The organism is Caballeronia sp. LZ003 (genome assembly GCF_031451465.1).
Classification (GTDB): domain Bacteria; phylum Pseudomonadota; class Gammaproteobacteria; order Burkholderiales; family Burkholderiaceae; genus Caballeronia.
The window spans coordinates 169805-224989 of record NZ_JARUXJ010000001.1 but is presented as its reverse complement, the minus strand read 5'-3'; the positions used below and the strand labels follow the sequence as shown (position 1 = coordinate 224989).

General features: G+C 62.3%; 60 protein-coding genes (2 of these 60 only partly in view). 15 read left to right on the top strand and 45 right to left on the bottom strand.

Going from position 1 to position 55185, the window contains the following annotated elements:
- The 4 genes in view from cyoE to QCE79_RS01075 are tightly spaced (at most 50 nt apart) and all read right to left on the bottom strand, a layout consistent with a single transcriptional unit that may run on beyond the window.
- Positions 1 to 644, bottom strand: the 5' portion of a protein-coding gene (cyoE, locus tag QCE79_RS01090) for a heme o synthase (protein ID WP_244826887.1). It extends 262 nt beyond the left edge of the window; the window shows 644 of its 906 coding nt (coding positions 1-644); the start codon lies at positions 642 to 644; the stop codon falls past the left edge of the window.
- Between the two features lie 9 nt (positions 645 to 653).
- The gene (locus QCE79_RS01085; protein WP_309841224.1) at positions 654 to 1763 is read right to left on the bottom strand and encodes a COX15/CtaA family protein; all 1110 of its coding nucleotides are present in this window, start codon (positions 1761 to 1763) and stop codon (positions 654 to 656) included.
- Between the two features lie 37 nt (positions 1764 to 1800).
- The gene (locus QCE79_RS01080; protein WP_309841222.1) at positions 1801 to 2433 is read right to left on the bottom strand and encodes a cytochrome C oxidase subunit I; all 633 of its coding nucleotides are present in this window, start codon (positions 2431 to 2433) and stop codon (positions 1801 to 1803) included.
- A 50-nt stretch (positions 2434 to 2483) separates the two neighbouring features.
- Positions 2484 to 3239: an SURF1 family protein gene (locus QCE79_RS01075; RefSeq protein ID WP_244826884.1), complete on the bottom strand. Its 756-nt coding sequence runs from the start codon at positions 3237 to 3239 to the stop codon at positions 2484 to 2486.
- 123 nt (positions 3240 to 3362) lie between these two features.
- On the opposite strand from QCE79_RS01075, the gene QCE79_RS01070 reads away from it, so the two are divergent.
- Positions 3363 to 3572, top strand: a complete 210-nt coding sequence (locus tag QCE79_RS01070) for a twin transmembrane helix small protein (protein WP_244826883.1) — start codon at positions 3363 to 3365, stop codon at positions 3570 to 3572.
- A 170-nt stretch (positions 3573 to 3742) separates the two neighbouring features.
- On the opposite strand, the gene QCE79_RS01065 is transcribed toward QCE79_RS01070, so the two are convergent.
- The 8 genes from QCE79_RS01065 to QCE79_RS01030 form a co-directional block, all read right to left on the bottom strand.
- Positions 3743 to 4600 carry a cytochrome c oxidase subunit 3 gene (locus QCE79_RS01065; protein WP_244826882.1) on the bottom strand — a complete coding sequence of 286 codons (858 nt, stop codon included), beginning with the start codon at positions 4598 to 4600 and terminating at the stop codon, positions 3743 to 3745.
- A 76-nt stretch (positions 4601 to 4676) separates the two neighbouring features.
- Positions 4677 to 4907, bottom strand: coding sequence for a DUF2970 domain-containing protein (locus QCE79_RS01060; protein WP_244826881.1), 231 nt, complete (start codon positions 4905 to 4907; stop codon positions 4677 to 4679).
- 5 nt (positions 4908 to 4912) lie between these two features.
- Positions 4913 to 5482, bottom strand: coding sequence for a cytochrome c oxidase assembly protein (locus tag QCE79_RS01055; RefSeq protein WP_244826880.1), 570 nt, complete (start codon positions 5480 to 5482; stop codon positions 4913 to 4915).
- A 9-nt stretch (positions 5483 to 5491) separates the two neighbouring features.
- Positions 5492 to 5632, bottom strand: a complete 141-nt coding sequence (locus tag QCE79_RS01050) for a cytochrome oxidase small assembly protein (protein ID WP_244826879.1) — start codon at positions 5630 to 5632, stop codon at positions 5492 to 5494.
- A gap of 66 nt (positions 5633 to 5698) precedes the next feature.
- Positions 5699 to 7312 (bottom strand): cytochrome c oxidase subunit I, encoded by a 1614-nt coding sequence (gene ctaD / locus QCE79_RS01045; protein ID WP_244826878.1) that lies wholly within the window; start codon positions 7310 to 7312, stop codon positions 5699 to 5701.
- Positions 7313 to 7412: 100 nt separating this feature from the next.
- Entirely contained in the window at positions 7413 to 9011 is a 1599-nt protein-coding gene (coxB, locus tag QCE79_RS01040) for a cytochrome c oxidase subunit II (RefSeq protein WP_244826877.1), read from the bottom strand.
- A 56-nt stretch (positions 9012 to 9067) separates the two neighbouring features.
- Positions 9068 to 9544 carry a DUF2244 domain-containing protein gene (locus tag QCE79_RS01035; protein WP_309845109.1) on the bottom strand — a complete coding sequence of 159 codons (477 nt, stop codon included), beginning with the start codon at positions 9542 to 9544 and terminating at the stop codon, positions 9068 to 9070.
- 234 nt (positions 9545 to 9778) lie between these two features.
- Positions 9779 to 10762, bottom strand: a complete 984-nt coding sequence (locus tag QCE79_RS01030) for a methyltransferase domain-containing protein (protein ID WP_309841216.1) — start codon at positions 10760 to 10762, stop codon at positions 9779 to 9781.
- A gap of 158 nt (positions 10763 to 10920) precedes the next feature.
- Here QCE79_RS01030 and QCE79_RS01025 point away from each other — a divergent pair, with 158 nt between their 5' ends.
- Both QCE79_RS01025 and trmL read left to right on the top strand, forming a co-directional pair.
- The gene (locus QCE79_RS01025) at positions 10921 to 11697 is read left to right on the top strand and encodes a phosphoribosyltransferase family protein (RefSeq protein ID WP_404988813.1); all 777 of its coding nucleotides are present in this window, start codon (positions 10921 to 10923) and stop codon (positions 11695 to 11697) included.
- A gap of 20 nt (positions 11698 to 11717) precedes the next feature.
- Positions 11718 to 12188, top strand: coding sequence for a tRNA (uridine(34)/cytosine(34)/5-carboxymethylaminomethyluridine(34)-2'-O)-methyltransferase TrmL (trmL, locus tag QCE79_RS01020; protein ID WP_244826875.1), 471 nt, complete (start codon positions 11718 to 11720; stop codon positions 12186 to 12188).
- A 44-nt stretch (positions 12189 to 12232) separates the two neighbouring features.
- Here trmL and QCE79_RS01015 read toward each other — a convergent pair whose 3' ends face one another.
- From QCE79_RS01015 to QCE79_RS01000, 4 genes are all read right to left on the bottom strand, one after another.
- The gene (locus QCE79_RS01015) at positions 12233 to 13231 is read right to left on the bottom strand and encodes an NAD(P)H-dependent glycerol-3-phosphate dehydrogenase (RefSeq protein ID WP_250462796.1); all 999 of its coding nucleotides are present in this window, start codon (positions 13229 to 13231) and stop codon (positions 12233 to 12235) included.
- Positions 13232 to 13282: 51 nt separating this feature from the next.
- Complete coding sequence (secB, locus tag QCE79_RS01010; protein ID WP_244826873.1) at positions 13283 to 13753, bottom strand: protein-export chaperone SecB; 471 nt, start codon at positions 13751 to 13753, stop codon at positions 13283 to 13285.
- 94 nt (positions 13754 to 13847) lie between these two features.
- The gene (gene grxC / locus QCE79_RS01005) at positions 13848 to 14108 is read right to left on the bottom strand and encodes a glutaredoxin 3 (RefSeq protein WP_244826872.1); all 261 of its coding nucleotides are present in this window, start codon (positions 14106 to 14108) and stop codon (positions 13848 to 13850) included.
- On the bottom strand, positions 14105 to 14530 hold the full coding sequence (locus tag QCE79_RS01000; protein WP_244826871.1) for a rhodanese-like domain-containing protein: 426 nt from the start codon (positions 14528 to 14530) through the stop codon (positions 14105 to 14107). Before QCE79_RS01000 ends, grxC begins: the two co-directional genes overlap by 4 nt.
- 183 nt (positions 14531 to 14713) lie before the next feature.
- Here QCE79_RS01000 and gpmA point away from each other — a divergent pair, with 183 nt between their 5' ends.
- From gpmA to QCE79_RS00985, 3 genes are all read left to right on the top strand, one after another.
- The gene (gpmA, locus tag QCE79_RS00995; protein WP_244826870.1) at positions 14714 to 15460 is read left to right on the top strand and encodes a 2,3-diphosphoglycerate-dependent phosphoglycerate mutase; all 747 of its coding nucleotides are present in this window, start codon (positions 14714 to 14716) and stop codon (positions 15458 to 15460) included.
- 222 nt (positions 15461 to 15682) lie between these two features.
- Positions 15683 to 17263, top strand: coding sequence for a S41 family peptidase (locus tag QCE79_RS00990; RefSeq protein WP_244826869.1), 1581 nt, complete (start codon positions 15683 to 15685; stop codon positions 17261 to 17263).
- Positions 17264 to 17411: 148 nt separating this feature from the next.
- A complete protein-coding gene (locus QCE79_RS00985) occupies positions 17412 to 18176 on the top strand; it encodes a molybdopterin-synthase adenylyltransferase MoeB (RefSeq protein WP_309841209.1) in 765 nt (254 codons plus the stop codon).
- 3 nt (positions 18177 to 18179) lie between these two features.
- Here the strand turns inward: QCE79_RS00985 and ptsP are convergent, their stop codons facing one another.
- The 7 genes from ptsP to QCE79_RS00950 all read right to left on the bottom strand — a co-directional run bounded on the left by ptsP (position 18180) and on the right by QCE79_RS00950 (position 25759).
- Entirely contained in the window at positions 18180 to 19940 is a 1761-nt protein-coding gene (gene ptsP / locus QCE79_RS00980) for a phosphoenolpyruvate--protein phosphotransferase (RefSeq protein WP_244826867.1), read from the bottom strand.
- A gap of 210 nt (positions 19941 to 20150) precedes the next feature.
- The gene (locus QCE79_RS00975) at positions 20151 to 20420 is read right to left on the bottom strand and encodes an HPr family phosphocarrier protein (RefSeq protein WP_244826866.1); all 270 of its coding nucleotides are present in this window, start codon (positions 20418 to 20420) and stop codon (positions 20151 to 20153) included.
- A 35-nt stretch (positions 20421 to 20455) separates the two neighbouring features.
- Positions 20456 to 20944: a PTS sugar transporter subunit IIA gene (locus QCE79_RS00970; protein ID WP_244826865.1), complete on the bottom strand. Its 489-nt coding sequence runs from the start codon at positions 20942 to 20944 to the stop codon at positions 20456 to 20458.
- Between the two features lie 306 nt (positions 20945 to 21250).
- Positions 21251 to 22207 carry a glutathione synthase gene (gene gshB / locus QCE79_RS00965; protein WP_309841206.1) on the bottom strand — a complete coding sequence of 319 codons (957 nt, stop codon included), beginning with the start codon at positions 22205 to 22207 and terminating at the stop codon, positions 21251 to 21253.
- Positions 22208 to 22272: 65 nt separating this feature from the next.
- Positions 22273 to 23562 carry a glutamate--cysteine ligase gene (gene gshA / locus QCE79_RS00960; protein WP_250462790.1) on the bottom strand — a complete coding sequence of 430 codons (1290 nt, stop codon included), beginning with the start codon at positions 23560 to 23562 and terminating at the stop codon, positions 22273 to 22275.
- A gap of 352 nt (positions 23563 to 23914) precedes the next feature.
- Positions 23915 to 25387 carry an ammonium transporter gene (locus QCE79_RS00955; RefSeq protein ID WP_250508507.1) on the bottom strand — a complete coding sequence of 491 codons (1473 nt, stop codon included), beginning with the start codon at positions 25385 to 25387 and terminating at the stop codon, positions 23915 to 23917.
- A gap of 33 nt (positions 25388 to 25420) precedes the next feature.
- Entirely contained in the window at positions 25421 to 25759 is a 339-nt protein-coding gene (locus tag QCE79_RS00950; RefSeq protein ID WP_014190273.1) for a P-II family nitrogen regulator, read from the bottom strand.
- A gap of 434 nt (positions 25760 to 26193) precedes the next feature.
- On the opposite strand from QCE79_RS00950, the gene QCE79_RS00945 reads away from it, so the two are divergent.
- Together QCE79_RS00945 and QCE79_RS00940 are read left to right on the top strand one after the other, a co-directional pair.
- Positions 26194 to 26454: an accessory factor UbiK family protein gene (locus QCE79_RS00945; RefSeq protein ID WP_244826861.1), complete on the top strand. Its 261-nt coding sequence runs from the start codon at positions 26194 to 26196 to the stop codon at positions 26452 to 26454.
- A gap of 95 nt (positions 26455 to 26549) precedes the next feature.
- Positions 26550 to 28100, top strand: a complete 1551-nt coding sequence (locus QCE79_RS00940; protein ID WP_309841200.1) for a YifB family Mg chelatase-like AAA ATPase — start codon at positions 26550 to 26552, stop codon at positions 28098 to 28100.
- 362 nt (positions 28101 to 28462) lie between these two features.
- Here the strand turns inward: QCE79_RS00940 and QCE79_RS00935 are convergent, their stop codons facing one another.
- Complete coding sequence (locus QCE79_RS00935) at positions 28463 to 29005, bottom strand: hypothetical protein (RefSeq protein ID WP_309841198.1); 543 nt, start codon at positions 29003 to 29005, stop codon at positions 28463 to 28465.
- Between the two features lie 246 nt (positions 29006 to 29251).
- Between QCE79_RS00935 and QCE79_RS00930 the strand changes: the two genes are divergently transcribed.
- Positions 29252 to 29788 carry a peroxiredoxin gene (locus QCE79_RS00930; protein WP_250462782.1) on the top strand — a complete coding sequence of 179 codons (537 nt, stop codon included), beginning with the start codon at positions 29252 to 29254 and terminating at the stop codon, positions 29786 to 29788.
- A 229-nt stretch (positions 29789 to 30017) separates the two neighbouring features.
- Here QCE79_RS00930 and QCE79_RS00925 read toward each other — a convergent pair whose 3' ends face one another.
- From QCE79_RS00925 to QCE79_RS00900, 6 genes are all read right to left on the bottom strand, one after another.
- Positions 30018 to 31346 (bottom strand): sigma-54 dependent transcriptional regulator, encoded by a 1329-nt coding sequence (locus tag QCE79_RS00925; RefSeq protein WP_244826858.1) that lies wholly within the window; start codon positions 31344 to 31346, stop codon positions 30018 to 30020.
- Positions 31347 to 31383: 37 nt separating this feature from the next.
- A complete protein-coding gene (locus QCE79_RS00920; RefSeq protein WP_244826857.1) occupies positions 31384 to 33354 on the bottom strand; it encodes an ATP-binding protein in 1971 nt (656 codons plus the stop codon).
- 21 nt (positions 33355 to 33375) lie between these two features.
- Positions 33376 to 34659, bottom strand: a complete 1284-nt coding sequence (locus QCE79_RS00915; RefSeq protein ID WP_244826856.1) for a dicarboxylate/amino acid:cation symporter — start codon at positions 34657 to 34659, stop codon at positions 33376 to 33378.
- Between the two features lie 477 nt (positions 34660 to 35136).
- On the bottom strand, positions 35137 to 36141 hold the full coding sequence (lipA, locus tag QCE79_RS00910; RefSeq protein WP_244826855.1) for a lipoyl synthase: 1005 nt from the start codon (positions 36139 to 36141) through the stop codon (positions 35137 to 35139).
- Complete coding sequence (gene lipB, locus QCE79_RS00905; protein WP_309841196.1) at positions 36138 to 36956, bottom strand: lipoyl(octanoyl) transferase LipB; 819 nt, start codon at positions 36954 to 36956, stop codon at positions 36138 to 36140. Before lipB ends, lipA begins: the two co-directional genes overlap by 4 nt.
- Positions 36957 to 37029: 73 nt before the next feature.
- Complete coding sequence (locus QCE79_RS00900; RefSeq protein ID WP_250508502.1) at positions 37030 to 37356, bottom strand: DUF2917 domain-containing protein; 327 nt, start codon at positions 37354 to 37356, stop codon at positions 37030 to 37032.
- A 97-nt stretch (positions 37357 to 37453) separates the two neighbouring features.
- Here QCE79_RS00900 and QCE79_RS00895 point away from each other — a divergent pair, with 97 nt between their 5' ends.
- Positions 37454 to 38434, top strand: a complete 981-nt coding sequence (locus tag QCE79_RS00895; protein WP_250491710.1) for a transcriptional regulator GcvA — start codon at positions 37454 to 37456, stop codon at positions 38432 to 38434.
- On the opposite strand, the gene QCE79_RS00890 is transcribed toward QCE79_RS00895, so the two are convergent.
- From QCE79_RS00890 to QCE79_RS00845, 10 genes are all read right to left on the bottom strand, one after another.
- A complete protein-coding gene (locus tag QCE79_RS00890; RefSeq protein ID WP_244826853.1) occupies positions 38418 to 38714 on the bottom strand; it encodes a DUF493 family protein in 297 nt (98 codons plus the stop codon). The genes QCE79_RS00895 and QCE79_RS00890 overlap by 17 nt on opposite strands.
- Positions 38715 to 38743: 29 nt before the next feature.
- Positions 38744 to 39637, bottom strand: coding sequence for a D-amino acid aminotransferase (locus tag QCE79_RS00885; RefSeq protein ID WP_309841193.1), 894 nt, complete (start codon positions 39635 to 39637; stop codon positions 38744 to 38746).
- 12 nt (positions 39638 to 39649) lie between these two features.
- Positions 39650 to 40864, bottom strand: a complete 1215-nt coding sequence (locus tag QCE79_RS00880; protein WP_309845105.1) for a D-alanyl-D-alanine carboxypeptidase family protein — start codon at positions 40862 to 40864, stop codon at positions 39650 to 39652.
- 535 nt (positions 40865 to 41399) lie between these two features.
- Positions 41400 to 42035, bottom strand: coding sequence for an alpha/beta hydrolase (locus QCE79_RS00875; RefSeq protein ID WP_309841191.1), 636 nt, complete (start codon positions 42033 to 42035; stop codon positions 41400 to 41402).
- Between the two features lie 29 nt (positions 42036 to 42064).
- On the bottom strand, positions 42065 to 42394 hold the full coding sequence (locus QCE79_RS00870) for a ferredoxin (protein WP_244826850.1): 330 nt from the start codon (positions 42392 to 42394) through the stop codon (positions 42065 to 42067).
- A gap of 52 nt (positions 42395 to 42446) precedes the next feature.
- Complete coding sequence (locus tag QCE79_RS00865; RefSeq protein WP_309841188.1) at positions 42447 to 43607, bottom strand: VanZ family protein; 1161 nt, start codon at positions 43605 to 43607, stop codon at positions 42447 to 42449.
- A gap of 16 nt (positions 43608 to 43623) precedes the next feature.
- The gene (locus tag QCE79_RS00860; RefSeq protein WP_309841185.1) at positions 43624 to 44271 is read right to left on the bottom strand and encodes an ABC-type transport auxiliary lipoprotein family protein; all 648 of its coding nucleotides are present in this window, start codon (positions 44269 to 44271) and stop codon (positions 43624 to 43626) included.
- A 19-nt stretch (positions 44272 to 44290) separates the two neighbouring features.
- Entirely contained in the window at positions 44291 to 45259 is a 969-nt protein-coding gene (locus tag QCE79_RS00855; RefSeq protein WP_244826847.1) for an MlaD family protein, read from the bottom strand.
- 64 nt (positions 45260 to 45323) lie between these two features.
- Positions 45324 to 46202 carry an ABC transporter ATP-binding protein gene (locus tag QCE79_RS00850; RefSeq protein ID WP_250525313.1) on the bottom strand — a complete coding sequence of 293 codons (879 nt, stop codon included), beginning with the start codon at positions 46200 to 46202 and terminating at the stop codon, positions 45324 to 45326.
- 6 nt (positions 46203 to 46208) lie between these two features.
- Positions 46209 to 47336 (bottom strand): ABC transporter permease, encoded by a 1128-nt coding sequence (locus QCE79_RS00845; RefSeq protein ID WP_309841181.1) that lies wholly within the window; start codon positions 47334 to 47336, stop codon positions 46209 to 46211.
- A gap of 177 nt (positions 47337 to 47513) precedes the next feature.
- Here QCE79_RS00845 and QCE79_RS00840 point away from each other — a divergent pair, with 177 nt between their 5' ends.
- From QCE79_RS00840 to QCE79_RS00820, 5 genes are read left to right on the top strand one after another with little or no spacing between them, the layout of a single operon-like run.
- Complete coding sequence (locus QCE79_RS00840) at positions 47514 to 47861, top strand: type II toxin-antitoxin system RelE/ParE family toxin (RefSeq protein ID WP_309841179.1); 348 nt, start codon at positions 47514 to 47516, stop codon at positions 47859 to 47861.
- Positions 47854 to 48186: a helix-turn-helix domain-containing protein gene (locus QCE79_RS00835; protein ID WP_244826843.1), complete on the top strand. Its 333-nt coding sequence runs from the start codon at positions 47854 to 47856 to the stop codon at positions 48184 to 48186. The genes QCE79_RS00840 and QCE79_RS00835 overlap by 8 nt, the downstream gene beginning before the upstream one ends.
- A 49-nt stretch (positions 48187 to 48235) precedes the next feature.
- Positions 48236 to 49138 carry a biotin--[acetyl-CoA-carboxylase] ligase gene (locus tag QCE79_RS00830; protein WP_309841176.1) on the top strand — a complete coding sequence of 301 codons (903 nt, stop codon included), beginning with the start codon at positions 48236 to 48238 and terminating at the stop codon, positions 49136 to 49138.
- Entirely contained in the window at positions 49135 to 50154 is a 1020-nt protein-coding gene (locus tag QCE79_RS00825; RefSeq protein ID WP_309841174.1) for a type III pantothenate kinase, read from the top strand. Before QCE79_RS00830 ends, QCE79_RS00825 begins: the two co-directional genes overlap by 4 nt.
- A gap of 16 nt (positions 50155 to 50170) precedes the next feature.
- Positions 50171 to 50410, top strand: coding sequence for a hypothetical protein (locus QCE79_RS00820; RefSeq protein WP_244826841.1), 240 nt, complete (start codon positions 50171 to 50173; stop codon positions 50408 to 50410).
- Positions 50411 to 50732: 322 nt separating this feature from the next.
- Here QCE79_RS00820 and rfaE2 read toward each other — a convergent pair whose 3' ends face one another.
- The 5 genes from rfaE2 to QCE79_RS00795 all read right to left on the bottom strand — a co-directional run.
- A complete protein-coding gene (gene rfaE2, locus QCE79_RS00815) occupies positions 50733 to 51215 on the bottom strand; it encodes a D-glycero-beta-D-manno-heptose 1-phosphate adenylyltransferase (protein ID WP_309841172.1) in 483 nt (160 codons plus the stop codon).
- A 147-nt stretch (positions 51216 to 51362) separates the two neighbouring features.
- Positions 51363 to 52238 carry a ferritin-like domain-containing protein gene (locus QCE79_RS00810; RefSeq protein WP_244826839.1) on the bottom strand — a complete coding sequence of 292 codons (876 nt, stop codon included), beginning with the start codon at positions 52236 to 52238 and terminating at the stop codon, positions 51363 to 51365.
- Between the two features lie 393 nt (positions 52239 to 52631).
- Positions 52632 to 53630: a MerR family transcriptional regulator gene (locus QCE79_RS00805; protein WP_309841170.1), complete on the bottom strand. Its 999-nt coding sequence runs from the start codon at positions 53628 to 53630 to the stop codon at positions 52632 to 52634.
- A 329-nt stretch (positions 53631 to 53959) separates the two neighbouring features.
- A complete protein-coding gene (locus QCE79_RS00800) occupies positions 53960 to 54694 on the bottom strand; it encodes a PhaM family polyhydroxyalkanoate granule multifunctional regulatory protein (RefSeq protein ID WP_250462743.1) in 735 nt (244 codons plus the stop codon).
- A 36-nt stretch (positions 54695 to 54730) separates the two neighbouring features.
- Positions 54731 to 55185 carry the 3' portion of an enoyl-CoA hydratase/isomerase family protein gene (locus tag QCE79_RS00795; RefSeq protein ID WP_309841168.1) on the bottom strand. Its footprint extends 373 nt past the window's final position, so the window shows 455 of its 828 coding nt (coding positions 374-828); its start codon lies beyond the right edge, outside the window — the gene reads right to left on this strand; its stop codon occupies positions 54731 to 54733.

Here is a 55185-nt window from a genome sequence, read left to right as displayed (position 1 = left end):
TACTGCTCGCCGTGCGTGATAGGCAGCATGGGCAGACCGGCGTTTTCGTAATCCTTCTTGCGATACAGCGCGAGCGCCCAGAAATGCGGCGGCGTCCAGACGAAGATGATGAGCACGAGAATCCACGCGTCGCCGGGAACCGCACCCGTGACGGCCGCCCAACCGAGCGCTGGCGGCATGGCACCCGAAGCGCCACCAATGACGATGTTCTGCGGCGTATAAGGCTTGAGCAACAACGTGTAGATGACGGCGTAGCCCACGAACGTGGCAACCGTCAGCCACATCGTGAGCGGATTGGTGAACGTATAGAGCGTCCACATGCCGATACCGCCGAGCACCGCCGAGAACGTGAGAATCTGCGCGCTCGTGATTTGCCCGCGCGCCGAAGGACGCCACGCGGTGCGACGCATCTTGGCATCGATCTTCTGTTCGACGAGGCAGTTGATGGCGAACGCAGCGCCCGCCAGCAGCCAGATGCCGACCGCGCCACCAATCAAAACGGTCCACGGCACCATGCCGGGCGTGGCGAGGAACATGCCGATGACGGCGCAGAACACGGCAAGCTGCGTGACGCGCGGCTTGGTCAGCGCAATGTATTGCGATACGCGGCTGCCAAGCGGGGAGTGAAGTGTCGTGCTATCCATGATGTGGAGTCACGCTGAAACGATGTCGCGCGCGGGAACCGCGGCGCGGCCGGGACGGCTGGAAGAGATTCGAAAGTTTAGCATAACGAGTAGTAGCAACAGGATGGCAGCCCCGCCATTGTGCGCCACTGCGATAGGCAGCGGCCACTGCAACACGATATTGGACAAACCTGTGAAAAATTGAATCAGGATGACGACGAGCACGGCGGTAGCGGGCGTGCGTAGGGACTCGAAACGGCGCAGCATCGCGGCGAGCCAGAGCAGATAAAGCACGACCACTATCGCAAACGTGCGATGCGTCCAATGGATTGCCACCAGCGCGTCCTGCGAGATGACGTCGCCGTTGCCGGTCATGCCGAGCGCGCGCCACAAGTGGAAACCGTGTTCGAAGTTCATCGGCGGAATCCATTGGCCATTGCAGAGTGGAAAGTCCGTGCAGGCGAGCACCGCGTAGTTCGTACTGACCCAGCCACCCAGCGCAATCTGCACAACGAGCAACACGATGCCGACAATCGCGGCCGGCATCCATCGCGCGGCGGCCGGGTCGAGCGAGGGAATCGGCGTTTGCCGCGCGGCGAGCCAGCCGAGCGCGGCCAGCAACGCAAGCCCGAGCAAGAGATGCGTCGTGACGATGACCGGCTGCAACTTGAGCGTGACGGTCCACGCGCCAAAAGCGCCTTGCAGCAGAATGAGCGCGAGGATGCCCGTCGGCCACCACGGCGAAACATGCAGCGCCTTTCGTCTGATGCGCGCGGTCCACGCAATGACGACCTGCGCGATGATCAGCACGCCGATCGCCATCGCAAAGTAGCGATGCAGCATCTCGATCCACGCCTTCATCGGGCTGACCGGACCAGTGGGCATGGCCTGATGCGCGGCCGCGATCTGCGCGTGCGCGATGAACGGCGACGCCGTGCCATAACAGCCAGGCCAGTCGGGACAGCCAAGGCCGGAATCGGTCAGGCGCGTGAAGCCACCGAACATGATCAGATCGAGCGTCAGAAAAGTGGTTAGCCAGACGAGCTTCCTGAACTTGTTGTCATCGGCCTTGACCCAGACGAACGAGAGCGGCAGCAGCGCAATGCATAGGCCGATCAGACCGAGTTCTAATACAAACATACTTTCACCTTCGTTTTGGTCGTGGCGTCCCGGCGTATCAGCCGATGCGCGACCACTTCAATAGCTTCGCCACGTCCGTGTTGATCTTCTTGGGATCGGGGTTCTTCGGGAAGCGCATCATCAGGTTGCCGTTCGGATCGACAAGATAAATGTGATCCGAAAGCTTCGTGCCGGCGTCCACCGGCAGCCATCCCGAGAGGGCTTGTTCGTTCGTCACGAGCATGCGTGTGTCCGGTTGCGGATACGCGGTTTTGATGACATTCGCGACGGGCTTGTCGTCCGTGCGCAGCCAGACGTTCAGCACGCGCTCGCGCTCGCCCGACTGTAGCGCGCGCACCTGCCGCATGAAATAGAGGCGCTTCACGCACACTTCGTCGCAATCGCTGCCGTTGACGGTGATCATCAGCCACTTGCCTTCGAGCGACTTGAGCGGCACCGGCTGACCTTTTTCATCGGTGACGACGATCTGTTCCGGAATCGGCCGTTGCGGTTCGATCAACGTGCCGTAGCTCGTCGTGCCGCCCGCGGGCTTGACGACGTAGTACATCAGATACGAGGCGATCACCGGCGCCGCGCAGACCAGCGCGAGCAGTACCAGCATCCACCGGCCGCTAATCCAGGAGCCTTTTTTCGCGGGCGGTCGGGTTGTAGTGGTGCGTTGAGCTTGCATGGATTCTCTATTCGGTCGATGTCACTTCCATTGGACGCGGCATCATGGGTTCATGCTTCTTTCGCGGCCTCGTCGTCGGCGGCTTCGTCGGCGGCGGCCGGGTCGCTGTCTTTCCTCGCGGCGCGCCGTGCGGCATACAAGCCGAAGGCGATGGCCGCTGCCGCCATGCCCCACCACTGGAACATGTAGCCGTAGTTGCGATCGACACCAAGCGTGGCCGCCGGCCAGTCGCGCACGAGCTTGTCGGCGGTGGCGCTCGTCTGTTGAATCACGAACGGCTGAAACGCGAGCCCGGTTTCCGCGGCATACGAGGCGACGTTCAGGTTTTGCCGGATCTGCTGACGCGCAGCGGAGCCGCCGCTGCCGAGCTCGAACGCCTCCGATGCATTCGAGCGCGCGATGCCCTTCACGTCCACGATGCCTTTCGGCGTCTCATAGGGCTCGATGCCCGTACGGTCCGCCATGTTGCGCGGCAGCCATCCGCGATTCACGAGCACGTAGCCGCCGCCCTCGAGTTTAAGCGGCATCACGACATAAAAGCCCGGCTGGTCGTTATACGGACGATTGTCCAAATAGACGACGCGCTCCGGCATGAATTCGCCGCGCGCCTCGACGCGATGGAATTCGATCGACTTGAGCGGCAACGGATCGACACTCACGCGTCGTGCGGGCGCATTCTCGAACGCGACGATCTGCGCGTTCAGCGCTTCCTTCTGATGCGCGCGGTCGCGCTGCCAGAAGCCGAGCCGCAGAGTGATTGCGACGACGATCAGGATCAGCACCGTGGGCCAGAGGCGGATTTTCATGCCGCACGCTCCGGAACCGACGCCGCACGCACCGATTCATCGAGTGCGATAATGAGACGACTCGTTTTCATATTGCTCACGGCGTTTCGCGAGCGGTCGATGCAACTATCGCAGGCTGGTTTCATGCACATCATCGTTGCTATTGCATTCATCCTCATCATTGGCAGCCTGGGCTCGGCCCTGTACTTCATGATGACCGATAAAGGTCAGACGAAGCGCATGGTGTGGTCGCTCGCCACGCGCGTCGGGCTGTCCATTTCGCTCTTCCTGTTCATCCTGTTTGCGCACTGGATGGGCTGGATTCAATCGACCGGCATTCCGCTCGGACGATAACGCGTCTCGAAGGTTTCCCACGCGGGACCGATTGTCGCGTCGCGACACAATCGCGCGCATTCACTCGCTTCCCAAAACAAAACGCCGCCCGCGAAGGTCGAGGGCGGCGTGGCATGTCTTGCGTGACAGCGTGCGCGCCGAATTGGCGCGTCCTCGCTCGAAGCAAACGCTTACAGCCAGTAGACGACGACGTACAGCCCGAGCCACACGACGTCGACGAAGTGCCAGTACCACGCGGCGCCCTCGAAGGCGAAATGATGTTCCGCCGTGAAGTGGCCGCGAATCAGGCGCACGCAAACGACCGCGAGCATGGTGCCGCCAAGGAACACGTGAAAACCGTGGAAGCCGGTGAGCAGGAAAAACGTCGAACCGTACACACCCGACGAAAGCGTCAGGTTCAGTTCGTTGTAGGCGTGGAAGTATTCGTAGCCCTGGCAAAACAGGAAGATCACGCCCAGCGCGACTGTCGCAGCCAGCCAGATGATGGCCTTTCGGCGATGATCTTCACGCAGCGCATGGTGAGCCACCGTGAGCGTCGCGCCCGAGGAAAGCAAGAGCGCCGTGTTGATGGTCGGCAGCGGCCACGGCACCATCGAGCGGAAATGCGGCACCAGCGCAGCCGGGCCGTTGTTCGGCCACACGGCGGTGAAGTCCGGCCAGATCAGCTTGTAATCGAGGCTGCCGAGTTCGTGCATGGCAATGGCGCGCGCATAAAACAGCGCGCCGAAAAACGCCGCGAAGAACATGACTTCGGAGAAGATGAACCAGCTCATGCTCCAGCGATACGACACGTCGACGTTCTTGCCGTACATGCCGCCTTCGGATTCGGAGATGGCGTCGCCGAACCAATGCCACAGAACGAACAGCAGAAACAGCAGGCCGACGAACGTGGTGGCAGGCGCCCACGAATGACCGTTCACCCACGCCGCCAGCGAGGACAGCATCACCAGCAAACCGCACGCAGCCATGATCGGATGGCGTGACGGATGCGGCACGAAATAGTACGGGCTCTCGTTTTGACCGCTCATTTGATTCTCCACTTCGATCCAGTTGCTTGAGTTTTCTTGTATCGCCGCGCGTTCGACCGCTCGCCCGACGTTTTGTCTATCCGACTACCGCGCGCACCACCAGCAGCAATACGACGATGAACACCACCGCGCCGATCACCCCCGCCGCGATCAGATGCAACGGCTTCAACTGCGCGGCGTCGTTTTCCAGATCCGCCCGGCGGCGCACGCCGAAGAACGACCAGAACACCGCCTTCACGAGCTTCAGGAAACCGCCGCCATTGCGTCCGTCACGTCCATTGCGTCCATTTCGTGCTTCTGGGTTCATGATCATCACGTTCCCTTGGCCGCGGGTTTCGGTGTGTCGAGTTCGAAGAACGTGTACGACAGCGTGATCGTCTTGACGTCCTTCGGCAGCTTCGGGTCCACGACGAAGACCACCGGCATGCGCTTCGTCTCATTGGGCCCGAGCGTCTGCTGCGTGAAGCAGAAGCATTCGATCTTCTTGAAGTACTCGGTGGCCTGCTTCGGCGCATAGCTCGGAATGGCCTGCGCCTTCACCGTGCGGCCTTGCTCGTTGGTCACCTGGTACATCACCGTCATCACTTCGCCGGGGTGAATGTCGAGACTGTTCTGCTCCGGCTTGAACTGCAGCGGACCGCGCGCGTTCGCATCGAACTCGATGGAAATCGTACGGCTCGCGTCGACCTGCGTGTTCTTCGCCTCGCGCGCGCTCGCATCGCGCTGCACGAGATTGTTGATGCCGGTGATCTGGCAAATTGCCTTGTACATCGGCACCAGGGCGAAGCCGAAGCCGAACATCATCGCGGCCACGACGAAGAGCTTCACCAGCATCGACCGATTGAACGACCGGTCGACTTGAGAATCATCCTGAGTGGACACTTGGCTTTCCTACCCTCGCGACAACAGATATTGCCTGACGACGATACCCAGAAAGAAGACGGCGGCAATCAACATCATGATCAAACCGAGCCGCTTGTTGCCCGCGCGGATTTCTTCGGGCGAACGTCTTTTTTGTGGATTCGGGGCCATGCTTCCTTTGATCTTTGTGACTGCAAGGCTTCGGAGCGAAGCCTTGCAGCCTTCGAAACCAGACTATTATTCGACCGTCGGCGGTTGCTCGAAGGTATGGAACGGCGCCGGGCTCGGCACGGTCCATTCCAGTCCTTCCGCGCCATCCCACGGCTTGTCGCCTGCCTTTTCCAGCTCACCACCGCCGCGATACGTCGGCAGCGCGACCGCGAACAGGAAGTACACCTGCGCGAGACCGAATCCGAACGCACCGATGGTCGCAACCTGGTTGAAGTCCGTGAACTGCGCCGGGTAATCCGCATAGCGACGCGGCATGCCCGCGAGACCCAGGAAGTGCATCGGGAAGAAGGTGATGTTGAAGAAGATCAGCGACGCCCAGAAGTGGATCTTGCCGCGCATCTCGTTATACATCCAGCCAGTCCACTTAGGCGCCCAGTAGTACCAGCCCGCGAACAGCGCGAAAAGCGAACCCGCCACCAGCACGTAGTGGAAGTGCGCCACCACGTAGTAAGTGCCGTGCATCTGGATGTCGAGCGGGGCCATGGAGAGGATCAGGCCCGTGAAGCCGCCCATCGTGAACACGAACAGGAAGCCGATTGCAAAGAGCATCGGCGTCTCGAAGGTCAGCGCGCCGCGCCACATCGTCGCGACCCAGTTGAACACCTTCACGCCCGTCGGAACGGCGATCAGCATGGTCGCGTACATGAAGAACAGCTGGCCCGTCACCGGCATGCCCGTGGCGAACATGTGGTGCGCCCAGACCATGAACGAGAGAATCGCGATCGACGACGTGGCGTACACCATCGAGCTATAGCCGAAAAGCGGCTTGCGCGAGAACGCCGGAATCACCTGCGAGACGATCCCGAACGCCGGCAAGATCATGATGTAGACCTCGGGGTGTCCGAAGAACCAGAAGATATGCTGGTACATGACCGGATCACCGCCGCCTGCCGCATTGAAGAACGACGTGCCGAAGTGACGGTCGAACAGCACCATGGTGATGGCGCCTGCCAGAACCGGCATCACGGCGATCAGGAGGTACGCGGTGATGAGCCACGTCCATGCGAACATCGGCATCTTCATGAGCGTCATGCCGGGCGCGCGCATGTTCAGGATCGTCACGACGATATTGATACCGCCCATGATCGACGACGCACCCATGATGTGGACCGCGAAGATGGCGAAGTCCATGCCCGGGCCCATCTGCGTGGAAAGCGGCGCGTAAAGCGTCCAGCCCGCTGCGGTCGCGCCGCCCGGCACGAAGAACGAGCCGACCAGCAGAACCGCGGCGACCGGCAGGAGCCAGAAGCTGAAGTTGTTCATGCGCGCGAACGCCATGTCCGACGCGCCGATCTGCAGCGGCACCATCCAGTTCGCGAAGCCGACGAACGCCGGCATGATCGCGCCGAACACCATGATGAGGCCGTGCATGGTGGTCAACTGGTTGAAGAACTCGGGACGCATGATCTGCAGTCCCGGCTCGAACAGCTCGGCACGAATGCCAAGCGCCATCACGCCTCCGGAGAGGAACATGATGAAGGAGAACAACAGGTACAGCGTCCCGATGTCCTTGTGGTTGGTGGCGAAAAGCCACCGGCGCCAGCCATGCGGCAACTCGTGCGCATGGTCGTCGTGCGCGTGGTCGTGACCCGCGGCTACATCGTGTCCGATGCTAGACATGACAATCATCTCCTAAAGCAAATACTCGGGGCACTCGGCTATGAGGCGGACCTTTCCGTGGCTCGCAGTGTCGCGATGAGGGAAAGGTGCGCTCGTCAGGTCAAGCAGCCGGACTGATTTCTACGCGACGGGCTTCCTTCGCATCCGTGCCGCCCGTAACGGATTCGGGCTTTTTCAACACGATACGATCTTCCGATACACCTGCTGCCTTCAACGCGTCGCGCACGGCCTGCGCGCGTTGCTTGGCGAGTTCCGCGTTCAGGTCTGCGCCTCCGGAGGCATCCGTGAAGCCGGAAATAGCGAGCTTCGCTTCGGGATGCGCCTTGGCATAGGCCGCTGCGGCCTGAACCGCGTCGTTGGCTTCCGCGGGCAGCGTGCTCTTGCCCGTTTCGAAATAGATGCTCGCGGGCAGATTGGCGCTCGCCGTTGCCTCGGCACCGGACGCCGCCGCAGCCGGCGCCGCGCTTGCGGCTTCGGGCGTTGCCGCAGCCGCTGTCTTCTGACCGCCGCCTTCGGGCATCTTGCCATTGCGCGCGTCGGCAACTTGCTTCGGCTGCAGAATGTCGCCCGTATGGTTGCCCCAGGTATTGCGCTCGTAAGTGATGACCGATGCGATCTCGACATCGTTAAGCGTACTCTGCCACGGCGGCATGGCGCCCTTGCCGTGCAGCACGATGCTTACGTGGTCCGCGATCGGGCCGTTGGCAACCTTGCTGCCGTCGAGCGCCGGGAACGGACCGCCGCCCTTGCCGGTCGGCTGATGGCAGACCGCGCAGTTCGACGCGTAGACTGCCGCGCCGCGCGTCTTCAGCTCGTCCATCGTGTAGGTCTTGTTGGGATCGTCGGCGGATGCGGCCAGTTTCTTCTTTTGCGTGTCGACCCACTTCGCGTAGTCGTCGGCGGAAAGCACCTCGACGACCACCGGCATGTACGCGTGTTCCTTACCGCAAAGTTCGGTACAGAAGCCACGGAAAGTACCGATTTTCTCGGCCTTGAACCAGGTGTCGCGCACGAAGCCGGGAATGGCGTCCTGCTTCACGCCGAAGGCCGGCACATACCACGAGTGAACGACGTCGTTCGCGGTGGTGATGATGCGAATTTTCTTGTCGACCGGCACGACGAGCGGATTGTCCACTTCCTGCAGGTACAGCTCGGAAATCGGCTTCTGGCCGTTCACTTCGCTACGCGGCGTGGTGAGCGTGGAGAGGAAGCTGATGCCCTCGCCCGGACCCTTCACGTAGTCGTAGCCCCATTTCCATTGGTAGCCGGTGACTTTGACGGTGAGGTCGGCGTTGCTGGTGTCCTTCATTGCGACGACGGCCTTGGTGGCCGGCAGCGCCATCAACACGACGATGACGAACGGCACGATCGTCCAGATGATTTCGACCGTGGTGCTTTCGTGGAAATTAGCGGGCTTGTGGCCTTTGGACTTGCGGTGCGCAATGAGCGAATAGAACATCACCCCGAACACGCCAAGAAAAATGACGAGACAGATGATGAGCATGAACGTATGGAGGCCGTAGAGCTCCTCGGCGATCTTCGTCACTGGCGGCTGAAAGTTCAGCTCGTTTACAGCTGGGCCGCCAGGACTGTCGTTGACCGCCAGGGCTACGCCGGCGTTCAGCAGTGCGCCTGCCGCCAGCACGCCCGAGAGGGCTCGCTTGATTGTTTTCATAGCATCCTTACCCAAAATTTCCATTCAAACCCTCGACCCCCGTGGGCATCGCGCCGAGCCGTCAGGCCACATCATGCCTCTTAAGCAGAGCGTCTCAGCGACGCTCGCAGCTCGGCAGCAAATTGTTTGCGACGATGCTGTGCAAGGTGTTGTCCGATTTTCACCGATTGACCGCGCGACACGATCGTGAGCGGCTCTCTCGGCGTCGCGCCCGTTTCGACCCGCACCCAGCGCGGATTAAATTCGAACTGCGTCAGTTCCTCGGCGTTCATCTGCTCGATCAACAAGCGGTTTTCAAACAACCGGATTCGTTCGTAGTCGACTGCGTGCCGCGCGTAGATTAGAAACGCGACGCCGACCACGGTCAGCTCGAACCCGGTGAACGGCAGCACCAGCCAGGCGCCGTTCAGAAACAAGAGCGTTGCGATGAGAAAGGAAAACAGCGCCAGCGACAGATAAAAGACCACGAACTGACGCGGCGAAGCGGAGCAGTTCCGTTTCATCAGCCAGTCTTTGATGACTGGCTCGTCGTCTGTCAGCGCGTGGCTTGCTTGCATCGCCGCCTCCTTCCCATCCGCATGCAATCACATACTTTTGCTCGGATTTCGCCCAAATTTGTCACAGCCCGGGCGACAAACTGACGCATTATAGGCGCGTCGGGTAGTATCCACAAGCAAGGGTCGTAACGTCTGAAACCCAAGCGCCACAAGCTTCTGCGCCCTTTTGACGCACCTTTTGGCGCTGCTTTTTGCCCGCAAATTTCAGACATAACTGACGCCCTCTTTACCCCGTCACCGATTCCGTTTTTGGCCTCGTCCTATATCTTCCAGCCGAATGATTCCGTGACCTTCGGCGGTCGTGCGCGGCACCGCTTTCCATGCGTGACCGTAGATCACTTCGAACGTGAGCGGGATCGTTCCGTCGTCGCGACGCAGGGCTTCGAGCGCGCTGTGAACCGCGCTGCGTCTGGCTTTCACGTCGATTTGCGAGTCTGCGGCCGCGCTTCGTTCGAACGGATAAGCACCCCAGCGCGTGACATCGGCAAGCAAGGATTCCGGCGAACGGTAAGTGATGGTGAGCACCTCCTGATCCATCACCGGAATCTCGAAGCCGCCTTCCACCAGCATGTCGCCCAAGTCGTGCATGTCGACGAAATCGATCGTATGCGGCTGCGGCGGCAAGCCCAGCGTGCGCTCGGCCTCGCGATACGCCGCGGCGAGCTCACGCAGCGTGTCTGGGCCGAAGGTGCTGAACATGAGAAGGCCGTTGACCTTCAGCACGCGTTGCCACTCAGGGAAAACGAGGTCGGGCCGCGAGTGCCAGTGCAGCGCGAGGTTCGACCAGAGCATCTCGAACGCGCCCGATGCGAACGGCAGCTCGGAGAAATCCGCCTGCGCGAGTTGCGGTCCGCGCGCGCCGAAGGCCTTGGCGAGCGTGGCCGGCAGGAACCGCCGCCAGCCCGCGCCGTTTTCGGCTTCCGCCGATTCCGCATCGCGGGCGCGCGCGAGCATCGCGGAAGAAATATCGACACCCAGTACCGATGCCTCCGCAAAGCGCTCGCGCAGCGCGGGCAGATCCGCGCCCATGCCGCACGCCGCATCCAGCACGCGCGTCGGCGCGACCTTGATGTATTCGAGGCGCTCGCGCATCCGGCCGGCAATCTCGCGAGGCAGGAACGCGACTTCGTCGAAAGTCGCGGCGCGACGGTCGAAGATCGCGCGCAAACGGCGCGAATCATAGGCCGGTCGGCTAGTTTGAGGGGGCGTTTGGGACATGACGATCTATTCGCGAAGAGTGCGAAGTATACTCGGTCGTCTTGAAATCAGCCCGTGCTTAGGGCCGATACGGGGCATAACCGTTCCGATTGTTTCTCCGCACGTGCATGCGCTCGTCCGAGTTCGTTGCCTGTTGCCTACCATTCGTCCGCGCCGCCATGAATGTCTTCAGCCATTTCTTCCCGTCATCCGCACGCGTCGCGATGACCGCGCGCGGACTTGGAAAACGGCTGCTCGATGCCGCGCTGCCCAGCCAGTGCGCGTTATGCGGCAATTTGTCGCAAGACGTGGTGTGCAGCGATTGTGACGGCCAGTACTGGAACGAGTCGCGCCTGAGATGCGCGACCTGCGCGCTTCCGCTGGCGGCGTTTGCGCTGGACAGAGAACGCGAAGATACGCGGATGCACTGCGCGGCGTGCCTCGACAATCCGCCTGCGTTCAATGACACGATCGCGCTTGCCGACTATCGCGCGCCACTCGACACACTGGCCGTCGAGCTGAAGTTTCGCGCGCGGCTGGCGACAGGCGCGACATTCGCGCGGCATCTCGCTGCGTTGTTCGATGACAGCGATCTGCCTTTACCCGACGTGATCGTGCCGGTGCCGCTATCGCGCCAGCGCCTTGCCGCGCGCGGCTACAACCAGGCGTGGGCGATTGCGCATCCGCTCGCGCGTCGCATGCGCGTTCACGGTGACGCCGCGCTCGTCGTGCGCAGAATCGACACTGCGCAGCAATCCAAACTCGATCTCGATACGCGCCGCCGCAACGTTGCATCCGCGTTCGAAGTAAAGGGCGACGTGCGCGGCAAGCATGTTGGCGTGGTCGATGACGTGATGACCTCCGGCGCCACGCTCGATGCCCTCGCGCGCACATTGAAGCTGGCGGGCGCGCGGCGCGTCAGCAATTTCGTGGCGCTGCGCACCCCCAAAGATTAACCAATTCACCACTGCAATCCATGTTCAACGTCGTACTCGTCGAGCCCGAAATTCCGCCGAACACCGGCAATGTGATCCGCCTGTGCGCCAACACGGGCGCGCGTTTGCATCTGATCGAGCCGCTCGGCTTTCCGCTCGACGACGCCAAAATGCGCCGCGCCGGTCTCGATTATCACGAGTACGCGGAGATGAACGTGCACGCCAACTGGAGCGCCTTCCTCGCGAAGGAAACGCCCGACCCAGCGCGCATGTTTGCCTTTACCACGCGCGGCTCGACGCCCTTTTTCGATCACGCGTTCCAGCCCGGCGACTGGTTTGTGTTCGGCGCGGAAACACGCGGTCTTGCGGCCGACTTGCTGGATGGTTTTCCGACGCAACAACGCGTGCGCCTGCCCATGCGTCCGGGCAACCGCAGCCTGAATTTGTCGAACACGGTGGCAATCGTCACGTTCGAGGCGTGGCGTCAGGCCGGATTCGACGGTGGCGAGTGAGCGTCGTGAACCGCTTCGGTCCGCGTCGCGACGCAGACTAAAAGCTACTCGGCCTTCGCGTCCCGGCTGAGCAGCGCCTGCACCGCGTGGCGCGGCGTGACGTTATCGAAAAGTACGCGGCATACCGCCTGTGTGATCGGCATGTCGATGCCACGCGACTGCGCAAGCGAAAGAACCGCGCGCGCGCAGCGCACGCCCTCAGCTACATGCCCGAGCGCCGCGAGAATCTCGTCGAGCGTGCGGCCGCTCGCCAGTTGCACGCCGACCGTGCGGTTGCGCGAAAGGTCACCGGTTGCGGTAAGAATCAGGTCGCCGAGGCCCGTGAGACCGGTGAAAGTCTCCGCGCGCCCGCCCAATGCGACGCCAAGCCGCGACATTTCCGCGAGACCGCGTGTGATGAGCGCCGCCCGCGCGTTGAGGCCGAGGCCGAGGCCATCGGAGATGCCGGTGGCGATGGCGAGCACGTTTTTCACCGCGCCGCCCACTTCGACGCCTACGATATCGTCGCCGGTATAGATGCGCATGGCGCCATGATGGAACGCGGTCACGGTGCGCGTGCCCAAGGTCGCCGATGCGCTCGCGACCGTCAGCGCAACTGGCAAACCACGCCCGACTTCGCGCGCGAAACTCGGACCCGACAGCGTGCCGTTACTGACATGGTCAGGCAATTCGGCCGCGACGACCTCGTTCGGAAGGCACTGCGTATCCGCTTCGAAGCCCTTGCATAGCCAGAGAATATGCGCGGGAACGATGCCCGCCTGGCGCATCGAGCGGCACATGGCGCGCAGGCCCGCGACGGGCGTCGCGACGACGCACAACGCGTCGTCAGCGGCGGCGTGTGCGAGGGCCGCGTTGAAATCGGCGGAATACGCCAGCGCTTCTGGCAGGCCTACGCCCGCGAGATATCGCGCGTTTTCATGCGTTTGGGTAAGCGATTCGATGAGCGCGCCATCGCGCGCCCAGAGCAACGTGTCGTGCCGTGCCGCGAGGTGGCCCGCTAATGCGGTGCCCCACGCGCCGGCGCCGAGGACGGCTACTTTCATGCTCGGCTCCGGTTAGGCAGAGTGAGACCAGACTGGTTGATACGTTAAGCGTCAGTGCGTCGCGCCGTTCGCCGCGCCTTCCTGCGAGCCCGCGAGCTGCGACAGGCGCTGCTCGTACAAGGCCTGGAAGTTGATTTCGGCGAGGTGGATCGGCGGGAAACCGGCGCGGGTGATCGCATCGGCGATATTCGAGCGCAGGTACGGGAACAGGATGGTCGGGCACGCAATGCCGACGAGCGGGTCAATCTGTTCAGCCGGAATATTGCGAATGTCGAAGATACCTGCCTGCTTTGCTTCGATCAGGAATGCCACCTTGTCCGTGACTTTGGCCGTAACCGTGCCTGTTACCAGCACTTCGAAGACACTTTCAGCCAGACGGTCGGCCTTGACATCGACTTCGACCTCAACCGCGGGCATGTCCTGTTCGAGGAAGATGGCGGGCGAGTTCGGTTGCTCGAGCGACATATCCTTCAGATAAATGCGCTGGATGTTGAAAAACGGTTGGTTATTCTCGTCGGACATAATGGTTTCCTAGATGATTCGAAGTTCGGCGCGCCTGTCTCTCGGCGTGCGCGCCTTCGCCGCCGGCGCAATGCGCGAGCGGCGCGCGGTGGTGTCAGGCCGACTCGAGAAGCGGCACGAGACCGCCCTTGCGGTCCAGCGCCGAAAGATCGTCATAACCGCCGACGTGCGTGTCGCCGATATAAACCTGCGGCACGGTCCGGCGGCCGGTGCGCGTCATCATTTCCTCGCGACGGCCCGGCTCACGGTCGATCAGCACCTTCTCGATGTTTTCGACCCCGCGGGACTTTAAAAGACGTTCGGCCATCTGGCAATACGGGCACACTTGGGTGCTGTACATGAGGACTTTGTTCACTTGACTGCTCCTTGTTTCACGACCGGCATTCCGGCCTTTTGCCAGGCATCCACACCGCCTTGCAAAACATGGACCTCAGCGTAGCCAGCCTCCGAAACGGCGCGGCTGGCACGCTGCGATTGTTGACCGGTCTGGCACACGAGCACGACCGGATTGCCTTTATTTTTGGCGATCTGGCCAATTTTTGCTTGGAGCTCCGTCTGCTCGATATTGCGGGCCGACGGCAAGTGGCCCTGCGCGAACTCGGACGCGGGCCGCAAATCGACAACCACCGCGTTGCGCCGGTTGATGAGCGTAACGGCTTCAGCGGCCGAAATGCCGCCACGGCCGCGCCGCATGAGGACAGGCCAAAGCAGCAGCGCGCCGGAGATGAGCGCAATCGCGATGAGTGCGAGATTCGTGTAATCAGTGAAAAACTTCACGTCGAGGGCCGCCGAAAGGTAGTAATGAAGGAAGAAAGGGAAATGAGGGCAATCCGAACATTATAAAATAACCGTCTACCGCGATGGCCTTGTCCATCCGGCCGATGGCGGCACCCCGCGCGCGTGGGCAGGATATCGGGGGTGCGATCGGCGCACCGCTTCCTAACTGACCGACCTACAAACATGTACAAGCTAGTGCTCATCCGCCACGGCGAATCGACGTGGAACAAGGAAAACCGCTTCACCGGCTGGGTGGATGTCGACCTGACCGAGCAGGGCAATCGCGAGGCACGCCAGGCAGGCGTGCTGCTGAAGGAAGCGGGCTATACCTTCGACATCGCTTATACCTCCGTGCTCAAGCGCGCCATCCGCACGCTCTGGCACGTGCAGGACGAAATGGACCAGATGTACATTCCGGTCGTTCATTCGTGGCGTCTGAACGAGCGTCACTATGGCGCGCTTGCCGGGCTGAACAAGGCCGAGACCGCGAAGAAGTACGGCGACGACCAGGTGCTCGTCTGGCGCCGCAGCTACGACACGCCGCCGCCCGCGCTGAATCCGGACGACGAACGCGCTTCCTTTAACGACCCGCGCTATGCCCGCGTGCCGCGTGAACAACTGCCGCTTACCGAGTGCCTGAAAGACACGGTCGCGCGCGTGCTGCCCATGTGGAACGAGTCAATCGCGCCGGCCATCAAGTCGGGCAAACAGGTCGTGATCTCGGCGCATGGCAATTCCATCCGTGCGCTCGTGAAGTATCTGGACAATATTTCGGATGACGACATCGTCGGACTGAACATCCCGAACGGCGTCCCGCTCGTATATGAACTGGACGAGAACCTGAAGCCCATCCAGCATTACTACCTGGGCGATCCGGACGCCATCGCGGCGGCGCAGGCGGCTGTCGCCAAGCAGGGCAAGGCGGGATAAGCACGACAAGCGCTTTGCATGCGCGGACCACGGCGGTCCGCGCGCCGATGTCCGCTCGCTGACAGTCTTCCGTCGCGCCCGGCACATTCGTCGCAGGGCCCGCTGTTTCAAGCGCTGCGTGCCCGGGCATTTAAGTTGCGTTTAAGTCGTCATTGAAGGTGAGCGGGTATACTGGCCCGTCACCCACGATGCAGCCCATTCGTTTTCCAAACGCACTCCTCTATGCGAAAGAACCTGAAAAACTTCGGTCTCATAGCCGCGGGCGTTGCTGCCGGCGCACTTGCAACTCTGCAGATTTCCGCGTCCGCCCAGCAAGCGGCCTCATCGCCGCTGCCGCTCGATCAATTGCGGCTCTTCGCCGAAGTCTTCGGGCAGATCAAGCACGAATACGTCGAACCCGTCGATGACAAGAAGCTCCTCACCGCCGCCATCAAGGGCATGGTGTCGAGCCTCGATCCGCACTCGTCGTATCTCGACAAGACCGATTACGAAGAGCTTCAGGAACAGACCAAGGGCCGTTTCGCGGGCCTCGGCATCGAGATTTCCTCGGAAGACGGTCTCATCAAGGTCATCTCGCCTATCGAAGACACGCCTGCGTTCCGTGCCGGCATTCGTCCGGGCGACCTCATCACGCGCATCAACGACAAGCCGGTGCGCGGCATGACGCTCGACAAGGCCGTCAAGCAAATGCGCGGCGAACCGGGCACCAAGGTCACGCTCACCATCTTCCGCAAGAGCGACGACCGCACGTTCCCGCTCACCGTCACGCGTGCGCTCATCCGCGTGCAGTCGGTCAAGATGAAGGTGCCTGAGCCGGGCTATGGCTATATCCGCATCACGAGCTTCCAGGAACGCACGGTGCCGGACCTCGCGGCCAAGCTGCAGGATCTCGCGCGTCAACAACCGAACCTGAAGGGCCTCGTGCTCGACCTGCGCAATAACGGCGGCGGTCTGTTGCAGAGCGCGGTCGGCGTGGCGGGCGCATTCCTGCCGGACAACTCGGTGGTCGTGTCGACCAATGGCCAGATCGCGGACGCGAAGCAGACTTTCCGCGACACCTACGACAACTATCGTTTGCCCTCCTTCGATTCCGATCCGCTGAAGAGCGTGCCGGACATCTTCAAGAAGGTGCCGATGGTCGTGCTGACCAACGCCTACTCGGCGTCGGCATCGGAAATCGTGGCGGGCGCGTTGCAGGATCATCACCGCGCGCTGATCGTCGGTAAGACGACCTTCGGCAAGGGCTCGGTGCAGACGGTTCGCCCGATGACCGCGGACACCGCGCTGCGTCTGACAACGGCGTACTACTACACGCCGAGCGGCAAGTCGATCCAGAACCAGGGCGTGCGCCCCGATGTGCCGGTGGATCAATACGCGGATGGCGACCCCGACGACGCGCTCGTCACGCGCGAAGTCGATTATTCGAATCACCTCGCCAACACGCAAGACCCGAACGAGAAGAAGGAATCCGAACAGCGCGAGCAGGACCGCCTGGAACAACTGCGCATTCTCGAAGAGCAGAACGACAAGAAAACGCCGGAGCAGCGTCGCAAGGATCGCGAACGCAAGCCGGTGGAGTTCGGCAGTTCGGACGACTTCATGCTTGCGCAGGCGTTGAACAAGCTGGAAGGCAAGACGGTCGTCGAATCGAAGTCGTACAGCGAACGCAAGCTCGCACAGAACAAGCCGGGACGTTCGGCTTCGGCGCCGGTGGTTGCGGCGCCCGCGCTGCCGGCCACGCCGGGTTCGGCGCCGGCATCGGGCGCGGAACCGGCTTCGTCGCCCACGGCTCAGTCGAAGTAAGAGGCAGGGCAACATCAGCAGTAAGGCTTCGCGGTCACGCGCCGCGAAGCCTTTCCTCCCGCGCGCGCTTAAAATATCCGCCTCAAGCGCGCCGCTTCCATGGCGTTCCCTTCGCAGCACAGACAGCGCGTTGCCACGCGCCCGCTCGATGAACGACGACCAACTTCTCCGCTATTCCCGCCATATTCTCGTCAATGAAATCGGCATCGAAGCGCAGCAGCGCTTTCTCGATGCTCACGCGATCATCGTCGGCGCGGGCGGCCTAGGCGCGCCTGCCGCGATGTATCTCACGGCAGCGGGAATCGGCAAGCTGACCCTCGTCGATGCCGATACCGTCGATCTCACGAATCTGCAACGGCAGATCGTGCACGCGACGCGTTCGGTCGGAGAGGCCAAAGTGGAATCCGCGCGCGCGACGCTCAACGCGCTGAATCCGGATGTCGAGATCGAAGCGGTCAACGCGCGTGCCGACGCGGCCTGGCTCGATGCCAACGTGCCGGGCGCGTCGGTCGTGCTGGATTGCAGCGACAACTTCGCCACGCGTCACGCAATCAACGCCGCGTGCGTCGCGCATGGCGTCCCGCTCGTGTCGGGCGCGGCCTTGCGTTTCGACGGGCAGATCAGCACATTCGATTTCCGCTCGGAGCAATCGCCGTGTTATGCATGCGTGTTTCCGCCGGATCAGGCGTTCGAGGAAGTCGCGTGTTCGACGATGGGCGTGTTCTCGCCGACCGTGGGCATCATTGGCGCAATGCAAGCGGCGGAGGCGCTACGCGTGATCGGCGGCTTCGGCGAAACGCTCGCCGGCCGGCTGACGATGCTGGATTCACTGCGCATGGAGTGGAACACGATGAAGATCGCGCGCCAGGCCGATTGCGTGGTCTGCGGCGAGCGGCATGCGCGTGCTTCGTAAGCCTCAAATCTTCTGAAGCCGCGCCAACGCTGCTTGCAATTCATCCGGCTCGTAAGCCGCGAGCACGTCCGCTACGGGCTTATCGAATGCCTTGAGATTCGAGCGCAAGATTTCCTGCTTCACGACAAGCAACTGGCTCGGATGCATCGAAAACTCGGTCAGACCGAGCCCGAGCAACAAGCGCGTGACCGTCGGGTCGCCCGCCATCTCACCGCACACCGAAACCGGCACGCCGGCGCGCTTCGCTTCGCGCAGCGTGAACGCGATCAAATTCAGCACGGCCGGATGCAGCGGATCGTACAGATGCGCGACCGCGTTATCCGCGCGGTCGATGGCGAGCGTGTATTGAATCAGATCGTTGGTGCCGATCGACAGAAAATCCAGCCGGCTCAGGAAGAGCCGCACGGCGATGGCGGCGGCGGGAATCTCGATCATCGCGCCGACCTGAATCTGGCGGTCGTAGGCGATGCCCGCGTCGTCGAGTTGACGCTTCGCCTCGCGGATCAGATCGAGCGTCTGATCGATCTCCTGCGCGTGCGCGAGCATTGGAATCAGAATCTTGGTCGGACCGAACGCGGATGCGCGCAAGATGGCGCGCAGTTGCGTCATGAACATTTGCGGCTCGGACAGACTCCAGCGAATGGCGCGCAGCCCGAGCGCCGGGTTCGGCGCGACTTCGTAGCCGTCGCCGGCGCTCATCGAATCGAGTGGCTTGTCCGCGCCGACATCGATCGTGCGAATGGTCACCGGCTTGCCGTTCATCAGTTCGATCGCGCGCTTGTAGGCCTCGAACTGCTCCTCTTCCTCCGGCAACTGGTTCTTATGATTCATGAAGAGAAACTCGGTGCGAAAGAGGCCGACGCCCATCGCGCCCGCTTCCACCGCGACCTTCGCATCCTCGGGCAGTTCGATGTTCGCGCACAGCTCGATCTTCGTGCCGCATAAGGTTTGCGTCGGCGAAAACTTGAGGCGCTGCAGCTTGCGCTGCTCCAGCACCTTTTCGCTTTGCCGGTACGAATACTCTTCGAGCACGATCGGCGCGGGATCGACGATGACAATGCCGTGATCGCCGTCCACGATGATGAGATCGTTCTGACGAATCAGCACGCTCGCCTGCTGCACGCCGACCGACGCGGGAATGCCGAGACTACGCGCGACGATCGCCGTATGCGACGTGCGGCCGCCGAGATCGGTGACGAAACCTTTGAATGCTTGCGTCTTGAACTGCAGCATGTCGGCCGGCGCGATGTCGTGCGCGACGACGATCATCTCGTTGTGACCGTTGCTCGCAACCGTATGCGCCACCATCGATGCAGTGGTCGGCGCGCCTGCAAGCGCCTTGAGCAGCCGTTCCACCACTTGCTCGATATCCGCCTTCCGTTCGCGCAGATACTCGTCTTCGATTTCGTCGAAATAGCGGCTCAGGATTTCGAGTTGTTCGGTGAGCGCCCATTCGACGTTGTAGCGCCGCGTGCGAATCAGATCGATGACTTCCTGCACGAGCATGGCGTCGTTCAGGATCATCATGTGAACGTTGATGAACGCTGTCATTTCGCCAGGCGCGTCCGCGGCCAGGTCGTTGCGAAGCGTTTCGAGTTCGGCGAGCACGCCCGCTTGCGCGGCATAAAACCGCGCGATTTCAGCGTCGATCTGGTCCGGATCGATAAGATAGTGAGCGACATCGAGCGCCGCAGGCGCGATCAGATACGCTCGCCCAATGGCGATGCCTCGTGAGACGGGAATTCCATGCAGCGTGAAGGACACGCGCACCTCCTCTGTAGTTTCTGCGCGGTCTCTAGTGGCCTGCGGCAGGCGCTTAGGACCGCGCTAGCATTATAAGTTCGAATGAGGCCGCGGTCGCCGAACGGCCGTCGCAGCGAGGCGCGGCCGTTTGTCCTGCAAAGAACGCGGACGCAAAAAAGCCGCGTCGAAGCGCGGCTTTTCGTTGGCTACTTCCGATGCGGGATGAAGCGCTTACTGCCCTTCCCCGAACTTGTCGGCGATAAGCGCGAGGATCGCTTTCATCGCATCGGCTTCGTCGGCGCCTTCGGTTTCGATGGTCACCGTGCTGCCGATACCTGCTGCCAGCATCATCACGCCCATGATGCTCTTGGCGTTGATCCGGCGACCGTTGCGGCTCATCCAGATTTCCGACTGATAGCTGCCGGCCAGTTGCGTGAGCTTCGCCGATGCCCGCGCGTGGAGTCCCAGCTTGTTTACGATCGTTGTTTCCTGTTGCAGCATGATGCTCCGGGCGCTAGTGGATGAATTGAGCGGCGTCAGTGACTCGCGGCTTTCGCGGCGACGAGATCGGCACTCGCGGAGCACGCCGGATCTTGCGAACCGGCAGCCTTCGTCGCGAGCGCGCAAGGATTAAGCGGCGTGGACGAATCCAGTTCCTGGATGCCTTTCGAGCCGCCTTGCAAAATTTTTTCGGTAAGCGTGTCGATGGGAGTCGCGCGATAACACACGGCGCGCACGAGCATCGGCAAATTGACGCCTGCGAGCACGCGCACGTCCGTTTCCGCGAGACTCGCCGCGATGTTCGCGGGCGTCGCGCCGAAGACGTCGGTGAGCACGATGGCGCCATTGTCTTCTCGCAGACGGTCGAGTTCCGAGCGCGCAAACGCGCGGACTTCGACGGGATCGCAATCGGGCGTTACGTCGACAACGCCGATGCGTGCGGGCAAGCCGCCGTAAATGTGCGCGACACACTCGCGTAGCGCGGTAGCGAACGGAGCATGCGCGATGATCAGAATGCCAGCCATGTCAGGATTGCTGCCTCTGTAACGACGCCAGGGTTGCCGGCGTCTAGAGATCGCTCGAAAACGCGCGAGCGGCGCGGGATCGATGCCTATATGGTCGCAAGCGGGCCGAAAATCAACCGCCTTACGCCAGACACCGTTCCACCATTACCACAGCTTACGCTTGCACTCTTAAACACAGTTTAAGACCGGAAAAAGCACGTTCCAACCCTAAAACTTGCAAGCAACCGGGAAATAATTGTAACAGCGTCGGCGATTATGTTTTTGCAGTGCGCCAATTCGAGCGTTGGCTAGCGCTCGAAAGGCTGTTCAGCCGACCGCGCGTTCGAGCGCGTCGATGAACATTCCAGCAACGTCGAAGCCCGTCTGATCCATGATTTCGCGGAAACATGTCGGGCTCGTCACGTTGACTTCCGTCAGGTAATCGCCGATGGCATCGAGGCCGGCCAGCAAAAGCCCGCGTGCTTCAAGAATTGGCCCAAGCGTTTCGGCAATCTCGCGATCGCGCGCCGACAGCGGTTGCGCACGGCCAAGACCGCCCGCCGCCAGATTGCCGCGCACCTCGTTGCCCTGGGGAATACGCGCCAGCGAATACGGCACCGGCTGACCGCCGATCACCAGAATGCGCTTGTCGCCGTCCGTGATCTGGGGGATGAACTTCTGCGCCATCACCGTACGCGCGCCGTCCTCGCTCAACATCTCGATGATGGACCCGAGGTTCATGCCGTCCGCTTTCACGCGGAACACGCCCATGCCGCCCATGCCATCGAGCGGTTTCAGAATGACATCGCCATGTTTCGCATGAAAGCCGCGCAGGCGAGCCGCATCGCGCGTGACGAGCGTGGGCGCCACGTATTGCGGCCATTCGGCAATAGCCAGCTTCTCCGAATGATCGCGAATGGCTTGCGGCTTGTTGAAAACGCGCGCGCCGGCGCGTTCCGCGATTTCGAGCAGCCAGGTTGCGTTGACATATTCGAGATCGAACGGCGGGTCTTTACGCATCAGCACCGCGCCGAAACGCGTGAGCGGCAAATGCTCCGCCTGTTCCGCCGCGAACCACGGCCAGCGGTCGCTGTTCGCTTCGTCGCCGACAATCGCAATGCGTCGCACGCTCGCGTCGACCGACGTGCCAGTCCACGCCAGATGCTGCGGCTCGCATGCGTACAACACGTGACCGCGCCGCGCGGCTTCGGCCATCATCGCGTAGGTCGTGTCTTTATAGATCTTGAAACGATCGAGCGGATCGGCGATGAAGAGAATGTCCATGTGTATTCGCTTGGGCTAGTGACCGTGGCCATGAGTATTGGCCACGAGAGCAGGGCATTATGCACTCAGACCTGAATCGCTTCCGGGTCGGTCTTCTCGAGTTCCACCGATGCCGCCAGCAACCCAAGCCTGGCCACCACGCCATACATGTAAAAGCGGTTCGGCGGCGCGGCGCCGGGCTTCGCATGCGCATCCGGCAGCGCGGTGTGCTCGAAGCCGAGCGGCACGAAATGCATGCCGGGCGCGTTGAGGTTCTGGTCGCGTTCGCGCGAGTCGTGCACGCGATAAAACCCGCCGACCACGTACCGGTCGATCATATACACGACCGGCTCCGCCACCGCATTCTCCACGCGCTCGAATGTGTGCACGCCTTCCTGCACGATCACATCGTGCACCTGCAGGCCTTCCTTCGCGTCGTTCATGCGCGTGCGCTCGCGCTTAGTCAATGCGGCGACCTCGCTTGCGTCGTGCACGGTCATCACGCCTTTGCCGTACGTGCCGGCATCGGCCTTGATGACGACATACGGCTTCTCGCTGATGCCGTACTCGCGGTACTTCTTCGCGATCTTCTTGATGACGCCGTCGATTGCCTCGGCCAGCGCTTCCTCGCCCGTGCGCGCCTCGTAATCCACGCCTTCGACGTGCGCGAAGTACGGGTTCACCATCCACGGATCGATCTCGACGAGCTTCGCGAACTTTTTCGCGACATCGTCATAGCAGGCGAAGTGCGTCGACTTGCGGCGCACCGCCCAGCCCGCATGCAACGGCGGCAGGATGTATTGCTCGTGCAGATTTTCGAGCACGGGCGGAATGCCGGCGGAAAGATCGTTGTTGAGCAGGATCGAGCACGGATCGAAATTTTTCAGGCCGAGACGACGCGGCGTGCGTTCGAGCGGTTCGAGCACGACCTTTTGGCCATCGGCGAGCGGAATGGTCACGGGCCCGTGGATGTTTTCATCGAGCGTGCCGAAGCGGACGTTGAGCCCCGCCTGACGCATGATGGTCGCGAGCCGCGCAACGTTCTCCAGATAAAACGCGTTACGCGTGTGCCGCTCCGGAATCACGAGCAGATTCTTCGCGTCCGGACAAATTTTTTCGATGGACGCCATCGCCGCCTGCACGGCAAGCGGAAGCACTTCGTGCGGCAGATTGTTGAAGCCGCCGGGAAAGAGATTGGTGTCGACGGGCGCGAGCTTGAAACCGGCGTTACGCAGGTCGACGGAACAGTAAAACGGCGGCGTGTGCTCCTGCCATTCGAGACGGAACCACCGTTCGATGGAAGGCGTAGCCTCGAGAATTTTCCGCTCGAGGTCGAGCAGCGGGCCACTTAACGCCGTAACTAAGTGCGGAACCATTGATTTCTCGTGGACAGCGTTTTGCGTGGGACTGGGCAACCGCCAAGGCGATCGTTCCAGCCGATACAGGGACGAAAGATTGTAGAGCAATTGCCCTGCCTAACTGGGTATGGACCGCCATTTAGCAAGGCTTTGCGGCCCATCGCGGCAATCTGCACAGGCAATCCGGGCCATTTGCGGCGCGAGCCGCGTTGGACGAAAACCCGACGTATCGCGCGGACGAAAAAAAACCCGCCATGAAGGCGGGCCAAGTCGCTGCGCTCGTTCGTTTGCCGTCGCCCCGGCGACATGCGCCGAGCGGATGAGAACCGGCGTGCCCTCTCGCGGCACGCCGGATCGCGGCTCAAATCCCTTATTCGACGTGCTCGCCATGCAGCGTGACGTCGAGACCTTCGCGTTCCTCTTCTTCCGTCACGCGCAGACCCATGACCATGTCGATGATCTTGAGCAGCACGAAGCTGACGACGCCGCTATAGACCAGCGTGACCAGCACGCCCTTCGCCTGCACGATGACATTGCCATCGAAGCCGCCGATGTCCTTCACTGCGAACACGCCCGTCAGCAATGCGCCGATGATCCCGCCCACGCCGTGCACGCCGAACGCATCGAGCGAATCGTCGTAACCGAACTTGTGCTTGAGCCACGTTGCCGACCAGAAGCAGACCACGCCCGCCACGATGCCGATCACGATAGCGCCCGTCACGCCCACGAAGCCCGAAGCCGGCGTCACTGCAACGAGACCTGCAACCGCGCCCGAGATGATGCCGAGCACCGAAGGCTTACCCTTCGAAATCCATTCCGCGAACATCCAGCCGAAGGCGGCGAATGCGGTGGCGATCTGCGTCGTGAGCATGGCGAAGCCGGCACGGCCGTCAGCCGCGACTGCCGAACCCGCGTTGAAGCCGAACCAGCCCACCCACAGCATCGATGCACCGATCAGCGAGAGCACGAGGTTGTGCGGCGCCATCACTTCACGGCCGTAGCCGACGCGCTTGCCGAGCACCAGACAGCACATCAGGCCCGCGATACCGGCGTTGATGTGAACCACCGTGCCGCCCGCGAAGTCGAGCACGCCCGCGCCTGCCAGCCAGCCGGTCGGTTCCCAGACCATGTGCGCGATCGGCGAGTAGACGATGATCGACCACAGCGTCATGAACACGAGCATCGCGGAAAACTTCATCCGGTCGGCGAACGCGCCGGTGATGAGCGCCGGGGTGATGATCGCGAACGTCATCTGGTAGACGAAGTAGACCGATTCCGGAATCGTCGATGCCAGATGGCTGACGGTCAGCGTCGTGGCCTTGTCGCCCTTGATGTAGTTCATGCCGTGCAGGAACACGCGCGAGAAGCCACCCAGGAACGAATTGCCCGGCGTGAACGCGATGCTGTAGCCCACGACCGTCCAGATGATCGTGACGAGACAGCAGATTGCGAAGCTCTGCATTACCGTTGCCAGCACGTTCTTCTTGCGAACCATGCCTGCGTAGAACAGCGCGAGGCCCGGAACCGTCATGAACAGCACGAGTGCGGTCGAGGTGAGCATCCAGGCGGTATCGCCCGAGCTGATCTTCGACGAATCGACCGAGAATGGTTCGGTCGGCGCGGCGGGAGCGGCGTCGGAAGCTGCCGCCGCTGCGGAAGCGCCTTCCGCCGACGAAGCCATCGCCGTGTTGGCGCTGGCCGGTGCGCTTGCAGGCGCCGATGCGGCGTCGGCCGCGGGTGCCGAGGCAGCGGCCGGAGCGGACGCGTCCTGGGCGAGTGCGGTGCCGACATTGGCGCCGATCAGGGCGCCCGCCACCAGCAATGACATCAAAAAGTTACGCATTCTTCGGTTTCCTCTTATCGCCGATTTCTTTTCTTAGAGCGCGTCCGCGCCGGTCTCACCGGTACGAATACGAATGACCTGTTCGATTGCCGTGACGAAGATCTTGCCGTCGCCGATTTTTCCCGTGCGCGCCGCGCGTTCGACCGCTTCGATCGCCTGATCGACGATGTCGTCCGACACGGCCGCTTCGATCTTCACCTTCGGCAGGAAATCGACGACGTATTCCGCGCCCCGATAAAGTTCGGTGTGACCTTTCTGGCGGCCGAAGCCTTTTACCTCGGTCACCGTGATGCCCGAGACGCCGATCGCCGAGAGCGCTTCGCGCGCTTCGTCGAGCTTGAACGGCTTGATGATTGCGGTAATGAGCTTCATGTATCCCTCGCTGTGGTGTGCCTCTGATCCTTCGATGCCTTCTAAAGCGGGATGCCTCGGTTGCAAGCCCACGTCCGTCCTGTCGGGCCGCTGAAAGAAGCGTGCAGAAAAGGTCCGCGCCACTTATGCAACTCGTATGCCAATCGAGTGCTCACGGGGCTTTGCACGATTTCACGAAAGGCGCGCGCAAGGGATCTGCCGAATGGCTAACGCGCGCCGTACCTGCTGGCGCCGGGGTGGGTTCGTTGCTAGAGTGCTCGCAAGGTCCCGTTAAAAGGGGCAAAGGCGGAAAACGCGGGAGCGCGGGAGCGCTAAAATCGCGGCGCCTCGAATGTGCCCGGCAGTGCGTGACGAATGCACCAAGATCGATCATGCAACCGGCCGGGGCACTGACCTAACAATGAATGCACTTTTTTTGTGCAAAGGGAGAAACGATGAAGCAGCCCAACGACGTTTTCAATGACCTGCAGCAGAAGATGAGCGAGCTCTTCAAGAATTCGCCTGCTAAAGACGTCGAGAAAAATGTGAAAGCCATGCTTTCGCAGGGCTTCTCGAAGCTCGATCTCGTGACGCGCGAAGAATTCGACACGCAGACTCAGGTGCTCGTGCGTACGCGCGCCCGGCTGGAAGAGCTGGAAAAACGCGTCGCGCAACTGGAGCAGCACCAGCCGGGCGGCTCCTCGTCGCAGGACTGACTGCTTTAACTACTGTCGACCTCGGCCGGCGAGCCGTGAAGTCCTAGTCTCATTGCCGGCGCCGCCTTCGAGCGCGCGCCGTTTCAGGTGAAATCATGTCGCTTGCCGTGGTCAAGAGCCGCGCGCCCGCCCCTGGGCGCGCGCCGGAAGTGGTCGTCGAAGTTCATCTCGCAAACGGATTGCCGTCGTTCTCCATCGTCGGCTTACCCGATCTCGAAGTTCGCGAAAGCCGCGAGCGCGTGCGCGCCGCGCTGCAGAATTGCGGACTGGAATTCCCCGTCAACCGCATCACCGTCAATCTCGCTCCGGCAGATTTGCCAAAGGAGTCGGGACGTTTCGACTTGCCTATCGCGCTCGGCATTCTGGCGGCAAGCGGACAGATTCCGGCTGCGTCGCTCGAAAATCGTGAGTTCGCTGGCGAGCTTTCGCTGACCGGCGCCCTGCGGCCCATGCGCGGAGCATTCGCAATGGTGTGCGGAGCGGCGCGGCACCATGCATCGAACGGTTCGGAGAGCGGGCGTGCGCCGGAAATCTATGTGCCGCTCGCAAGTGCTTCCGAAGCCGCGCTGGTGCCCGGCATCGAAGTGTTCGGCGCGGCGGATTTGCCGACGCTCTGCGCGCATCTGAACGGCGTTCCGGATGCGCGGCTTCGTCCCGCGCGGGCTTTTGCGCAATTGAATGCGTCATCGCGGCCGGCCGCGCCCGATCTCGCGGATGTCATCGGGCATCCGGCTGCGCGTCGCGCGCTGGAGGTTGCGGCGGCGGGTGGTCATCATCCGCTGATGGTCGGGCCGCCCGGCGCGGGCAAATCCATGCTCGCCGCGCGCTTGCCCGGCCTGCTTCCGCCAATGACCGACGACGAAGCGCTCGCCTCCGCCGCCATTCTGTCGGCAAGCTCGCTCGGATTTACGCCCGCGCAATGGAGGCGGCGGCCGTTTCGCGCGCCACATCATTCATCGAGCGCGGTGGCGCTGGTTGGCGGTAGAAATCCGCCGCAGCCGGGCGAGATCACGCTTGCGCACCTGGGCGTGCTTTTTCTCGACGAGTTGCCCGAATTCGATCGCAAGGTACTCGAAACGCTGCGCGAGCCGCTCGAAGCGGGTTGCATCACCGTGTCCCGGGCGGCGCAACAGGCGGAGTTTCCTGCCGCGTGTCAGCTCGTCGCCGCGATGAATCCGTGTCCGTGTGGATGGCGTGGCGATCCAGGTGGACGCTGCCGATGCTCACCCGACGTCGCCGCGCGCTATTTGCGCAAGTTGTCCGGACCGCTGCTCGATCGCATCGATATTCAGATCGAGTTGCCTGCGCTCTCGCCCGCTGAACTCTCGGCGCGCGGCGCCAAGCATGGCGAATCCAGCGCAACGGTGGCTTCACGCGTGGAGGCGGCGCGCGCTGTCCAGCTCGCGCGGCAAGGCAAGACCAATCGCGAACTGGACGGCCGCGATGCCGACACGCTCTGCCGACCCGATGCCGAAGGCGCCGCGCTCCTGCGCGCCGCGAGCGAGCGCTTCGGTTGGTCGGCGCGCGGCTATTACCGCGTTTTGAAAGTAACACGGACCATTGCCGATCTGTCCGGCGCGAACATTCCGACCGCGGCGCATGTCGCGGAAGCCGTGCAATACCGTCGCGCGTTTCCTGCGGCATGAGCCTAAAGGTCATCGGGCGCGAAATATTGCCTGTCAAGACTTGACTTATGCACACCAAGCCGATCCGCCCTTCTTTTTCCTACTATCAACCTACATGACAGAATGCATTGCACAGACCATTGATTTTATTGAACTATTTAACTTGCCATGAAGGGAGGCAAAGTAAGCCCGGCCACATGAAGCGGGCTTCCAGCGAATCGCCGACACTGTTTTCCACAAAGTTATCCACAGACTCTGTGAATAGCGAAAAAAGTCCTGACAAATCCGGGCATTAGACGTCAAAGCTGTGAATGAACTTCGGCTTTGTAAACCTCACGAGCAGCACTCTTAAGTGAGCAGTGGCAGAAAACCGAGGTTTACCTCTAAAACAGTTTGAAGGAAGAAAAGAATTGGTCGGACTGTTCAGAGGGCGGCGCTTTGTCCGAGACAATCGCGACTTGGTAGACATGCATGCCATGCGCCACGAAGCGCGCGTGAATCGTCCGGCTCTCGCGCTGATTCCCGCCTTGTCCCTTGACTTCCATCTCGCTGCCGAGCACTCGACCGCCGACAGCAAGGTCGATCTGCGTCGCGCGCGCGGCCGGCTGGGCATTCACATTACGAGCGAGGCCTTGCTGGAGGAAATCGAGCGCGGCGCGTTGCAACGCGGGATCGGCGCTGGGCAGGACAACCGTGCCGATTGCGAAAACCGCGTCATTGGCTTCGGCGGTCTGCATGCGCATGGTCATCGGCTGGCCGGCGATCTGAATCTTGCGCTCCTCGGCTTGCGGCTTGGCGGGCAGCGTGACTTCGTAGCCGTCGTCGTTATTCATGATCGTGCGCCAGTCATACGACGGCGTGCACGCGATCAACGCACCGCATGCGACACATGCGCACACCATCGCGCTCAATGAACGTGCGCGCATGGAACGACTCGGAACATTGCGCACGAGAAACCGGCGCAGACTGGCCGTATTCGCAGAAAGAACTCTCTTCATGGCTGACCGTTGCGTGAAAAGCATCATTATCGCGCCGCGATACCCGGATTTCGTTCGGCCGACCGGATGCGTCACGACTGCGCCGCACGTTTGGCGCTAAAATAACCAGCACTTTCCCATTGCAGTTGCGCCTTACAAGGCGCTTCGCTCGACTACGAGCCGTTCGAGGTTGCCATGTCCCAAGCCACTCAAGATACTCAGACTCGTGCCAAGAGTCCGTTGCGCTACGTTGTAATGGCGCTCGTCGCCGGCGTGATCGCGTGCACGGGGTATTTCGCGTTCGGCGGACAACAGAAGGTGCCCGATGCAACCTTCACGCTGCTTTCCGGGCAGAAGATTTCGACATCGAACGATCTCAAGGGCAAGGTCTATCTCATCAACTTCTGGGCGACGAGTTGCGAGACCTGCATGAAGGAAATGCCCCAGATGATCGACACGTACAACAAGTTCAAGGGTCGCGGGCTCGAATTCGTGGCCGTCGCCATGAATTACGACGCGCCGATGTACGTCAGCAACTATGCGCAGACGCGCAACCTGCCGTTCAAGGTCGCCATGGACGACGGCAGCGCCGCCAAACAGTTCGGCAACGTCCAACTGACGCCGACGACGTTCGTGGTCGACAAGGACGGCAAGATTCTCAAGCGCTATGTCGGCGAACCGACTTTTGCCGAGCTGGATGCATTGCTCAACAAGGCGCTTGGAGCGGCTTGAAGGAACGAGCGCGTTGAGCGGCGTCGCGTTGGGGAAAACTTACGACTGGCTTGAGCGTGCGGCGTACCGAGGCGCTCAGGATTGGCTAGCAGCGCTCAACGGTGGATCTAGGTAATAACGCGGCGCAAAAAGCGATTCAAGGAACGGGCGTTGAACGGTTCATCCGCCATTCGACTTTCGCCCGGCTTAAAGACGAGCCCGAACCAGCCAGACAATACGCGCCAGCACCCTACCGCTCAGCATCCCCCTTCACCGCAATCCCATACCGCTTGATCTTCTCGTAGAGCGTCGCCTTGCCTAGCTGCAGGCGATCAGCCGCCACCGCCACCGCCCCGCCGCACTGCTCCAGCGTCTGTGCAATCACCGCGCGTTCGAATTGCTCCGTGCGCTCCTTGAGCGGCTGCGTGGACGTATCGAGCGCGGCTCCCGTATCGTCGATGACACCGAGCACCATGCGATCCGCCGCATTGCGCAGCTCGCGCACGTTGCCAGGCCATTCGCGCTGCATGAGTTCGGCGCGCTGACGGTCCGTGATGAGCGGCGCAGGCCGTTCGTAGCGCACGGCGGCATCGAGCAAAAAGTGTTCGAAAAGCGGCACGATGTCCTCGCGACGCTCGTTGAGCGGCGGCAGTGAAATGGTTACGACGTTGAGCCGGTACAGCAAGTCGCGGCGAAACGTGCCGTCCGCGACGTGTTCGTTCATGTCGCCTTTCGCGGCGGCCACCACGCGCAGATTCGCGCGTACCGGCTGATTCGAGCCGAGCCGCTCCAGTACGCCATCCTGCAGCACTCGCAGCAGTTTCACTTGAAGCGAGAGCGGCATGCTCTCGATTTCATCGAGGAACAGCGTGCCGCCCGATGCCGCCTCCAGCCTGCCGATGCGCCGTTTCTGCGCGCCGGTGAAGGCGCCGGCCTCGTAGCCGAACATCTCCGATTCGAACATCTGCTCCGGCAACGCGCCGCAATTCACCGCGATGAACGGCTTGTCGCGGCGCGCCGAAAGATCGTGCAGACTGCGCGCGATCAGTTCCTTGCCCGCGCCGGTATCGCCGTTGATGAGCACGGACGCATCCGTCGGCGCCACGTTGGCGATCAGCCGCCGCACTTGTTCGATAGCCGGACTGCGCCCGATGATGCGGCTCTGCCCCGCCAGTTCGCGCCGCAGCGCCTGGTTCTCGAGCACCAGCGTGCGTCGCTCCAGCGCGCGGCGTACCGCTTCGATCAGCCGCTCGGAAGCAAACGGCTTCTCGATGAAGTCGTACGCGCCGTCGCGCATGGCTTGTACCGCCATCGAAATGTCGCCGTGACCGGTGACGAGTATCACCGGCACTTCGGGCGCGCGCTCCCGGCATTGCGCGAGCAGGTCGAGACCGCTCGCGCCCGGCAAACGGATATCGCTCACGATCACGCCCGTATAACTCGCGTCGATGGCGCGCGCCGCCGCTTCGACGCTGCCGTGGCCGATCACGTCGAAGCCCGCGAGCTGCAGGCTCTGCACGCTCGCGCGCCGCACGAGTTCGTCGTCTTCGATATAGATCACCTGCGAACCGGTGCTCATGGTCTTGCCCCTTGTGTTGCCTCATGCACGCCGGCCTTCAGGCGCGGCGCAACGTCAGTACGAATTCGGCGCCGTAGGAACCGTCGGCGTCGGCTTGCGTGCCGCCTTCGGGACCGGCCGCGACGATTGGCGCCACGCGATTGCGCGCGATCAGCGTACCGCCATAATCTCGCGCGATCGCCGACGAAATCGCGAGTCCCAAACCGAGCCCGTGACCCGTTTCCTTCGTCGTGAAGAACGGCTCGAAAAGGCGCGGGAGCACGTCGGCGGGAATGCCGGGGCCGTTGTCGCGCACCACGATCTCGACCACGGTTTCACGCGCGTCGAGTTCCATGACGATGCGCGGGGCATCGCATGACGCGACGGCATCGAGCGCGTTGCCGATCAGGTTGATGAGCACTTGCTCCAGCCGCAAGTCCTCGCAACGCACGAAGACCGACGCGCATTCGCCTTCGATCTCCGGCGCGATATCGAGCGCAACGTTCTTCATGCGCGGCCGCAGCATGGCGAGCGTGTTGTGCAGCGCGCGTGCGACGTCAGTGCGCGCGTTCTTCGGCCGCGCCTTCGCGACGAAGAGCTTGAGCTGATTCGTGATCTTGCCCATGCGCTCGGTGAGCGACGCAATCGCTTCGAGATTCTCGCGCGCCGCCGCCTGATCGCCGCGCTCGATCAACACGCGCGTGTTGTCCGAAAAGCTGCGCAGAGCCGCAAGCGGCTGATTCAATTCATGCGTGATGCCGGCCGCCATTTGCCCGAGCGCGGCGAGCTTGCTTGCCTGGATGAGTTCGTCGTGCGCCGCGCGCAGGTCCTGTTCGGCGCGCGTGCGTTCGTTGACTTCCTTCGTCAGTTGCTCGTTGGCCTCCGACAGATCCGCTGTGCGTTCCGCGACGCGTTGATTCAGTTCGGCATACGCGGTCTGCAGCATCTCGCGGCTGCGGATCATCTCGCGCACGCGCGCGCGCCGCATGCGCCAGTAAAACGCCAGCAGACACAGCGACACGAATACGAGGGCCGTCACGACCACCGCGTTTTGCGCGGCGCTCTCGACCGGATCGAGCGGCGCCATCGTGATCAACTGCCAGTCGGGTTCGCCGATAGAACGCCGCGTCGCCAGAAAGCTCGGCGCATTTCGCCCGCCGCCGACGCGCACGATCTGCGCGCCGCCTTCGAGCGTCTTTGCGATGGTCATCGGCAAGGGCGTGATGGGCTGTTGCGCGTACTGGCGCGTCTGGTAGACGGACGCCTCGACGCTTTGCGGCAACGGCCTCACGGTGTGATATTTCCACGAAGGCACCGAGGAAAGAAAGATTACGCCGTGGTCGTCGGTGACGAGTAGCGGCTCCGTGGCATCCGCGCCTTGCAGCCATTCGAGATTGAGCTTCACGACCGCCACGCCGATCAGTTCGCGCGTGCCTTCCTTGAACACCGGCTGCGAGATGTAATAGCCCGGTTCCAGCGAAACGGTGCCGAGCCCGAAAAAGCGTCCGACGCCGCCCTTCGCGGCATCGACGAAATAAGGTCTGAAAAGATATTCGACGCCGACAAAACTGTCCGGTCCGCGCCAGTTGCTGGCGGCGACGCAGAAGCCGTCCTTGCGGATCAGATAAGTCGCGGTGGCGTGCGCGCGCTGGTTGAGGTCTTCGAGATACTGGTTCGCGCGATCGACGTTGTTGCGGTCGGGCGTGTCGAGCACGTTCTGCACGAGCGGATGGCGCGACAGCAGATACGGCAGATATTCGTAGCGGTCGAGCGTGCTTTTGAGCGTGTTCGTAGTGCGATCCACTCGCACCGCGGCATTGAGCCGAAGCTCGTCGATACCCCGCCGCCACGCAATCTGCCAGGTGAGCGCGCAACACGCCGCAAGCAGAGCGGCGAGCGCGAAGAACACGAGGATGCGGCGCGACACGTGAGCAGATTCCCGCAAATGAGTATCTGCCATTGTGGCATACGCGCCTTCGATGTAAGGCCGCGGCGAAGCGCCGGTTGGCTGATGCTTCGCCGCGTGCATGGCTGCCTGCTTTCCGCGGCTTTAAGCGACGGTTTCGGGTTCGTGCTCGGCCGCGCCGTGCTTGAGCGCGTCGCGGAGCTTGTTGCGATCGAGCTCGTTCTCCCACGCCGACACCACCACCGTCGCCACGCCGTTGCCGACGATATTCGTCAGCGCGCGGCATTCGCTCATGAAGCGGTCGATGCCGAGAATCAGCACCATGCCCGCGAGCGGAATGGTCGGCACGACTGCAAGGGTTGCCGCCAGCGTGATGAAGCCCGCGCCGGTCACGCCGCTTGCGCCCTTGGACGTGAGCATGGTCACCGCGAGCAGCGTCAACTGCTGGCCCCAGCTTAAGTCCGTGTTGGTTGCCTGCGCGATAAACAGCACCGCCATCGTCATGTAGATGTTGGTGCCGTCGAGATTGAACGAGTAGCCCGTCGGCACGACGAGACCCACGACCGAGCGCGAGCAGCCGAGCTTTTCGAGCTTGAGCATCAGTTGCGGCAACGCGGCTTCGGACGAACTCGTGCCGAGCACGATCAGCATCTCTTCCTTGATGTAAGCGACGAAGCGCAGGATCGAGAAGCCCACCATCCGCGCGATGGTGCCGAGCACCACGAGCACGAAGACGATCGACGTCAGATAGAACGTGCCGATCAGCTTGAGCATGGGCAGCAGCGAGCCGATCCCGTACTTGCCGATGGTGAACGCCATCGCGCCGAACGCACCGATGGGCGCGAGTTTCGTGATGATGCCGACCATGCCGAACAGCACGCTCGACAGCCCTTCGATGAAGCTCGTCACCACGCGGCCGCGTTCGCCGAGATGCGCGAGCACCGAGCCGAACAGGAGCGCGATCAATAGAATCTGCAGGATTTCACCTTGCGCGAACGCGGAGATCAGCGTGTCGGGGATGATATGCAGGAAGAAATCGACCGTGCTCTGGCCGTGCGCCTTGGTCGCGAACGACTCGACGGCCTTGTGGTCGAGCGTCGCGGGATCGACGTTGAAGCCGACGCCGGGCTTGAGCACGTGCGTGGCGATGAGGCCGAGGACGAGCGCGAAGGTCGAGACGACTTCGAAATACAGCAGCGCCTTGCCGCCGACGCGTCCGACCTTCTTCATGTCCTCCATGCCGGCAATACCGGTCACGACGGTACAGAAGATGATCGGCCCGATCACCATCTTGATGAGTTTGATGAAGCCATCGCCGAGCGGCTTCATGTCGGTGGCGAGAGCGGGATAGAAATGCCCGAGCGCGATACCGATGGCGATGGCCAAGAGCACCTGCACGTACAGGACTTTATAGAAAGGTTTCTTCACGATAGTTCCAGGCAAAGGTCAGGCAGTTGGCGAAAAAAGAGCCAGCGGCGGGCTTTGACGCTTGATGCGTGTCGATTGTGTTGGCGACGAGCATCGGAAACGCGTCGTTCGAGCGAGAGCCGCTACGTCGACGGATTCAGGAACGGATGGATGCGAAGGGGTTCATCAGCTTGTCTCCTTGACTTTTATAGACGGCTTCGCGGGCCGTAACTCTTCTATTGCAAGGGCGATGCCAGTTTTTTTGCTGCGTAACCTGCTGATTTAGCTGAATATTTTTAGGACCTTGGCGATTGCCAATCCAGCTTTCCGGAAATCCGGAAAATGCTTGTCCGGGAGTTCGGACTATTCGATGCCGTCTGTCACAACGTCTTGGTGTGGGCGATGTTCACGCCATCTGCGCGCTGTTGGCCAAAAAAAACCCACGGTCTCCGTGGGTTTTCTTCTTCGTGCGAAATGCAGGAAAGGCAGTAAGCAGCTTTAAACCACGCCAGCGCCATGCGCCTGCAAATCCGCGTGATAGCTCGAACGGACCATCGCGCCGACTGCCGCGTGCGTGAAGCCCATCTTGTACGCTTCTTCTTCGTACATCTTGAACGTGTCCGGATGCACGTAAGCCCGCACGGGCAGGTGATGCTCCGACGGTTGCAGGTACTGGCCGATGGTCAGCATGTCGACGTCGTGCGCGCGCAAATCGCGCATTACCTGAAGAATTTCTTCCTCGGTTTCGCCAAGACCGACCATTAGCCCGGACTTGGTCGCGACCTCCGGATGCAGCGCTTTGAAGTCCTTCAAGAGCTTGAGCGAATGATGATAATCCGAGCCCGGACGCGCTTCCTTGTAGAGACGCGGCACGGTTTCCAGATTGTGGTTCATCACGTCTGGAGGCGCGGCGGTCAAAATGCCGATCGCGCGATCCAGCCGGCCACGGAAGTCCGGCGTCAAGATTTCGATGCGCGTTTCCGGCGAATGCTCGCGCACCTGCCGAATGCACTCGACGAAGTGCGCCGCGCCGCCGTCACGCAGATCGTCGCGATCCACGCTCGTGATCACCACGTACTTCAGCTTCAGCGCGCCGATGGTGCGCGCGAGATTCAACGGCTCTTCCGCATCGAGCGGGTCTGGACGGCCGTGGCCCACGTCGCAGAACGGGCAACGGCGCGTGCATTTGTCGCCCATGATCATGAACGTGGCCGTGCCCTTGCCGAAGCACTCGCCGATATTCGGGCAGCTCGCTTCTTCGCAAACCGTATGCAGATTGTGTTCGCGCAGAATCTGCTTGATCTCGTTGAAACGCGAACTGCCGGTGGCCGTGCGTACGCGAATCCATTCCGGCTTCTTGAGCTTTTCGATCGGGATGATCTTGATCGGGATGCGCGCGGTTTTCGCCTGCGCCTTCTGCTTCGCGGTGGCGTCGTAGGCGGCGGGCGGAACGGCGGTGTTGCCGTCGGTCGATCCAGCAAGATTTGCGGTTGCGTCAGTCATTCGCTTGATCCGTTTGAGTCTGCTTGGACGGCGGCGCCGTCGTGCAATTGTGCGGCGGCAGCAGGAACGCCGTCGATCTGATGCGCCAGCCGTTCGGCGAGCGTCGCGGCTACGTCGCGCCAGTCGGCTTCGACGCCGAGCGTCGCCATGTCGACCGTTTCGAGTCCCGCGTAGCCACACGGGTTGATCGCGAGGAAGGGCTGCAGGTCCATCCTCACATTGAGACTCACGCCGTGATAACTGCAGCCGTTGCGAATCTTGAGTCCCAGCGCGGCGATCTTCGCGCCTTCGTGCAGCGCGTGCGAACCGGCGTTGGCGCCCAGTTCCGTGTGCCGCGCGGAAGGCTTCGCGACATAAATGCCAGGCGCGCCGACCTTACGATCCGTGACAAGATTATACGATGCAAGGGTTTCGATCACGGCCTCTTCGATCCGGCGCACGAGTTCTCGCACCATCAGCTTGCGACGTCGCAGATCGAGCAGCAGATAGGCCACGATCTGACCGGGCCCGTGATAGGTGATTTGTCCGCCGCGATCCACCTTGATGAGCGGAATGCCGCTGTCGGCTAAAAGCAGATGCGCCGGGTTGCCGGCAAGTCCGAGCGTGAACACGCGCGGATGTTCGACGAGCCAGATCTCGTCTTGCGTTTCGGGCGTGCGCGCGTCGGTGAAGGCGCGCATCGCGTCGAAGCTTTCCTGATAAGGCTCTAAGCCGCGCCAGCGCAAAGTGACCGGATGGTCGCCGAAGCGGAAGACGCTGGACGGTTCGGCGGGAGTGGAGCGTTCCGGCGCGAAAGCGGTGGAAATGGCGGACATGATTCCGATAGTTTACCGAAATCGCTCGATGCCCGCCGACGCTGAACCCGAAGATAATGCGCCGGACTGCGCTTCAGACCGTGCGCCAGCCCGAACGCAACCGCTGCGCGAGACGTTCGATGCTCGTCGATACCCAGTGGATCGCGCGCTCGTCGCAGCGCGGCACAATGGTGAAGACGACTTGCGCGGGGCGGTCGCCGTCCACCGAAAGCCATAGGCGTTCGCGTTCGCGCAACTTGAGCTGGTCGCCGGGCACGAGCCAATAGTCTTCGGTGTCGTTGCTGCGCGTCGCCCAGACCGTGCTGCCTTGCACCGAAAGCCGCGTGCCACGCACGATGCGCATCGGCACCGTTTCGCCCGGCTTGATTTCGAAGATGACGCTTGTTGATATTTCTCGCATGATCCACTCCGCCAAAAGGAACGTTTCGATGACTACAATCCTAGGCGTGGCAAGGCGTTGAACCAAACGATCAATTTTCACTGCTATGTGAGCCAGATTGACAACCGACCCTCAGACTATCCATACAGATTTGCGCCAGTTGCCCGCTCTGAATGCGCTTCGAGCGTTCGAAGCCGCCGCGCGTCATGAGAGTTTTTCGCGCGCCGCCGACGAGCTCTTCGTGACGCACGGTGCGGTGAGCCATCAGATTCGCGCACTCGAAGCCGAACTGGGCGTGCCGCTTTTCGCGCGCGACGGCAAGCGCGTACGCCTGACCGATCGCGGCCGCCAGTACGCCGTCGAAGTGCGGGCCTCGCTCCTTTCGCTGGCCGAATCCACACGACGAATTCGTTCTGGCGACCGAGACCGTCGCTTAATCGTGTCGATGCTTTCGTCGTTCTCGGCGCGCTGGCTGACGCCGCGCGTGGGCAAATTCATCGAGAAGCATCCGGAAGTGGATCTGGAACTGCACTCGACGAACGCGCTCATCGATTTCAATCGCGACGATGTGGACCTCGCGATTCGCTTCGGCTACGGCAAATACGCCGGTCTGCATACAGAAGAGTTGCTCGACGAAGTGTTCTTCCCCGCGTGTTCGCCGCGCTTCAACGGCGGCAATCTGCCGCGCACGCCGGCCGATCTGGCGAACCTGCCGCTGCTGCGTTCGAACGACGAGTTGTGGCGCCCGTGGTTCGACGCAGCCGGCCTGACGGAAACGCCGGAACCGAAGCGCGGCGTTCTGTATGAGGATTCGTCGAATCTGCTGCAGGCGGCGATCGACTGTCAGGGAGTCGCGCTGGTGCGAAGGTCGCTGGCGATGCAGGAAATCATCGCGGGAAGGCTTGTGCGTTTATTCAACGTGGATGGTCCGAGCCCGTGGACCTATTTCTTCGTCTGCCCGCCCGCGGCGATGCAAACCGCGCGCGTGCAGGCATTTCGCAATTGGATTTTCGACGAAGCCGAGCAGTTCCGGCAGCTCTACGAACGCACGCCCGCAGTCTGCGACGCACCCGAAAGCACGCTCAAAGCACTACCTTGACCATGGGATGGCCGGTGAGCGCGCGATAGATGTCGTCCAGATGCGCGCGGTTCTGCGCGCGCACGGTGCAAGTCAGGCCGGTGTAATTGCCGCCCGACGAAGGCCGCGCTTCGACGCGCCCGTCGTGAAATTCGTTGTCGTATTCACGCAGTACGTTGACGATCGCGTCCTGAAATTCCGGATGCGTCTTGCCCATCACCTTGATCGGAAAGTCGCACGGAAAGTTGAACAACGCGTCGATGTCGGGGTTTGCGGCGGTTTGGGGTTTGGATTCGGACATGGCTTTCTCCTTCGCATGGCGCGGTTCGCTCACAGGCCGAACTCGCGCGTCTTGGCTCGCTGATAAGCGCCATACAGCGCAGCATAGACCGCGCCGGGCCGGCCGTCGCCAACGCGCTGACCGTCGAGCGTCGTAATCGGCATGACCTCTTTGGTCGCCGAACTGATCATGAGTTCATCGGCCGCGCGCAGTTCGGCTTCGGTGATGTCGCGTTCCTCGAACACGATGCCCGCTTCCTTCGCCAACTCTTCGATGAGGCTGTAACGGATGCCTTCCAAAATGCGCGGTCCACGCGGCGCGCCGAGGAGCGTGCCGCCTTTCACTACCCAGACATTTGAGGACGAACCTTCGGTTAGGAAGCCGTCGCGCAACTGGATGGTTTCCAGCGAGTCGTGTTCGGCGGCGTGCTGCGCCATGAGCACATTGCCGAGAAGCGAGGTCGATTTGATATCGCAATGCAGCCAGCGCTTGTCTTCGGCGGTGACGGCGGCCGCGCCGCGAGCCCGCGCCTCGACGCTCGGAAACACGAGTTGTCCGACCATGACGAACACGGTCGGCGTGATGCCCGCCGGAAAGGCGTGGCCGCGCCGCTTCGCCACGCCGCGCGTGACCTGGATGTAGACGAGCGCATCGCCGGCGCCGGCGTTCGCTTCGATCGCACGGGCGATCAACGCGCGCCAGCCGGCATCGTCGAAAGGATTGGCGATGCTGATCTTGCCGAGACTGCGTTCGAGTCGCGCGAGATGCTGAGTCAGGCGAAACGGCAGACGCTCGCCGTTTGCCTGCGCGTAGAGCGGCACGACTTCGTAGATGCCATCGCCGAAAATGAAGCCCCGGTCCAGCACCGGAATGCGCGCTTCGGAAAGCGGGCCCCACTCTCCGTTCAGATAGACCGTCGGGTCGAAGTCTTCGGCGATGCTCATCGAACCTGCTCCTTACTTACGCTTTTGCCACATCAACAAAGCCGAATCCCACAAGCGGCCGAAGATGCCGGCTTCCGGCACGTCCTGCAGCGCGACCAGCGGGAACTGCGCGACGTCCTTGCCGTCCGCGACCATCTTCACGGTGCCGATCTGCTGGCCCTTCTTGATCGGCGCGATCAGCAAATCGTTACGCGTGACCGTGGGCTTGACCTTTTCGCCGAGACCCTTAGGCACGGTGATGTACTGATCCGTCTCGACGCCCGCCTGCACGTTGTCGGACGCGCCCTTATACACGCGCGGCGATTCGATCACCTGATTCGCCTTGAAGAGACGCACCGCGTCATAGGCCGTGTAACCGTAGTTCAGCATCTTCAGGCTGTCTTGAACGCGCGCGGATTCCTTAGGCTCGCCCATCATCACGGCGACCAGACGGCGGCTCGCGTCGGGCGTGCCGACGAGCGGGCGCTTGGCCGTCGCGATCAGGCAATATCCCGCCGCCTTGGTGTGACCGGTCTTGAGACCGTCGACGGAAGGATCGAGCCACAGAAGACGATTGCGATTCGGCTGCTTGATCTTGTTATACGTGAAGTCGCGTACCGAGAAGATGCTGTAGTACTCGGGGAAGTCGCGGATGAGGCGCGTGGACAGCACCGCCAGGTCGCCTGCCGTCGTGTAGTGCTGCGGGTCGGGCATGCCGTTGACATCGGCGAAATTGGTGTGCTTCATGCCAATGCGCTTGGCGCCGGCGTTCATTAGCGTGACGAAGTTGCCTTCGCTGCCGCCGACGAGTTCGGCAAGCGCGATGGCCGCGTCGTTGCCCGACTGGATGATCATGCCGTAGACCAGGTCATGCACGGTTACCGGCTTGTTCGCCTCGATGAACATGCGCGACTCGTCCGTCTTCACGCGGCGCACGGCCTCGGTCGGCATCACCGTCTGGTCCATGTTGATCTTCTTCGACTTCAACGCGTCGAAGACGAGATATGCGGTCATCAGCTTGGTGAGCGATGCCGGTTCCACACGCTCATCCGGATTGCCCGATGCGAGCACCTGGTTGCTGGTGGCGTCGACGAGCACCCACGAATGCGCGGTGACGTCCGGCGGCGGGACTTGCGCAAAGGCGCTCGCGGCGGCGAGCATGGCGGGCATCACGATAGCGGCTTGCAACGTGCGACGCTCGACTGCTGAAAGGGGAGAAACAGACAAGCCGGAAGGGAAAAAGCGCATAGGATCGGTCGGAAGAAGAAGCATCGGCGTTTCGCCGGGTGTGATCGGCGTTGGCGAAACGCGGGTTGAACAGGTGGACCGTCGATACCGGTCGCGCTAGTCGCTCGTGTTGCCAGCCAATGGTCTTCGACTGGTCATGCGAACTCGCGCTTACTCGACAGACGGACGCGCCATCGAAGTCTATCGCCGCGCACGCGGAGAAAACCGTGAGCGTTCCGACGCCCGGGCAACATGAGTACGAAACGCAGGTCTTCGAATATCGCGTGAGCCCGCATGAAAGCTTGCGCGCTCGGGCGCCGGGTCTTCGCTGCGTCACGCAACATGAAAGGCCATTCGGCAGGACGTTTGCTCACGCTCGCAGCAAAAAATTCTGCGTCATTATACGCGCGCCGAGGGTGCGGTTTCCGATGAATCTACGGACAAGACGCGTGTTTTCACGTTTGCCGCGCCGCAATTCGAGGGAATATGCCGATAGCCATTCGAGCGCCGATTCGCGCGGCGAAACGCTCGATGACGACGAGATTGAAACGCTCCGTCAGCGCCAGGCATCGACGATGATGCGTTTCAAAACATGCAGCTTGCGATGGAAGAAGTGCTCGCCGCCCGGGATCACGACAACCGGCAATTCCTGCGGGCGCGCCCAGTCGTAGACGGAGGAAATGGGCACGGTCTCGTCCACTTCGCCGTGGATGACGAGCGTGCTTTCGGGCACGGGCGCGACTTCCCAGCGGCTCGCAGCGGTGCCCGCAAAGACCATGCGCTCGATACTCTTGCCGCTTTCGACGAGCCGCTTCGCGACATGTGACAGCACGAAGGTGCCGAACGAAAAGCCCGCGAGCACGAGCGGCACGTCTTCCTGACCCGGCTGCGCGCGCATGTGGTCGATGAGCGCGAGCAAGTCGTCCTGTTCGCCGATACCGTTGTCGTGCTCGCCCGCCGTCTGGCCGACGCCTCGAAAGTTCGAGCGATACGTCGTGTAGCCGAGTTGCACGAAGGTACGCGCGAGCGTCTGCGCGACCTTGTTGTCCATCGTGCCGCCGAAGAGCGGATGCGGATGCGCGACGAGCGCGATTCCGCGCGGCGCTTTATCGGCGGCATCGGTCCGGTCGAGCGCGACTTCGATCTTGCCCGCTGGACCGTCGATCAGGAATTTTTCGGTTTGCGCGTTCATCGGGTTACTGAGTCTGGGTCACCAAGCGGTCACGCGGGTTGATCGATCAGAAGGCGCTCAACGATCTTGCCGTTCGCAAGATGCGAATCGACGATCTCGTCGATGTCGGTTTCGTCGATATACGTGTACCACGTGCCTTCCGGATACACGACGAGCACGGGGCCAAGTTCGCATCGGTCGAGACAGCCAGCCTTGTTGATGCGCACGTTGCCCTCGCCCGCGAGGCCGAGTTTCTTCACGCGCTTCTTCGCGTGTTCCTGCATTTGCTGCGCGTTGCAATTGGCGCAGCTCGGGCGCGCGGCGTCGGCATCGCGCTGATTGAGGCAGAAGAACACGTGGTACTTGTAGAAAGAGTCCATGGCGTGGGGCCTTTAGTGTGTTCGGATCGATTATAGCGAGCGATGTTCATGCCTACCCGGCCCGCGCCCGCCGCCGCGCGAGCCACGCGCGCTCCGCCGCCGACGCGAGCCAGCCGAGCGCCGCGTAAGGCCACACCCACGCGAGCCAGTGCAGAAGGCCGTTGAAGTGCAGATAGCGCCCTTGCCGCCAGTCGGCCAGCACGATGTCGAAGTACGGATTCAGCGGCAGCAGATTGACGAGCGCAAGCCCCGCGACGAGCGCCGCGCCGGCAAGCACGGCGCGCAACGAGCGTGGCAATGCAACCGACAGCACGGCCGTCAGCGCGCCGATCGCGATGCCTTCGAGCGCACCGTCCGTTGCCCAGTCGTAAAAAAGTCCCGCGCGCGATTGCAGAAACGTCGCGGCCGCCTTGGCGAACAACGTCGCGACGATCAGGCCGAGCATCAGCCGGATGCGGGGCGCGCGCTCGCGCGTGAGCAAGGTTGCAAGTACGAGCGCCGCATACAAATTGCACGACGTGATGATCGCTTCCCATGCGTCGTCGGGCAGGAGCGCGCCGAGCCGGTCCGACCAGGTTTCGAGGTCCCACGAGGCGGGCGCCCAGGCGAGGATCGCGTCCTGCATCGCGGGATCGAGCCCGTCCCAAAGCGCGCGCGGCAGGTCGCCACCGCCGAACAGATAAGGCGCGGGGAACATGCCGGCGAACGGCCACAGCGCCGTCAATCCGATCACATACGCCGCGTGCCGCTCGAACCAGGTGAAGCGGATGCGCCTGAGCCAGCCGCGATCGAGCAGCGCACTCGTCGCGGGCGCGATCAGCACGCCGCCGACGAGCGCGCCGAACGCATTGGCGGCGAGATCGAGATTGGAGGCGACGCGCGTCGGCAAGTAAGTCTGGATGGCTTCCATCGCGCCCGACAGAAGCGCGCCGCCGAAGAGCGCGAGACACACCGCCACCGATCCCCTGAAGCGCGGATAAAGCGCCAGCACGATCAACGCGCCGAGCGGCATGTAGCCGAGCACGTTGGTGATGACATCGAACGCGGTCAGATACTGCGGCAAGGGATCGGCGATGAAAGCAAACGGCCCGATGCCGAGCGTGCGCCAGCCCGAAAACGGATACAGCGACGCATAGACCACGAGCGTCGCGTAGGCGGCGAGCGCCTGCCGGGAAAACGCCGACGGGCGGCGCTGCCATTGCTTGATCGTCATGAGCCGCGCGAATGCCTCATTTTGCGGCGGCGGTGAGCGGCTGCTTGTCGAGCCACGCGCTGAGTTGCGAAATCATCTCGTTGGACGCGGCGGCGAGCGCGCGTGCGCCGCCCGCCGCGTCGCCGGTGGGCGCGCTCGCTTCGGTGCTGAAGCTGCGTTGCGCGACGACGCGTCCTTGCTGCGTGAGCGTCGCGCGCACCGCGACCAGACCGTGGCTGCGCTCGGGCGCATCGAAGACTTGCTCGAAGCGTGTGAGTTCGATTTCGAGCAAGGCCGCGCGCACCGGATCGGCGCCCGTAAGAACCGGACCGCGCGCCGACAAGCTGTCGCGCAGACGTTGCGTCAGGAGTTGCGCGGGCGGCATCGTCCAGTGACTGTTCGAATAGTTGCCGGTGCGTTGTGCGTCGACATAACTGAGCCGGTAGATGAAGTCGTCCGTTTCGAGATTGCGCGGCGCGCTCACGGCCAACACCTTGACCGGCGGCGTGGTGGCCGGCGTGGTAGCCGGCGTGCTGTTCGCGCTCTGGTCGATGGCGGGCGCGACGCCCAGGTCGTAGCGCACGTTCGGCATCGCCGATGGCGTGGACGCGCACGCCGCGAGCATCGTCATGCAGGCGAGCGCGAGCGCGGCGGTCATCGTCATGTTGCGGTGGTCGTTATGCATGGCGTTCCTTCGAATCACGTCAATGCGCCGTCGGCGTCGGGCTTGCGGGCCACGCGAAGCCCGGTTCGCCCGGCCCCGGCGACTTCTGCGGCGCGCCGAACAACACGCTGCGCGGATTGGTGCTGAATGCATCGGCGGCGCGGTCGACGGAACGCGCGGCGCTGCCGACGTCGTCGGTGAACGAGTAAAGGCGCGGCAACGCTTCGAAGCCCACGCGCGCCGTCACGTTGCGCAGCGACTCGTTCATGTCGGTAAGCGCCGCAGCCGCCTGGTCCGCCGCGTTGCCCGCCTTGTTCAGATTGGTGACGAACGGGCCGTCGGGCCGGTTCAGGTTTTGAATCAGCGTATTGGTCGATGCCAGCGTGCGGTCGAGTTGCTTGAGCGTCTGGGGCAAATGCTCGGTCGCGGGCGACACCTGATTGGTAAGTGTCGCAATGCCGTCGGCGGCATTTTTCAGGCTCTTCGTCGTGTCGAGCAACTGGACGCGCACATCGTCGGAGAGGAACTTGTCGGCATCTTCGGAGAGGCGTTCGAAGCGCTTGAGGATGACGTCGCCGCGCTCCTGCAATTGTTCGAAGAGACCGGGACGCATCGGCACTTCGGCCACGTTCTGCGCCGACGATGGCAACGCGCTCGGGTCTTTCCCCGTGTCGTCGAGCTGCACGAACGCGATGCCCGTCACGCCCTGAAAGCCGAGCGTGGCGAAGGTGGAATGCGTCATCGGCGCGTTCTGGTCGACGAGAATGCGAATGCGGATCTGCCCCGGATGCGCTTTATCGAAGCGAATGGACTGCACCTTGCCGACGCCGAGACCGCGATAACGCACGGAGGCGTCCGTAAAAAGCCCGGTCACGTTGGTGCGGGCGATGAGGTCGTAAGGCACGCGCACCGTGCGGTCCACGTTGAAGAAGAACACCGCGAACGCAATGGCGAGCACGAGAACGATGGTGAACAGTCCGGTCCAGAACGCATGTGATTTGTTTTCCATCGTCATGTTCCTTTGCTTGCTGGCTCGCGCGTGCGGTGGCCTTCGCGTCGTTGGCGGGAGGTGCTCATTTGTTGACGCTGATGGTCGCGTCCTCCAGCGCGGCGGCGGGCAGCTTTGCGCGGCGTTCGGGCGGCAGCGCCTGCAATGCGCGCCGGCCCCGCCGCCCCAGAAAATATTCGCGGATGAACGGATGATCCACCGCGCACGCTTCTTCCACGGGCGCCGCGACCAGTACGCGCCGGTCCGCCAGCACGGCGACACGGGTGGACAGCGCGACCATGGTATCGAGATCGTGTGTGACGAGCACGACAGTCAGCCCGAGCGCGCGATGCAGGGTCGCGATGAGATCGACGAATTCATCGGAGGCCTTCGGATCGAGACCGGCGGTGGGTTCGTCGAGAAACAGCAGTTCCGGTTCCAGCGCAATGGCCCGCGCGATGCCCACGCGCTTCACCATTCCGCCCGATAACGCCGACGGCATCTTGCTCGCGTGCTTGCACGACAGCCCGACCATTTCGAGCTTGAGCATGACGAATTCGCGGATCAGGTCTTCGGGAATCTTGCCGAGTTCGCGAAACGGCTGCGCGATGTTGTCGTACACGGAAAGCGACGAGAACAGCGCGCCTTGCTGAAACATCATGCCGGAACGCGTGCGCATCATTTTCGCGGTTTCGTCGTCCATGTGCGCCCATTCCTCGCCGAGCACGCGGATACTGCCCGAAGTCGGCGATTCGAGGCCGAGAATCTGCCGCACGAGCGTGGTCTTGCCCGAACCCGAGCCGCCCAGCAACGCGACGATCTCGCCGCGCCGCACATTCAGATTCAGATGCTCGTGAATCACCGTTCGGCCATAGCGCTTGGTGACGTCGCGCACTTCGATCACCGGCTCGGCGATGACGGGCGGCGGCTGATGACGAACGGCAGTGGCAAGGGTCGTCGACATATGCGCCTATAGCCCCACGTTCTGAAACAGGATGGCGAAGACGGCATCCGCGAGAATCACGATGGTGATGGAACTGACCACGGAAGTCGTCGTGCCTTCGCCGAGACTCTGCGAATTCGCCTTGATGCGAAAGCCGAAGTGACACGCGGCAAGCGCGATCAGCATGCCGAACACCACGCCTTTGCCGAGTCCGATCCACAAATTGGCGATAGGCACGACCGAAGGCAGCGAGCGGATGAAGAACGAGATGTCGATGGACAACACGAGCTTCGCCGCGACTGCGCCGCCCGTCAGCGCGATGATGTTGGTCCACATGACGAGCAGCGGCATGGCGATACCGAGCGCGATCACGCGCGGCAAGACGAGCCGCAGACCGTGCGGGATGCCCATGACCTGCATGGCATCGAGTTCTTCCGTCACGCGCATGACGCCGATCTGCGCGGTGATGGCCGAACCCGAGCGTCCGGCGACGAGAATCGCGGAGAGCACCGGCCCGAGTTCGCGGATCACCGAGAGCCCGAGAATATTCACGATGTACTGATTCGCGCCGAACACGCGCAACTGCTGCGCCGACAGATAACTGAGCACGATGCCGATCAGAAACGCCACCAGCGCGGTGATGGCGAGCGCCTGCGCGCCGGCGCTATAGATGTTCGCGGAGATTTCGACCCAGGGAATGCGCCTCGGCCGCCGCACGAGCCCGAAGAGATCGAGGACGAAGCCGCCGAACATCGACAGGCCGCCTTGCAGATGGTCGAAGAAGCCGAAGATCAGTTCCCCGAGTCGCGTGACCGGGTTGGTGCGCGTGACGACTTCGGGCTCTTCGCGTTCGGCGTCGAGCAGCGCGACGCGTTCGAAGATTTCGCGTTGCGTGTCCGACAGCGCGATGGTCGCCGGCATGCGGCGCCCCCACACGCGCCAGAGCGCTTGTCCGCCGACGTGATCGAGCCGCTCGACCGACAGCAGATCCCATTGGCTCATGGCTTCGCGCCCGACCGCGCGCAGCCGCCGCGTCACACCGCTCTTGGCCCGGTCGCGCGCGAGCGCAAGCGCGGTCCACTGGCCCGAGAGCCGAACCACCTTGCCTTGCTGACCAGCTTCCACATTGAGGCGGGGCGGCGTGTCGAAGTTCAAGGAGCGATGCGCGTCAGAACGCGGCGTGAAGGGGAGAGGACATTGTAACGAAGGTTAATGAGGCGGCGCCGTTATGGCGCGGGGGTTGTGGGATGGCTTAGACCGACTGGCTGAATTTACACGAGGCGCCGGTCACGAAAAACTGGCAACTGGAAATCCGGCCTCTTGTTATCAAATATGCTAACCTCAGAAACTGGCGACTGGACGATTGCGTACTACAACGCCCGCGTGAAGCGCGAGATCTTTTCGCTGCCGACAGGCATCCGTTCAGACTACTTGAGACTGCTGCGAATCCTGATGAAGCACGGCCCCGCGTTGCGGCTGCCGCATTCGCGGGCGCTCGGCGCTGGTCTGTTCGAACTTCGACCGCACGGCGAAGAAGGTATCGGGCGGGTGTTTTATTGCACGCTGCTCGGCCAGCGGATCGTCATGTTGCACTCCTTCGTCAAGAAGACGCAGCAGACGCCCGACGACGAATTACGCATTGCCCGCAAGCGCATGATGGAGACGAAACGCAATGGCTAAAACCCGGCTGCAACGCGAACTGGAAGAGCGCTACGCTCCGGTTCCCCACACGCGCGAAGACACTGAGCGCATGATGGCGGACCCGGAATTCAAGGCCGCTTACGATGCACTCGAAAGCAAATATGCGCCGCTCGAAGCCTTTCTCGACGCGCGCGTGGCAGCGGGCCTGACACAAGCGCAAGTCGCCGAACGCATGGGAACGACCGCGTCCGCCGTCGCGCGGCTCGAAGCATCGCTTGCCAGCGAAAAACATTCGCCATCGGTATCGACTTTGCGCAAGTACGCTGCGGCTTGCGGCAAGCGGCTGAAGATCTCGCTCGTTTAGCGTGAGGTGAAGGCATCCGGCGTAAGGGCGCGCCGCTACAATACCCGCCATGAACCCACCCTCTTCCTTCGCCCCGGACGCGCCGTGGCGCATCGACCGTAACCGGCTCGCGACGCTGGCCGAGCGGCCTGCCCGCGAGTGGACCATCGAAATCGTCGATGAAACGGGCTCCACCAATGCCGACCTGCTCGCGAAATTTCGCGCCCAGCCGCGCGACAAATCGCACGAGGAAGCAAGCGCGCCGCTTGCGCGCATCGCTTATCTGCAGACAGCGGGACGCGGAAGACGTGGCCGCGCGTGGCTCGCGGAGCCGGGCAACGCGCTTCTGATGTCGGTCGGTTATGTGCTGAAGCGGCCCATCGAGGGGCTTTCGGGTCTGAGTCTCGCCATTGGCACCGCCGTGCTCGACGCGCTCGCGCGCCTGCCGCTCACGCCGTCCGCGCGTCCGGCGCTCAAGTGGCCCAACGACGTTCTGCTCGACGACGGCAAGCTCGCGGGCATCCTCATCGAAACGGCATGGAGCACGCCGCAAGCGACGGCGGTGGTGATCGGCATCGGCATCAACTTGCATGGCGTCGAACGGCTCGCCGCTCAGGTCGACGACGTGCATCGCCAAGCAAACGCCGCCGCACCGGGCGCGTCCCCGGCCGCGCTTGCGCGCGCCTGGCCCGATGCGAACCTTACCGAGACGCTCGCTGCGCTATTGAACGCGCTCGACGCCGCGCTGCCGCGCTTCGAAGCCGAAGGCTTCCGCCCGTTTCGGCAGCGCTGGATGGACGCGCATGCCTACGCCGGGCGCGAAGTCGTGTTGATCGATCAGGGTCTGGAAGTGACGCGTGGCATTGCGGCGGGTGTGGATGACGGAGGCCATCTGCTGATCGACGCGCCCGAAGGACCGCGCGTCGTCGCAACGGGCGAACTGAGTTTGCGCCTGGCGAAGGAGCGTCCGTGAGCGAGGCGCCGTGTTTGCTGATCGACGCGGGCAATAGCCGGATCAAATGGGCGCTCGTGGATTCGCGCGGCGAGTGGATGGCGAACGGGGCGTTCGAGCATGAGCGTGATGAGACGGGTCTTGGCGACGTCGCGAAGCCGCTTCATGGTGCGCTCGATGCACGCGGCTTCGAGTTCTCACAAGCGACCGTGCAAGCTGACCCGGCGCCGAAGCCGCTTCATGACGCATTCGAGGCACGCGACTCGTCGGCGCACACGCACGCAAATAAGGCACTCAACGGCGATGACGCGTCCATAACGTCCGAAGCAACAGCGCCAGCGACGCCATCGACCGAAGCCGCCTGGTCCGCGTTACCCACGCCATCGAGCGCGTGGATTTCCAACGTGGCGGGCGCCTCGGTGCAAGCGCGCATCGAACGTATGCTGGATGCACGCTGGCCCAATCTGCGGCGAACGGTCGTCCGGGCGAAAGCGCGGCAATGCGGCGTAGTCAATGGCTACACGGCACCGGAACGCCTCGGCAGCGACCGCTGGTCAGGCATGATCGGCGCGAGGGCAGCGTTTCCGGGCGAACATCTGCTGATTGCCACCTTAGGCACGGCGACGACGCTCGAAGCCTTGCGCGCGGATGGCACGTTCATCGGCGGCCTGATCGCGCCGGGCTGGTCGTTGATGATGCAATCGCTCGGCAGCAACACGGCGCAGTTGCCGACGCTTGATGCCGCATCGGCACGCGCCGCGCTCGACCGAACCGCGAGTCGCTTCGCCACCGATACCGCCGCCGCGCTTTCCGCCGGCTGCCTGCTCGCGCAAGCGAGTCTCATCGAGCGCGCGTGGCACGATCTGCGCGCGCAATGGCAAGCCGAAGTGCGTCTCGTGCTGGGCGGCGGCGCGGCAAATGAAATCGCGGGCGCGCTGTCCGTGCCGCATACTCGCCATGATTCACTCGTGCTGTCCGGCCTGGCGCTCATCGCGCGCGACGCGACTGCGCCGATATCTCGCAAACTCTCTGACTGATTGACGGAGCCCAAGCATGCTGCGCTGGCTGATCGCCCTACTCATTCTGGCCAATCTGCTGATGTTCGCGATCGTGCGCAGCACTTTCGGACCGCTGCCCGCGGCCGGCGCGCGCGAGCCGCATCATCTGCTGGAACAGGTGCATCCGGAAACGCTGGTAACGCGGGCGCTGCATCCCGAAGAGGCGGCGGATCAGCCGCAAGTCGGCGCGCCCGCGCCTGCTGCAAATGTGCAGGAGCGGCCGCTTGGCCAGTGACTGCGTACGGCGCGCGCTTCGTTTTCGATTCCGTGCCTGTCGCGAATTCAGGTGCGCTCACTTGGTCGGTGGGTGCACATAACGTGTGAGTTCGTCGCTGTTCGTGAATGTCTCACCGTGCGGCCCAGCCTGATATTCGGCCGGTGATTCAATGCGTGGGCTCGCATCCGCGCCGGCGGTGTCATCGTGTTTGTCAGTCTGCGATTCGGCGTGGAGTGCATGTACTGCTCGGCGTGCAAACTTTTATGTGTGCCTTGGCGAATGAATGCGCGCAGCCCTGACGGGCGATTCCCGTGCCTTGCGCCTATGCCCGGTAAGCACCTCAACCCTGCGCGCGAACCTTCCTGAGCAACGCAGTCGTCGACCGGTCATGCTCGAACGGAATGGCCAGCGCCGTGCCGCCCCAACCTCGCACGAGCGCCGATTCCGCGAGCTTGTCCATGTCGTAATCGCCGCCCTTCACTAGCACATCGGGATGCACTGCATCGATGAGTTGCAGCGGCGTCGTCTCTTCGAATTTCACCACCCAGTCCACGCTTTCGAGCGCTGCCAGCAACGCCATGCGATCGTCTTCGCGATTGATCGGCCGATCGTCGCCCTTGCCGAGCGTGCGCACGGAGGCATCGCTGTTCACGCCGACGATGAGCGTCGCGCCAAGCGCTTTCGCATCCGCGAGATAACTGACGTGACCGCGATGCAGAATGTCGAAGACGCCGTTGGTGAAAACAACCGGTCCGGCGAGGTTTGAGCGAAGCGCGGCGAGCGCATCGCGCGTGGTGATCTTGCGTTCGAAAGTGGCGGGCATGGCGGCGCTCAGTGCAGTAGAACTCGAAGCGCGATTGTGCCACGCGAGTACGTTTCTCCGAACGTCCTCCAGAGGTCATAAGCAAAACGGCCCGCCGGATTGCTCCGGCGAGCCGTTTCACCCATTGCGACCGAAGCCAGCCAGAACTCAGGCAGGCTGTTCCGCCGCACCGCCCGATGCCGCTTGCAGACGCTGCACCACTTCCTTGCGATAGCGGTTCAACTCCTGCGCGGTCACGAACGAGCGCTCGAAAAGAATCGAGAGGTTGTGCAGAATGCGCTCCACGACCTTCTTTTCCCAACTGTCGTCGAAGCGGATCTGGTCGTCGAGCCAGCGCTCGAGCCATTCGGGGTCCGGCAGACGCGACTGCACCGTATCACGCGGAAAGAGCGCCTGATTCACATGCAGATTCGTGGGATGCAGCGGCTTTTCCGTGCGACGCGCCGACGCCATCAAGACGCCAATCTTGGCGAAGGCGGCGCGCGCAGTGTCGCCCGCTTGCACGAGCGCCTTCTTCATGTAGCGAAGATACGCGCCACCGTGACGCGCTTCGTCGCGCGAAATGGTTTCGTAGATATGCTTGATGACAGGCTCGGTATGCCATTCGGCCGCACGGCGATACCAATGATTCAGGCGAATCTCGCCGCAGAAATGCAGCATGAGCGTTTCGAGCGGCGGCGCGGGATCGAATTCGAAGCGCACTTCGTGCAGTTCTTCTTCGCTCGGCACGAACTCGGGTTTAAAGCGCCGCAGATATTCCATCAGGACGAGCGAGTGCTTCTGTTCTTCGAAAAACCACACGCTGATGAAAGCCGAGAAGTCACTGTCGTTGTGATTGTCACGCAGGAACATCTCGGTTGCAGGAAGAGCGGACCATTCGGTGATCGCGTTCATCTTGATCGTCTTGGCCTGCTCGTCGGTGAGCAGAGACGCGTCGAACTTGTCCCATGGAATGTCCTTCTCCATGTCCCAACGGACGGATTCCAGCGATTTGTACAGTTCCGGATAAAGCATGGTGTTCATTGTCCACCCCTGATGCCACTTATGCGACGTTATATCTAAGATCTTCGGCACGAGCGTGCGGCGCGAATTGCTGCACGCAAGCAGCCAAGCTTTCAATTTTACGCGGGATTGCGACGGCCAAAGACGAAAACCGACAATGAAGCGCCAGATAATGGCGCGCGGTACGCGTTGCGCTCCGCGTAAACACTGCACTTACGTGGAATGTTGCGTTGTCAGCGTCTTTTCTACCGTGGGTGAGGAGCGAGTCCTGTGCCTGAGGTATGTTCGATCGGCAGCCGCGTGTGCTGCCCGAGGCGTTGTTCCGCCGATGATGCCTGCCGCTGCCGACTGTCATGTGACATGGTCGAGGCTCGGCGCAATTGCGCCGAGCCCTGCGTCAGCGGCGTTCGCCGATCATAGCACGGCGGATTGACGCCACTCGGCCACTGTTTCGTCGATAGGTCCAAGTCCAGGGAGGTGGTCGACGCCTTCCTGAAACTTGCGACGCAATGCAGGACTGCTACCGCCGACCCAAATGCGCACGTGTGGTGGAAGCATGTTGCGCAGGTCCGTTACGCCATTGGCGATGGACTGTGCCGGAAGCACGGCCGAAAACGACAGCGCCACGATATCGATGTCATGCATCTTCACCGCTTCGACGATATCGGTGAGCGGTGTCTGCAGGCCGAGCTGCATGCAGTCGCATTCAGACAGAGTAAACATGGCCTCTGCCATCAGAATGCCAAGCCCGTGACCTTCGCCCGACAAAGTGGTGAGCAGCACGCGCGGCCGTCCGCCACGTCCGCGCAGCGCATCGGAGAGCGGTCGAATCAGGGAACGCAGAGTGCTTTGAATCGCCTCGCTAAACAGGTGCTCGTGGTACACCTGCAGCGTACCCGCCGCCCACGCATTGCCGACGCGAGCCGCGAGCGGCGCCGCCACGTCCACGACAAAACGTTCCAAACCGTCGCGGGTCGCGCGCTTCAAGAGCAGAAACCGGAACTCGTCATAGGCGCCCGAGCGCAGCAGCGAAACCATGTGATCGAGTTCGACGTCCGGCGCATCCTGTCCCACACCCGACGACTGCGCCAGTTCCTGCAGTGCTTCGACTGGCTGCACGAGAACCTTGCTCGGCCGATGTCCCGCATCCAGCAGACGTTTGACGAGCCGCAGCTTGGACACCTGCTCTTGCGGATACAGGCGTTCGCCACCGGCTGAACGCATAGGTTGCGGAAAGCCGTAGCGGCGCTCCCAAACGCGCAAGGTGTCTTTCGTCAGACCTATTTCCTGCGCGATTGCACCGATACCAACGCCGGATACCGCGAATTCAGCCGAATGGCTGTAGGACGATCTTTCGGATGACGCCGTCCCGTCGGGCACCCGTTCGAATTCTTGCTCAGATTGATTTGTCATGGACAATTCGGATTGAAAGCGAACACACGTACACTCGCACAAGGCGTTCCCGGCAACGCGGTTGGACAAAACCTTCCAAACAACCATCCAATCATAGACAAAAACTAGTCCGATCAGCGGCGTTGCGATTGCGGGGAACGAACGATTGCCATACAACGAACCGCCCGCGATACGTCCGGGCGGACTGTTGCGCTATTGGATATACGGAGTGGGTTGGCGTTTGGACGCACGCCGAGCGTTAAAAGTGGAATCGGGCAGAGCATACGAGGAACTTGCCCGAAAGCAAAAATAAGCCGGAGGAATGTGTGTGCCCCCGGCGGCTAGCTCGACTACTCTGCTTTCTTGCGCGGCGCGGCCTTCCTTGCGGGCGCTTTCTTCGCGGCGGTATCGGACGCCTTGTCGCCGTTATCGGAGTCGGATGTCGAGGACGCCGCGGCGTCACCGGATTCCGGCTGTACACCCGGCGCGCCCGTCATGCCGGGCTGCATCATGGCGAGATGCGCCAATTGGTTGAACTGCGATTGCAGCACGTTCCACCAGCCGCTCGGGTCGAACCCGGGCGGCAGCGCGGCATCCGCATTGGCTTCTTCCGACTCCTCGCTCGACGCCGCCGGTTGCGCCGCCGCTTGTGGCGGAGGCGTTTCCTTCGCCGCGCCGGTCATCGGCCAGCCGGCTGCAGATTTCGGCTTCTCGGCAGGCGTTTGCTTGCCTTCCATCGACGTCTGCGCGTACGCGCCGAACGCACGCAACGTGGCGAGTGTAGCCCGCTGCACTTCTAGCGCCTGAATCGCCGATTGCAGCATGCTGAGGTTGAGCTTCAGCCACTGCTCGACCGCGCGCATGTCGGTCACGCGCTTGTCGAGTTCCTCGATGTTGGTGAGCGGCGCCATCATGTCGGACATCGCCGAAAGCGACGGACCCATGCCCTGACCGCCGCCCTGCATCGCGGCGGCGAACGGATTCAGGCGCATCAGCTCCCACATCTTGCCCATCATGTCGGCCTGGCCGAATCCGGGAAAACCGGGCATCGTGAATGGCGAGTTGCCGCCGGCGTTGTCGGTCATTGTTCTCTCCTCAGCAAGGTGTTCGGGTGCCCCGATTCAGAACGGCGCGCCGCCGGGGAAGTCCGGCGCGCGACGCTCTCGCAACGAGCGCATGCCTTCGTGCACGTCTGGTCCTGCAAAACCCATGAATTCGAGCGCGAGGGACGTATCGAATGTGGGTCCCGCCGAGCGCAGCCAGTTGTTCAGCGCGTACTTGGTCCAGCGGATCGCGGTCTGCGAGCCATGCGCGAGACGGTTCGCGACTTCGAGCGCCTTCGGCATCAAGTCGCTTTCCTCGACCGCGAGCGACACGAGCCCGATGCGTTCCGCTTCCTCGCCGCTCACCGGCTCGCATAGCAACAGATAGTACTTGGCCTTGGCCATGCCGCACAGCAGCGGCCAGACGATGGCCGCGTGATCGCCCGCTGCAACGCCCAGGCGCGTATGGCCGTCGATGATGCGCGCCGTCTTCGATGCGATCGAAATATCCGCGAGCAAACCCGCGACGAGTC

Excerpts from the sequence above, each read along its gene's own strand:
- QCE79_RS00885 (WP_309841193.1), bottom strand. The coding sequence starts at position 39,637 with ATGAGCATCGCCGAAGACTTCGACCCGACGGTCTATCTGAACGGAGAG.
- QCE79_RS00860 (WP_309841185.1), bottom strand. The coding sequence starts at position 44,271 with ATGCATAACGACCACCGCAACATGACGATGACCGCCGCGCTCGCGCTC.
- QCE79_RS01085 (WP_309841224.1), bottom strand. The coding sequence starts at position 1,763 with ATGTTTGTATTAGAACTCGGTCTGATCGGCCTATGCATTGCGCTGCTG.
- lipA (WP_244826855.1), bottom strand. The coding sequence starts at position 36,141 with ATGACTGACGCAACCGCAAATCTTGCTGGATCGACCGACGGCAACACC.
- QCE79_RS01030 (WP_309841216.1), bottom strand. The coding sequence starts at position 10,762 with ATGTCCCAAACGCCCCCTCAAACTAGCCGACCGGCCTATGATTCGCGC.
- lipB (WP_309841196.1), bottom strand. The coding sequence starts at position 36,956 with ATGTCCGCCATTTCCACCGCTTTCGCGCCGGAACGCTCCACTCCCGCC.
- QCE79_RS00970 (WP_244826865.1), bottom strand. The coding sequence starts at position 20,944 with ATGGCTGGCATTCTGATCATCGCGCATGCTCCGTTCGCTACCGCGCTA.
- QCE79_RS01015 (WP_250462796.1), bottom strand. The coding sequence starts at position 13,231 with ATGAAAGTAGCCGTCCTCGGCGCCGGCGCGTGGGGCACCGCATTAGCG.
- gshB (WP_309841206.1), bottom strand. The coding sequence starts at position 22,207 with ATGGACATTCTCTTCATCGCCGATCCGCTCGATCGTTTCAAGATCTAT.
- QCE79_RS00935 (WP_309841198.1), bottom strand. The coding sequence starts at position 29,005 with ATGCGCGCACGTTCATTGAGCGCGATGGTGTGCGCATGTGTCGCATGC.
- QCE79_RS01070 (WP_244826883.1), top strand. The coding sequence starts at position 3,363 with ATGCACATCATCGTTGCTATTGCATTCATCCTCATCATTGGCAGCCTG.
- QCE79_RS00805 (WP_309841170.1), bottom strand. The coding sequence starts at position 53,630 with ATGACAAATCAATCTGAGCAAGAATTCGAACGGGTGCCCGACGGGACG.
- QCE79_RS00930 (WP_250462782.1), top strand. The coding sequence starts at position 29,252 with ATGTCCCAAGCCACTCAAGATACTCAGACTCGTGCCAAGAGTCCGTTG.
- QCE79_RS00880 (WP_309845105.1), bottom strand. The coding sequence starts at position 40,864 with ATGCGCTTTTTCCCTTCCGGCTTGTCTGTTTCTCCCCTTTCAGCAGTC.
- QCE79_RS01075 (WP_244826884.1), bottom strand. The coding sequence starts at position 3,239 with ATGAAAATCCGCCTCTGGCCCACGGTGCTGATCCTGATCGTCGTCGCA.
- QCE79_RS01050 (WP_244826879.1), bottom strand. The coding sequence starts at position 5,632 with ATGGCCCCGAATCCACAAAAAAGACGTTCGCCCGAAGAAATCCGCGCG.
- trmL (WP_244826875.1), top strand. The coding sequence starts at position 11,718 with ATGTTCAACGTCGTACTCGTCGAGCCCGAAATTCCGCCGAACACCGGC.
- QCE79_RS00875 (WP_309841191.1), bottom strand. The coding sequence starts at position 42,035 with ATGAACGCGCAAACCGAAAAATTCCTGATCGACGGTCCAGCGGGCAAG.
- secB (WP_244826873.1), bottom strand. The coding sequence starts at position 13,753 with ATGTCCGACGAGAATAACCAACCGTTTTTCAACATCCAGCGCATTTAT.
- QCE79_RS00950 (WP_014190273.1), bottom strand. The coding sequence starts at position 25,759 with ATGAAGCTCATTACCGCAATCATCAAGCCGTTCAAGCTCGACGAAGCG.
- QCE79_RS00870 (WP_244826850.1), bottom strand. The coding sequence starts at position 42,394 with ATGGACTCTTTCTACAAGTACCACGTGTTCTTCTGCCTCAATCAGCGC.
- QCE79_RS00925 (WP_244826858.1), bottom strand. The coding sequence starts at position 31,346 with ATGAGCACCGGTTCGCAGGTGATCTATATCGAAGACGACGAACTCGTG.
- QCE79_RS00855 (WP_244826847.1), bottom strand. The coding sequence starts at position 45,259 with ATGGAAAACAAATCACATGCGTTCTGGACCGGACTGTTCACCATCGTT.
- QCE79_RS01060 (WP_244826881.1), bottom strand. The coding sequence starts at position 4,907 with ATGAACCCAGAAGCACGAAATGGACGCAATGGACGTGACGGACGCAAT.
- QCE79_RS00835 (WP_244826843.1), top strand. The coding sequence starts at position 47,854 with ATGGCTAAAACCCGGCTGCAACGCGAACTGGAAGAGCGCTACGCTCCG.
- QCE79_RS00840 (WP_309841179.1), top strand. The coding sequence starts at position 47,514 with ATGCTAACCTCAGAAACTGGCGACTGGACGATTGCGTACTACAACGCC.
- QCE79_RS00865 (WP_309841188.1), bottom strand. The coding sequence starts at position 43,607 with ATGACGATCAAGCAATGGCAGCGCCGCCCGTCGGCGTTTTCCCGGCAG.
- QCE79_RS00830 (WP_309841176.1), top strand. The coding sequence starts at position 48,236 with ATGAACCCACCCTCTTCCTTCGCCCCGGACGCGCCGTGGCGCATCGAC.
- QCE79_RS01080 (WP_309841222.1), bottom strand. The coding sequence starts at position 2,433 with ATGCAAGCTCAACGCACCACTACAACCCGACCGCCCGCGAAAAAAGGC.
- QCE79_RS00900 (WP_250508502.1), bottom strand. The coding sequence starts at position 37,356 with ATGCGAGAAATATCAACAAGCGTCATCTTCGAAATCAAGCCGGGCGAA.
- QCE79_RS00920 (WP_244826857.1), bottom strand. The coding sequence starts at position 33,354 with ATGCACGCGGCGAAGCATCAGCCAACCGGCGCTTCGCCGCGGCCTTAC.
- QCE79_RS00985 (WP_309841209.1), top strand. The coding sequence starts at position 17,412 with ATGAACGACGACCAACTTCTCCGCTATTCCCGCCATATTCTCGTCAAT.
- coxB (WP_244826877.1), bottom strand. The coding sequence starts at position 9,011 with ATGGAAATTTTGGGTAAGGATGCTATGAAAACAATCAAGCGAGCCCTC.
- QCE79_RS00800 (WP_250462743.1), bottom strand. The coding sequence starts at position 54,694 with ATGACCGACAACGCCGGCGGCAACTCGCCATTCACGATGCCCGGTTTT.
- QCE79_RS00810 (WP_244826839.1), bottom strand. The coding sequence starts at position 52,238 with ATGAACACCATGCTTTATCCGGAACTGTACAAATCGCTGGAATCCGTC.
- QCE79_RS01065 (WP_244826882.1), bottom strand. The coding sequence starts at position 4,600 with ATGAGCGGTCAAAACGAGAGCCCGTACTATTTCGTGCCGCATCCGTCA.
- QCE79_RS00990 (WP_244826869.1), top strand. The coding sequence starts at position 15,683 with ATGCGAAAGAACCTGAAAAACTTCGGTCTCATAGCCGCGGGCGTTGCT.
- gshA (WP_250462790.1), bottom strand. The coding sequence starts at position 23,562 with ATGGTTCCGCACTTAGTTACGGCGTTAAGTGGCCCGCTGCTCGACCTC.
- QCE79_RS00850 (WP_250525313.1), bottom strand. The coding sequence starts at position 46,202 with ATGTCGACGACCCTTGCCACTGCCGTTCGTCATCAGCCGCCGCCCGTC.
- QCE79_RS00945 (WP_244826861.1), top strand. The coding sequence starts at position 26,194 with ATGAAGCAGCCCAACGACGTTTTCAATGACCTGCAGCAGAAGATGAGC.
- QCE79_RS00820 (WP_244826841.1), top strand. The coding sequence starts at position 50,171 with ATGCTGCGCTGGCTGATCGCCCTACTCATTCTGGCCAATCTGCTGATG.
- rfaE2 (WP_309841172.1), bottom strand. The coding sequence starts at position 51,215 with ATGCCCGCCACTTTCGAACGCAAGATCACCACGCGCGATGCGCTCGCC.
- QCE79_RS00940 (WP_309841200.1), top strand. The coding sequence starts at position 26,550 with ATGTCGCTTGCCGTGGTCAAGAGCCGCGCGCCCGCCCCTGGGCGCGCG.
- QCE79_RS00955 (WP_250508507.1), bottom strand. The coding sequence starts at position 25,387 with ATGCGTAACTTTTTGATGTCATTGCTGGTGGCGGGCGCCCTGATCGGC.
- ctaD (WP_244826878.1), bottom strand. The coding sequence starts at position 7,312 with ATGTCTAGCATCGGACACGATGTAGCCGCGGGTCACGACCACGCGCAC.
- QCE79_RS00975 (WP_244826866.1), bottom strand. The coding sequence starts at position 20,420 with ATGCTGCAACAGGAAACAACGATCGTAAACAAGCTGGGACTCCACGCG.
- QCE79_RS01035 (WP_309845109.1), bottom strand. The coding sequence starts at position 9,544 with ATGCAAGCAAGCCACGCGCTGACAGACGACGAGCCAGTCATCAAAGAC.
- QCE79_RS00890 (WP_244826853.1), bottom strand. The coding sequence starts at position 38,714 with ATGTCCGAATCCAAACCCCAAACCGCCGCAAACCCCGACATCGACGCG.
- QCE79_RS01025 (WP_404988813.1), top strand. The coding sequence starts at position 10,921 with ATGAATGTCTTCAGCCATTTCTTCCCGTCATCCGCACGCGTCGCGATG.
- gpmA (WP_244826870.1), top strand. The coding sequence starts at position 14,714 with ATGTACAAGCTAGTGCTCATCCGCCACGGCGAATCGACGTGGAACAAG.